The following is a 56,278-nucleotide window of genomic DNA, read 5'->3' as shown; positions in this document are numbered from 1 at the left end:
GCGATGGGACCTGAAATGGGTTGGATGCAATGGTTGATCTGGGGCACCGGTACGCTGGTGTTCGGGGCCATCATCGTCGGCGTGTTCGTTGCTGCCTGGCGCGCCGCCAGGCGCCCGCCCGAGCAGCTTTCCGCTGCCGCCCAGGTTGCCCGCGAGCAGGCCCTGCCGGAGAGCGTGCAGGCCGAACTGGCCGCGCTGAACCGGCGCAAGGACAATGGCCAGCTCAGCGAAGTGGAATACGAACAGCAGCGCGCGAAGGTGCTGTCGCGCTGAGAGCCTTGGCCCGGCATCCGGGCCATCCACGCATGGCGTGGATCTACGGGTAGTCGCCAACCTTGGTTGGCGGTTTTGTTTCTGTGCCGACCAAGGTCGGCACCTACCGGAGGGGGGGCGGTCGGCACCCTCCGAATCATCATCCACGCATGGCGTGGATCTACTACAACGCGGGTTCCAGTAGATCCACGCCATGCGTGGATGAACGCCCGCGCGATCCGTTGCCCATTACCCGTCGCAGCCCGCCACCGCCACCACCTTCGGCACGGCCAGCCGGTACACGTCCACGCCACCGGCGCGTGGCGACTTCGCCGCGCTGCTGGCCACCATCATTTCGCCCGGCTTGGCGTTGTCGACCACCGGCGCGCCGGTCCAGCCGCTTCCCTGATTGAACGACAACCCCAGCGGCTGCAACGCAGCGCCCGTCCACGCGCAACCGCTGGTCCAGACCTGCGCGGTATCACCGCTACCACGGCTGAAGGCCACGGCGCCTGCGCTGCCCAGCCAGTCGCCGTCGGTTTCATCGGCAGCGCTGTTCAATGCCTGCAGCGCCGTCGCCGGCCCGCGCGCGCCCTGCGCGTCCAGCGTGGCCACGAACAGGTCCCAGCCGGCACCACGGCCCTGCTGGCGGGCAAACAGCAGCCGCCGCCCGTCCGCGCTCAATGCCGGGCCGCGCTCCTCATGGCGACCGCCATCGCCGGCCAGCGGCTGCGGTACGCCCAAGCCGCCATCGGCGGCAATCGCCGCCCGGTACAGCGCCAGCCGGCCCTCGCGGCCTGCGGCGAACAGCAGCCAGCGGCCGTCGCGGCTGAAATACGGGTCGCGCACCTCGCCGGTCACCGCCAGCGGCAAGGCCTGCGCCTGCTGCCAGCGGCCGTCGACCACGCGCGCCTGCCACAGCCCCCAGCCGGCCTCGCCACGACGGGCGAAGACGATGCGCTGGCCATCGGCGCTGATCGTGGCCCGGCCCTCATCGGCGCGGGTGGAGACCACGCCCATGCCCTCGATGCCGTACTCGTTCAACGCCATCGCCACCGGGGCAGAGAGTAGACTGGCGGCGAGCACCAGCAGGGTCGGGGCGATACGCATCATCCAGGTCCATGCACGAAAGAGCACCAGTCTAGCCAGCTTGAGGATTCCATGACCGATCGTTACGCCGTCTTCGGACACCCCGTCGCCCACTCGAAGTCGCCGCAGATCCATGCGGCGTTCGGTCGCCAGGAAGGCATCTCCCTCGACTACCGCAGCATCGATCTCGCCCCGGACGCCTTCCTGGCCGGGCTGGAGGCGTTCGCCGCCGAGGGCGGTGTCGGTGCCAACGTCACCTCACCGCACAAGGAAGCGGCATTCTCCGTGTGCACCACGCTGACCGCACGCGCGCGCCGCGCCGGCTCGGTCAACACTCTGCTGCGCAAGGGCGACCGCTGGCACGGTGACACCACCGATGGCATCGGTCTGGTGCGCGACCTCACCGACCGCCACGGCCTGGACCTGCGCGGCCGCCGCGTGCTGCTGCTGGGCGCCGGTGGTTCGGCGCGCAGCGTCGCGCCGGCGCTGCTCGATGCCGGCATCACCGAACTGGTGGTGGTCAACCGCACGCCGGAACGCGCCGACGAACTGATCGATGCCATGGGCGAGCCGGGCCGCGCGCTCAGCCGTTACTGGGACGATCTGCGCGACCTCGGAGATTTCGAGCTGATCCTCAACGCCACTTCGGCCGGCCGCGATCGCGACGCCGAGTTCAAGCTGCCGCTGTCGCTGGTCAATTCGATGACCACGGCGGTCGACCTGAACTACGGCGAGGCTGCCATCGCCTTCCTGGCCTGGGCGCGCGCTGCGCAGTGCCGCAACACGGTCGATGGCCTGGGCATGCTGGTCGAGCAGGCGGCCGAGAGCTTCCTGCAGTGGCATGCCGTACGCCCGCAGACCGACGCGGTCTACCAGCAGCTGCGCGCCGGTGCCGGTGCCTTCGCTGGGCAGGACTGATCGATGGACAGCCAGGCTCTGATGGTCTCCCTGCTGACCATGGTCGGCGTGCGCCTGCCGGTGCTGATCGCCCTGTGCGTCGGCCTGGTCTGGGTGATGGGCGCGCCGCGCGATCCGGCACGTACCGGCGCGCTGTCCGGCCTGCTGCTGTTGCTGGCGTCCAGCATGGGCAGCCTGCTGGCCAACCTGGTGCCGATGTGGATGGTCAGCCGGGGTGACTTCAGTGCGATCTCGCACCTGAGCACCGTGCTGGGCGTGGTCCACTTCGGCCTGGCGATGCTCGATGCCGTCGGCACGGTACTGCTGGTCTGGGCATTGGTACGGCTGCTGCGGCTGCGCGCTGCGACGCCCTGACCGCGATGGCGGCAGTGGCCGCGCCGGTGGCGTCGCGGGGCGCGCATCCAGCCATCGCGCGACGCGGCTGACCCTGTTCAGCGCCCGCGCCTCGGAGCCCGTGGCCGGCCATGCGACAATGGCCGGCCTGACCCCGCTACGGTAGTTCTGGCGTGACCGAAACCGTCGCCGCCCCACGCAAGCTCGATGACACCTTGAAGGACGCGATCCGCAAGGCGTACACGACGCTGCAGGCCAATACCCCCGGCTTCTCCACCCGCCGCTCGCAGAGCCAGATGATCGGCGTGGTGTCGCGTGCGCTGTCCACCAGCGGTGGCGTGGGCGTGGTCGAGGCGCCGACCGGCGTTGGCAAGAGCCTGGGCTACCTGACCGCCGGCGTGCCGATTGCGCTGGCCAGCAAGAAGAAGCTGGTGATCAGCACCGGTACCGTGGCGCTGCAGTCGCAGCTGGTCGAGCGCGATATCCCGAACTTCCTCAAGGCAACCGGCCTGGAGGCGACCATCGCCCTGGCCAAGGGCCGTACCCGCTACCTGTGCACGCGCAACGCCGCCGAGGCGCACGGCGAGGGCGCGCAGAACGGCATGTTCGAGGACGAGCAGCCGTTGTTCGACCGCCCGCTGGCGCCGATCGAGATGGACATCGCCAAGCGCCTCACCGTGGCCTTCACCAGCGGTAGCTGGGATGGCGACATCGACAACGCACCGGAAACCATCAGTCCCGGCCTGCGTAGCCGCATCACCACCCCGGCCTCGGGCTGTGCGGGGCGACGCTGTGCGTACTCGGCGCAGTGCGCGGTGCTGCGCTCGCGCAACACCGTGCGTGACGCGCAGATCGTGGTCACCAACCACGCGCTGCTGCTGTCGGCGCTGTCCATTGGTGACAGCGACAACGGCCAGCCGATGATCGCCGCGCCGTCGGACATGCTGCTGGTGCTCGACGAAGGCCACCACGTTGGCAATGTGGCCATCGATCAGGGTGCGGCCAGCCTGGCGTTGGACGAGATGGCCAAGCGCACCGGCCGCCTGCAGATCCTGATCGCCGGCGCCTACCGCGCGGTCGACAAGGATCGCCTCGGCAACCTGCTGCCGAACGAAGCCATCGACGCGGCCAGCAACGTGGCCAAGGGCCTGCGTGCGTTCCGCGATCATGTCGAGGCGGTGTGGATGCCGGCGCCGGCCGATGAGGAACCGATGTGGCGCGCGGCCAACGGGCGCCTGCCCGAGGCCTGGCGCGAGCCGATCGAGGCGCTTGCCGACGATACCCGTAGCCTCTACAACTGGGCGCACGCGGCCACCGCGCAGGTCGCCAAGGGCAAGCCGGACGATCCGGCGCGCGAGCGCCTGCAGCGCAACCTGGGCATGGCGCTGGAGATGATCGAGCAGCAGTACAACCTGTGGCAGGTCTGGCGCCGCGAGGACAAGGAAGGCGCGCCGCCGATGGCGCGCTGGGTGACCGCCACCCGCGACGGCGACCTCGTGCTGCATGGCTCGCCGGTGTCGGCCGCGCACGTGCTGCGCAAGCTGTTGTGGGATGAAGTGGATTCGGTGGTGCTGACCTCGGCGACGCTGACCGGCGGCGGCGATTTCCAGGCGCTGGCGATCGACAACGGCATCCCTGAAACCGCCGAGATGGTCTCGTTGTCTTCCCCGTTCGACCTGCCCAACCAGGCCGAGCTGATCGTGCCGCCGTTCCCGGTCACGCCCGATGACCGCGAAGGCCATCCGCGTGAAGTGGCGCGCTACATCGGCAAGGAACTGGACTGGACGAAGGGCTCGATGGTGCTGTTCACCTCGCGCTGGAAGATGGAGAAGGTGGCAGGCCTGATGCCGGCCGCCAAGCGCAAGCAGGTGCTGGTGCAGGGCGAGATGTCGAAGACGCGCATGATCGACGAACACCTGCGCCGCGTGGCTGCCGGCGAGGGTTCGGTGCTGTTCGGACTCAACTCGTTCGGCGAAGGCCTGGATCTTCCGGGTGAGGCCTGCACCACGGTGGTGATCACCCAGGTGCCGTTCGCGGTGCCGACCGATCCGCAGACCGCCACCCTCAGCGAGTGGGTGGAAGCGCGCGGGCTCAATGCGTTCAACCTGATTGCCATTCCCCATGCGCTGCGCACGCTGACCCAGTTCGCCGGCCGCCTGATCCGCACCTCCACCGACACCGGCCGGGTGATCATCCTCGACTCGCGGCTGCTGACCCGCCGCTACGGCAAGCGCATCATCGACGCGCTGCCGCCGTTCAAGCGCACCATCGGCTGAGCAGCAGGGTCGGATCCCTTCCGCCGGAAGGGCTCTGACCCCGCCGCGCGAGCAGGGTCGTTTCGCCTTTCAGTACTGCGACTGCGGGCATGACTCGGACGCCAGTGCGTAGGGCTGGTACATGCAGCGGATCAGGTCGTCCACCGTCTTCAGCCGCGGTGGCCATGCGACGTGCTGCAGGCCCTCTGCGCTTCGCATCTCGACCATCCCATCCCTGAGCGTGGTACCGGGTGGCAGCGGCAGGGCGGCCAAGCGCGCGCGAGCACGTCGTAGTGCCGGCAGGTCGTCATCCAGAAAGGCGATGGTTGCATCCACGTAGAGGTTCCACCCCTCCGGGTCGGCGCCGGCAGGCTTGTACGTCAACCGCATCAGCGCGCTGGCGGGATCGCGTTGCCCCTCGTAGGCCCGGAGTTGTGCCTCGTGCCAGGCCAGCTCTGGGTGGCCGCTCGCCTTGGCCTGGCGCCGGTATGCGGCGAACAGGTCAGCCAGTTCCAACTGGCAGCCGGCGCGCCGGACCAGCGCGTCCCAACCCTCGCCGGGGCCGTGGTCGAATGCTCCAGGTGACATCGCCAGCAGTTCGGCACGGTTGTCGAAGCGGCATTCGTCGGCGGACGCCGACGCGGTCGCAGTGGCCAGTGCCAGTGATATCAGGCTGAGGAAACGGCGCATCAGGACGTCCATGTGTGGGGCCGCACATGATGCACCCCGGGGGCGGGTAGTGCCGCGTGCTGAAGGGGCACTGCCGGCCAGCGGCCGGCACTACCCGTCTTCAATCGCCGAGCAGGGCGGTGTTGCGCACGGCGCCCTTGTCGGCGCTGGTGGCCAGCAGGGCGTACGCCTTCAGCGCGCTGGTGACCTTGCGCGGGCGCGGTGCACGCGGCTTCCAGCCACGCGCATCGGCCTCGGCGCGGCGCTGGGCCAGCGTGGCGTCGTCCAGCAGCAGGTCGATGCGCCGCGCCGGGATGTCGATGCGGATGCGGTCACCATCCTCCACCAGCCCGATCACACCGCCGCTGGCCGCTTCCGGCGAGACGTGGCCGATCGACAGGCCCGAGGTACCACCGGAGAAACGCCCGTCTGTCAGCAGTGCGCACTGCTTGCCCAGCCCCTTCGACTTCAGGTAACTGGTCGGATACAGCATTTCCTGCATGCCCGGGCCACCCTTCGGGCCTTCGTAGCGGATGACCACCACGTCGCCGGGCTTCACTTCATCAGCGAGGATGCCGGCGACCGCCGCGTCCTGGCTTTCGAACACGCGTGCATTGCCTTCGAACACGTGGATCGATTCGTCCACGCCGGCGGTCTTCACCACGCAGCCGTCGACGGCGAGGTTGCCGCGCAGCACGGCGAGGCCACCTTCCCGTGAGTAAGCGTGTTGCAGCGAGCGGATGCAGCCCTCGGCGCGGTCAACATCCAGCGACGGCCAGCGCGTGGCCTGGCTGAAGGCTTCCTGGGTGGGAATGCCGGCGGGGCCGGCCTTGAAGAAGGTGTGCAGGGTGTCGTTGTCGCTGCGCATCACGTCCCAGCGATCGAGTGCTTCGCCGAGCGTGTTGCTGTGTACGGTGGGCACGGAGGTATCCAGCAGCCCGGCGCGGTCCAGCTCACCGAGGATGCCGAACACACCACCGGCGCGATGCACATCTTCGACGTGGTACTTGGGCGAGTTCGGCGCCACCTTGCACAGCTGTGGCACGCGCCGCGACAGTGCGTCGATGTGGGACAGGTCGAAGTGGACCTCCGCTTCCTGCGCGGCGGCCAGCAGGTGCAGGATGGTGTTGGTGGAGCCGCCCATGGCGATATCCAGGGTCATCGCGTTGGCGAACGCAGCCTGGGTGGCGATGCCGCGCGGCAGCGCACGCGGATCCTCGCCGCCATACCAGCGATGGCAGAGTTCGACGATCAGGCGGCCGGCACGGCGGAACAGCGCTTCGCGGTCGGCATGCGTGGCCAGGGTGGTGCCGTTGCCGGGCAGCGACAGGCCCAGCGCTTCGGTCAGGCAGTTCATCGAGTTGGCGGTGAACATGCCCGAGCAGGAACCACAGGTGGGGCAGGCGCTGCGCTCGTACTCGGCAACCTTCTCATCCGAGGCGCTGTCATCGGCGGCGACGACCATGGCATCAACCAGGTCCAGCTTGTGCTCGGACAGCTTGGTCTTGCCCGCTTCCATGGGGCCGCCGGACACGAACACCACCGGAATATCCAGGCGCAGTGCGGCCATCAGCATGCCGGGGGTGATCTTGTCGCAGTTGCTGATGCACACCAGCGCGTCGGCGCAGTGGGCGTTGACCATGTACTCCACCGAGTCGGCGATGATCTCGCGGCTGGGCAGCGAGTACAGCATGCCGTCGTGGCCCATGGCGATGCCATCGTCCACGGCGATCGTGTTGAATTCCTTGGCGACGCCGCCGACCTGTTCGATCTCGCGCGCGACCAGCTGGCCAAGGTCCTTCAGGTGCACGTGACCGGGCACGAACTGGGTGAAGGAGTTGGCGATGGCGATGATCGGCTTGTGGAAGTCGCCATCCTTCATGCCGGTGGCACGCCACAGGGCGCGGGCGCCGGCCATGTTGCGGCCGGCGGTGGAGGTGCGGGAGCGGTATTCAGGCATGGCTGGCGGAACGGGCGGGCCGTACGACGTGGGGGTCGGTTGATGATGGCGGAGTTTTTCGGTTGCTGCTGCAACCACCGGAGGTGGTCCGGCAGGGCTGCGCCCTGCACCTGCCGAATCAACGGCAACGTCAACGTCAAAAGCTGGCTATCCGTGGGATGGCGGGGTGGGGCGGGGGGGGGGGCCCGCTGCTCGCCCGGCCTTGTCCGCTCGTTGGCGCCATCCATGGCGCTCACGCCCCCGCAACCGGACCCACCCCGCCTTCGACAGTTGTCCGCGATCTGACGGGGTCGGATCCCCTTGCTGCGCAACGGGCTCTGACCCGATTCTTGCTGTTGGTGGGTGTCGACCTTGGTCGACACGTGGATCCACGCCATGCGTGGATGGATCGAGGGAGAGAACGACGAAAATGAAATTCCGTTCATCTTTCCCACTTTGCCGATTCCGGTTGTTGGCCGGGATTTGGCATGATGGGGCATTGTTCCGACTTGAAGGCATGAGGCCATGAAACGTTCCCGCACCACCGCGCTGCTGCTGATGAGCGCTGCGCCGCTGCTGTTCACTGCCTGCCAGAAGGAAGAGCAGGTGCAGGTGCAGGAAGGCCTGTATACCTCGGTGGAGGCCTGCACCACGGCTACCGCTGATCCTTCTGCCTGCCGCAATGCATTTGCCGAGGCGCAGAAGAAGTCCGCCGATGCAGCGCCGAAGTACGCGAGCAAGGAAGCCTGCGAACAGGACTACAAGCCCGAGCAGTGCGTGCAGCAGCACACCTCGGCCGGTACGTCGTTCATCGGCCCGATGATGATGGGCTTCTTCATGTCGCAGATGCTGAGCAACCGCGGTGGCCTGGCCCCGCAGGCGCCGGCGTCGGCGCCGGCCTACCAAGACAAGAGCGCCGGCTGGGCGCGTCCTGCCCCGGGTGGCAGCGGCGGCCTGAACACCGCCAGCGGCATCGGTGCGGGCAAGGCTGGGCTGGCCCCGGTCAGCAGCGAGCCGAACCGTGCGGTGACCGCCAGCCGCAGCGGCTTCGGCAGCACCAGTGCGCGCCGCAGCGGCAGCAGCGTCGGCGGCTGATCGACCCATGCAACGTATCCGTATTGCCGAGCGCGCCCAGTGGCGGGCGCGCGCGGAGGAAGCCGGTTTCCGCTTCCACACCATCGACGGCCAGCCGTACTGGGATGAAAGCGCGTACTACGCCTTCACCCTGCGCCAGATCGAACAGGACATCGAAGACCCCAGCGCCGAACTGCACCAGATGGCGATGGATCTGGTCGGCGATGTGATCGCCAGCGAGCGCCTGATGGACCAGCTGGCGATCCCCGCGCATTACCGCGACTGGATCGCCGACAGCTGGCGCCAGCGCCAGTCGCACCTGTACGGGCGCCTGGACCTGGCCTACGACGGCACCGGTCCGGCCAAGCTGTACGAACTGAATTACGACACGCCGACCTCGCTGTTCGAGGCCAGCTTCTTCCAGTGGCAGTGGCTGGAGGACCAGCGCAACGCTGGCCGCCTGCCGCAGCATGCCGACCAGTTCAACGCGATCCATGAAGCCCTGGTCGAGCGCTTTGGCGAGCTGGCCACGCAGTTGCCGCCGCCGCTGTACTTCAGTGCGGTGGGCAGCTCGGACGAAGACCGCGGTACGGTCGATTACCTGCGCGACTGCGCTTCGCAGACGGGACTGCACGGGCAAGCGATCGCCATCGAGGACATCGGCCTGTCCGAAGACGGGCGCTTCACCGCGCTGGACGATACGGTGATCGGCACGTTGTTCAAGCTGTACCCGCTGGAAGACCTGATGGCCGAGGAATTCGGCCGCGCGCTGCCGGGCTCGGGCGTGCAGCTGCTGGAACCGGCATGGAAGGCGGTGCTGAGCAACAAGGGCATCCTGCCGCTGCTGTGGCAGCGCAACGTGGGCCATCCGAACCTGCTGGAAGCACATTTCGATGACGGCAGCGCGCTGGCCTCGGGTTGGGTGCGCAAGCCGCTGTTCTCGCGCGAAGGTGCCAACATCGAGATGCACCTGGCCGATGGCAGCACGCAGCGCAGCGACGGCCCGTACGACGGTCCGGCGATCCTCCAGCGTGCGCACCCGCTGACCCGCTTCGAAGGCGGTTACCCGCTGATCGGCAGCTGGGTGATTGGCGACCATGCCTGCGGCATCGGCATCCGCGAAGACGACAGCGCGATCACCCGCGACAGTGCGCGCTTCGTGCCGCACGCGATCATCGACGAAGCGCCGACGCGGATCTACGTCTGATGGTGGTGCGGCGTAACCGTGATCTGCGGCCTGCGCCGCTGCCTGGACGTCATCTGGATGATGGCCATGGCCTGTGGCGCTATGCCGACCGTATCGCAGTGCGCTGCCACCGCTGTGACACCCCGGGTTGGGTGGTCGGCACATCGCAATCGCGACGCTTCCGCTGCCTGCGCTGCAGCGAAGCCTTGGACGGCGGGTGTGGCTGCAGTCGTTGTGGTGCGGGAGACTGGGTGGGGCCGGTGCGCTACAGCGGCTACCGTCCCTGCGGGTACTGCGGGCATAAATGGGTCAGTGCCGAGGTGCGCCATGCGCGCGCTGCGTCTGCAGTGCGGACGCTGGCCGCGGACTGCAGCCAGTGTGGACGCAGCAGCGAGGTGGATGTGACGCTGTCGCGGCTGCGAGGCAATGAGGCGATCGACCCGCACTTCGGCCTGCCGTTGCGCCTGGTTGAGAAGACCGCCGCCGGCCTGCTCTGGGCCTACAACGAAGACCATCTGCAGGCCTTGCACGATTACGCGGTCGCGCCGCTGCGTGAACGTGCCGGAGTGACCAATGCGTCGATGTTCTCGCGCCTGCCGCAGTGGATGAAATTGGCGCGGCATCGCGTGCTGCTGCAGCGCGCGGTGGAGCGGTTGCAGCGCCGGTTGCTGGGCGAACGCTGATTGCGCGTCCGTAGTCGTTGTTGGTAGAGGCCGACCTTGGTCGGCGCCTTGATCGTGTGCCAACCGAGGTTGGCAACTACCAGAGCAACGGGCCGGTAGCGCCGGGCCATGCCCGGCGATTGTGGTGATCCGCCGGCCAGCGGCCGGCATTACCGGTTACAGCAACCCTTCGCGCTTCACTGCCAGGTAGCGTTCCACCAGTGCGGCGGGCAGCGCATCGGCGGTCACATCCAGCACCATCACCCGTTCGGCACGCAGCGCGTCGTGCGCCTGCGCGCGCTGCTGCAGGTACAGCGCGGCGGCGCCAGCCTGCGCGGCGTCTTCCACCGTATGCACCTCGCCCTCCAGCGCAGCATCCAGCTCGCGCTCGCGCAGGCTGGCCACGCACACCAGGTGGCGGCGCTGCAGCAGGCGCACGGCGGCCAGCAGGTCTTCGATGTCTTCATCGCGCACGTTGCTGACCAGCATCACCAGCGCGCGTCGACGCTGGCGCAGCGATACTTCGGTGGCGGCGGCCAGGTAATCGGTGGCCACCGCCTGCGGCTGCAGGTCGTAGCTGGCGCGCAACAGGTGCTGCACCGTGCCCATGCCGCGCTGCGGGGCCACCCAGCGGCGCTCGCCGCCCACGGCGAACAGGCCGGCGGCATCACCCTGGCGCAGTGCCAGGTAAGCCACCACCAGCGAGGCGTTCAAGGCATGGTCGAAATGCGAGAGCCCACCTTCGCTGGCCAGCATGCGGCGGCCGCTGTCGAGCATCAGCAGCAGCTGCTGGTTCTTCTCGTCCTGGTACTCGCGCGAGATCAGCTTGCGTGCGCGGGCGGTGGCCTTCCAGTCGAGCTGGCGCAGGCTGTCGCCGATGCGGTACTCGCGCATCTGGTGGAAGTCGGTACCCTCGCCACGCCGCCGCTTCACATGGGCGCCCACGAGGCGCGAGGCCTGGTCGGCACTGAACAGTGCGAAGCGGGTGAGTGGCACGAAGTTGGGATAGACCCGTACCTCCAGCGCCGGCGGCAGCGTGCGTTGCTGCCACCACAGCCGCCACGGCGAGCGGATGCGCAGCTGCACGCCCTCGAAGGCAAAGCGCCCGCGCTGCTGCGGCTGCACGTGGTAATGCAGCGAGCTGACATGGCCGGCCCGCAACGGCACGCGCTGTGGCAGCGATTCCAGTGGCCAACCGCCCGGCACCAGATCGAACACGTGCACGTGCATGTTCTGTTCGCTGTGCAGGCGCAGGCCGATCTCGCGACGCACGCCCAGTGCCAGCGCCTCGGGCACGTCGCGTTCGACGCTGGGCGACGGCCGTCGCCGTTGCCGCCACAGGTCAATCAGTGCCAGCACCGCAATCAACGCGCCGGCCAGCGCCCAGCTCCAGCGCGGCAGCAGGCCGCCCAGCACCACGCCCCCCAGCACGGCCCAGGCCAACAGCAACGCCAGCAGCAGCGGCGCAGGCCTCATCGGCGCGGCGCTTCGACCTTGGCCAGCAGCGCACCCAGCACGTCGTCGGCATCCTGGCCTTCGATCTGCAGTTCCGGTGCCAGCGCAATGCGATGGCGCAGGGCAGGACGGGCGATGTCGCGTACATCATCGGGGGTGACGAAATCACGCCCGGCCAGCACCGCCTGCGCGCGCGAGGCACGTACCAGGGCGATGCTGCCGCGCGGGCCGGCGCCGACGGCGATGCCCGGCCACTGGCGGGTGGCGGCCACGATGCGCACCGCATAGTCGATCACTTCGTCATCGACGGTGATCGCCGCGGTGGCCTGCTGCAACGCCAACAGTTCACCGGCACCGAGTACGCGCGGCACCTGGCTCAGGTCGAAATCGCTGGCGGCACGGCCGCTGGTGATCGCCGCGACCATGCGCTTCTCGTCCTCCAGCTGCGGATAGTCGATCAGTACCTTCAACAGGAAACGGTCCAGCTGCGCTTCCGGCAGCGGATAGGTGCCTTCCTGTTCCAGCGGGTTCTGCGTGGCCAGCGCCATGAACGGCGGCGCCAGGGTGAAGGCCTTGCCTTCGATGGTGACCTGGCCTTCCTGCATCACTTCCAGCAAGGCGGACTGGGTCTTGGCCGGGGCGCGGTTGATCTCGTCGGCCAGCAGCAGGTTGGTGAACACCGGGCCGCGGCGGATCTTGAAGCTCTCGCTCTTCGGGTCGTACACCGCATGGCCGCTGACGTCGCTGGGCATCAGGTCGGGGGTGAACTGCACGCGGCCATAGTCCAGTTCCAGTGCCTGCGCCAGCGCGCGCACCAGCAGGGTCTTGCCGAGGCCGGGCACGCCTTCGATCAGCACGTGGCCACCGGCCAGCAGGGCGACCAGGATCTGGTCGAGCACATCGGCCTGGCCGATGAAGGCATGGCCGACGGCCTGACGGATGGCGTCGACGCGTTCGATCAGGCGGGCGGTGGCGGCCGCCGGAAGTGCAGGGGCATCGGTCATAGCAGGGATCTCATCTGGAGCAGCAAGCGGATGCGCTCGCGCAGGGCGGAGGAATCATGCGGCGAAGGCGGCGTGAGTGCACTGGTGACACGACTGACCGGCCATTGCAGCACCGCGGCGATGGCCTGGTCACGCGCAGCACCATCGAGTGCCGCAGCCACGGGTGCACGCAGGCGCAGGCGATGCAGGAACAACGCCTGCACGGCCTGGTAAAGGCGCGCGCCATGCCCGAAGCGCAGCAGCAGTTCGCCACTGGCGCGGACGTGTTCCAGTAGCGAACGGCGCTCGATCACCGGTGCGGGCAGGGCACTGCCGAAGCGTTGCGCGCGCGACCACAGCCAGCCGAGGATCGCCAGCAGCAACGGCACCCACAGTGGCCAGCCCTGGTAGAAGATACGCGCGGCCAGGGAGGGCGGGCGGCTGCCGTACACCAGCCAGACTGTGCCGCGGCCATAGTTGGGATCGAGCAGGTAGCGTGTCAGGTCGCGGTGCGAGAGGTCATGCAGGCCATCGCGGGCAACAGCATCGACAGGGCGGCGGCGCGTGGACGCGTTCGGTCCTTCACCACGCATGACATCCATGTCCGCCAGCACGTCGATGCGGCCCTTGCCGTGCGGCAGGCGCGCGAACACCAGTCCGTCGTTGCCACCCCAGCGGCGCTCGGCCGTGGCGTTGGCCTGGAAGCCCAGGCTGAAGCGCCGGCCGCCGCAGAACTCGACATGGCTGGGGTCATCGACCACGTGGAAGGGCTGGCAGTCGCTTTCATGGAACAGGCTGTCTACGCCGATCCTGTCCAGCAAGGGACCCTGCGTGCTGCTGGCATCGTCCTCGGCCGGCGGCTGCGTGCGCAGCAGCAGATGGCCACCCGTATCTACCCAGTCCAGCAGAGCCTGCGCAGTGCGCGGCGGCATGTCGGCGGTGTCCTGCAGCAGTACCAGCGTATCGGTGGCGGCCAGTGGCATCTGTGCCAGGTCCAACCGCTGCCGGGACTGCACCTCGATGCCGTCGGCGCGCAGGGCCTGGCCCAGCACATACAGCGGGTTGTAGCTGGCTTCGCCCTGCGGCGGCAGCACCACGGTCTCGGTCACCTTTTCGTGCGTGCGCAGGAACAGGATCGTCAGCGGTACCCCGAACAGGACCAGTGCGCCCAGCAGCAATGACCAGAACAGGCGCGGCGTCATGCCTGCCACCCGTACTGTTGGCGCAGGGTACTGGCCAACGCATCGAAATCGCTGCGGCTGGGCAGGCGGCCACCGTAGGCGGCGTACTGCCACATGCGCACGATGCGTGCGAACAGTTCACGGTCGCTGCTGTCGGTCATGCGCCGCGAGGCACGCAGGCACTGAGCTTCGGTCGCACCGGGCGGCAACGCGATACCTGTGCGCTCCACCAGCGTGCGTACGCTGGCGCGATACAGCAGGGCCAGCGCCTGCCGCGGGCGTCCCTGGTCCCACAGCAAGCCGGCCTGGGTCGCTACATCCGGTGGCAGCACCACCGGCATTACCACCTGCTCTTCGGTGATCTGCGGTGCCTGCTTTTCTTTGCGGCGGCCGGAACCGCGCAACCACGGCAGCCACAGCCGCGCGGTCAACAGCAGCACCAGCAGCAGGACGCCCAGCAGTCCCCACAGGCCCCATTCGGCGATCCGTGCCAGCCACAGCTGGCCGCTCCTGCGCGTCTTGCGGTCGGCGTTGCTGCCGGTGTCCTTCTGCAGCTCTTTCTTGTCTTTGTTCTTTTCGGCCGCGTCTTCGATCGGCTTCCACCGGCTGACCTGCCGCGTCGGCCGCTGCAGCGGATCTTCATAGGCGCGGTTCACGGCCTGGCGGAAGCCAGCGGTATCCACCGGCGTGTCGCCGAAGATCAGCGCCGGTGTATTGGCCGGATCGTTTTCTGCAGTGGCCACGTCATCGGCTTCTTCAGCATCCTCCGCCTCTGCGTCTTCATCGGCGTTGGCCGTGGCGGTCTGCGCGGCGTCCGGTGTGTCGGCGTGCTGCGCGTGCACGGGCGGCAACGGCAGCGCCAGGCACAGCAGCAGCACCAACGAAGAGGCGATGGGCAGCAAGCGTTCGCGCAGGCGGCGCAGGGCGATTTCCACGTCCCAGGCTTCCATCTGCGTGCGCCGGTTCAAGTACAGGCCGAAGCCAGCGCCCACGTAGAACGGGCCGATCAGCGCCGCTGCCAGCCAGCACAGCAGGTTGAGGCCAAGCTTGGCCCACGCAGGCGCTTCCACGCTGACCATCGCCCACGCCGCGCGCCAGGATTCGGGCAGCAGTTCAAGGGGAATGAAGATGAAGATGGTGGCGATCGCGCCCACCACCAGCACCAGCTCGAAGGCCAGGCAGATCATCGCCAGCACCAGTGCAGGGCCCGCGGCGCCGGCAGCCACCGCCCGGCGGCGAGCACCGCGCTGTGCGGGCGCATTGCCCTCCAGCAGGTTGACGGGCAGGCACAGGCTGCGCAGGCCGCTGAAACGGCGCCAGCCCAGGTAGCCCCAGAAGCCGCTGCCACCCCACTGCCGCTGCGCGCGCAGCGCGGCGCGTGGACCGACCCGTTCGCCGAAGATGCCGCGCGAGAGTACGTACAGCGGCGCGCGCTCGAACAAGGGCTTGCACCACCACATCGCCAGCCAGGCCCAGCCGAAGGCATCCAGCCACCAGGCCAGCGCATTGAACAGCACGAACAACGGCGCACTGGCCAGCAGCCAGCTGCCCCACACGCCGCGTGCATGGCGACGGGCCAGCGCACTGCCCAGCTCCATCGCTTCCCAGCTGCTGCGCGCGCGCAGCACCACGTCCAGGTGGTCAATCCGCATGGCTGCCTCCGCGTCCACCGCGCCACAGCCACAGCAGCACCCCGGCCCACAGCACACCGGCCACGCTGAACTTCACAGCGGCCGGGATTTCGGCGATGGAGGACCAGAACGCTTCCACGAACGCTGCCAGCAGCAACATGAAGGCCACGCCCAGGCACAGTCGCGCGCCGATGCGCCCCCCTTCAACCAGCGCATCCAGACGGCGGCGCCGCCCGGGCGCCAGCAGTTTCATGCCCAGCTGCAGGCCGGCACCACCGGCGATCACGATGGCGGTCAGTTCGAACGCACCGTGGCCGGCCACGAAGCGCCAGAACGGGCCCCCATGGCCGATGTGCTGCAGATGGCCGGCCACCGCGCCGATGGTGATGCCGTTGAATACCAGCACCAGCAGCGTGCCCAACCCCGCCAGCAGGCCGCTGGCGAAGGTGCGCAGGGCGATGCTGATGTTGTTCATGATGTAGTAGCCGAACATCATCCAGTCGGTGCCGCTGTCGCGGCCCAGACGCTCGGCGGATGGATCGTACATGCGCTCCATCTCGGCGATCTGGCCGTTGTCCATCAGCAGGTGGATGCTGTCCGGGTACACCTGCACCAGCACGAAGCAGGCCAGCGCCGGCACCGCGAACATCGCCAGCGCGGCCCACATGCTGCGCGCCTGGCTGCGTACCAGCAGCGGGAAATCGGCGACCAGGAATTCCAGCGCGCGCCGCCAGCGCGTCGGTGGTGTGCGGTACAGCACGCCATGGCCGTGCTGCATCAACTGCTGCAAGCGCTGCACCAGCTGCGGGCTGTAGCCGCGTTCGCGGGCCAGCGCCAGCTGCTGGCACAGCCGTCGGTAACGCTGCGGGAAGCTGACATCGCCGGCCTCCTCTGCGCCCGGCCTGCGCCGACGCCGACGCGAGGCACCGGCGCGATGCTGCAGCCACTGCTCCAGGTCATGCCATTCCTGTTGATGGCGGGCGACGAACTGCTCCTGCTTCATCGTCGTCCCAGCAACCAGTTGGCCATTGCATACAGGCGCAGCACGCCGACCTGGCCGGACGCGCTGGTCAACGGCTCGGCGATGCCGGCCAGCTCCTGCTGGCGCGCGGGGGACAGGCGTGGCGCGCGCTCGGCGAAGGCCATCACTGCCGCCTGTTCCTCTGGTCGCAGCGGTTGCGGCGGGGCCAGCGCGCTGTCGATGGTGGCCGGCGGCGGCAGGTAATGCGGCGGTGCATGCACCACCATCGTGCCGGCAACCAGATCGCCCAGGCGGCGGCCATGCGGATCGAACAGGCTGCTGATCAGGCCAAGCGCGTAGCCGAAGGGCAGCATGTCCACGGTGCGCAGCAGGTTGCGGGTGATCGATGCCATCCAGCCCACCGGCGCGCCATCCTGTGCCAGCACCCGCAGGCCCAGCACGCGCTTGCCGAGGGTACGGCCCCACAGCGCTTCGCAGACGATGGGGTAGGCCCACATCAGCAGGAACATCAGCGCCATGTACAGGCCGCGGCCGAACTCATCGAGCAGGGCCAGCGGAATGGACAGCGCGGTCAGCGCGCCGAAGCGGACGGCCAGGTCGATCAGCCAGGCCAGGGCACGCGGCATCGGTCCGGCCGCAGGCAACTGCAGCGGCACGCCTTCCGGCGTTACCACCTCGCGGTAGGTATCGAGCATCGGCGCGGCCATCAGCGCGATGGCCGCCGAAGTGGGCGCTGGAGTCCTCTCCGGCGTGCAGCCACGGGCATGGGGGTCTCGACGGTTCCTGGTCGGGCCCAGACTTTAGCAGAGCCCGGCCATTGGCGATGCGGGCTCAGCCCAGGTACTCGTCCTTCAGCCGCACGTAGTGGTCGGACGAATAGTGCAGCGACTCGATCTCCTTGTCGCTGAGCGTGCGCGCCGGACGGGCGGGGTTGCCCACCCACAGTTCGCCTTCGCCCACCACCTTGCCGGGGCCGACCACGGCGCCGGCACCGACGAAGCCATGGCGCTCGACCCGGGCACCGTCGAGGATGCACGCGCCCATGCCGATCAGGCTGTAATCGCCGATGCTGCAGGCGTGGATGATGCAGCCATGGCCGACGGTCACGCCTTCGCCGATCAGGGTCGGGTAGCCAGCCTTGTTGTACGGGCTGTGGTGGCTGACGTGGATGATGGTGCCGTCCTGCACATTGGTGCGTGCACCGATGCGGACGAAATTGACGTCGCCGCGGATGACCGTGCCCGGCCAGACCGACACGTCGTCGGCCAGTTCGACATCACCGATGATGGTGCAGGCCGGATCGACATACACACGCTGGCCGAGTACCGGCATCTTGTCGCGGAAAGGGCGCAGCGGGGTCATCGGTGTCTCCAGGTGGGGCTGACACGACGATGATACGCGTTCTGCCGATGCCGACCCTGCGGGCGCCTGCAGCGACCGGGATGCTTCATGCATCCGTGTCGACCAAGGTCGACACCTACCAGATCGGACCGCGAGTAGATCCACGCCATGCGTGGATGGCATTTGCCGATCCCGCGTTACGCCACGCGTCCGCGCCGCGCGCGTTCCAGGTGCACCAGCAGCAGCGAGATCGCCGCCGGGGTCATGCCCGGAATGCGCTGTGCCTGGCCGATGGTCTGCGGACGCACGCGCTCCAGCTTCTGCAGCGCTTCGGCTGACAGCCCACGCACGATGGCGTAGTCGAAATCGCCGGCAATCGGCGTTGCTTCATGCCGCTGCTGGCGCTCGATCTCCTCGCGCTGGCGATCCAGGTAACCGGCGTACTTCACCCCGATCTCCACCTGTTCGGCCACCTTGCCATCGGCCACGGCCGGGCCGAGCGAGGGCACCTGCATCAGCTGCGCGTAATCCAGTTCCGGGCGCTTGATCAGGTCCAGCACGTTGGTTTCGCGGCTGACCGCCACGCCCAGCGTTTCCTGTACTTCGCGGCCCAGCGCATTGGCCGGCGTCGCCCACAGCGCGCCCAGGCGGGTGCGCTCGGCGGCCACGGCGGCCTGCTTGGTTTCGAAGGCACGCCAGCGACGATCATCGACCAGGCCCATGTCACGGCCGGCCGGGGTCAGGCGCTGGTCGGCATTGTCTTCGCGCAGCTGCAGGCGGTATTCGGCGCGGCTGGTGAACATGCGGTAGGGCTCGTTGGTGCCGTGGGTGATCAGGTCGTCCACCAGCACGCCCAGATACGCTTCGTCGCGGCGCGGGCACCAGCCATCGAGGCCACGCACCTGGCGTGCGGCGTTCAGGCCAGCCAGCAGGCCCTGGGCGGCGGCTTCTTCGTAACCGGTGGTGCCGTTGATCTGGCCGGCGAAGAACAGGCCGTTGACCAGCTTGGTTTCCAGCGAGGCTTTCAGTCCGCGCGGGTCGAAGAAGTCGTATTCGATGGCGTAACCAGGGCGGGTGATGTGCGCGTTGGCGAAACCGCGGATGCTGCGCACCATCTCCAGCTGCACGTCGAACGGCAGCGAGGTGGAAATGCCGTTGGGGTAGATCTCGACGATGCCCAGGCCTTCCGGCTCGACGAAGATCTGGTGGCTGGCCTTCTCGGCGAAGCGCACCACCTTGTCTTCGATGGACGGGCAGTAGCGCGGGCCGATGCCTTCGATCTGGCCGCTGTACAGCGGCGAGCGGTGCAGGGCGTCGCGGATGATCTGGTGGGTCTGCTCGCTGGTGTGGGTGATCCAGCAGCTGACCTGCTGCGGATGCTCGTCCACCGAGCCGAGGAAGGACATCACCGGGCGCGGCGTGTCGCCGGGCTGTTCGTCCATCACGCTGTAGTCCAGCGAACGGCCGTCGATGCGCGGCGGCGTGCCGGTCTTCAGGCGGTCCACCTGGAACGGCCGCTCGCGCAGGCGCGCGGCCAGTGTGGTGGCCGGCGGATCGCCCATGCGGCCGGCAGCGTACTGGGTCGGGCCGACGTGGATCTTGCCGGCCAGGAACGTGCCGGCGGTCAGCACCACGGCCTCGGCGTCGAAACGCAGGCCGGTCTGGGTGATGACCCCGCGCACGGCGTCGCCCTCGATGATCAGGTCATCCACCGCCGCCTGGAACACGGTCAGGTTGGCCTGGCCCTCGACGATGGCGCGGATCGCCATGCGATACAGGTTGCGGTCGGCCTGGCAGCGGGTAGCGCGCACGGCCGGGCCCTTGGAGGCATTGAGCGTGCGCCACTGGATGCCGGCACGGTCGGCGGCATGCGCCATCGCACCGCCGAGGGCGTCGATTTCCTTGACCAGATGGCCTTTGCCGATGCCGCCGATGGCCGGGTTGCAGCTCATCGCCCCCACCGTTTCGATGTTGTGGGTCAGCAGCAGGGTGCGCACGCCGGTACGGGCCGCAGCCAGCGCGGCCTCGGTGCCGGCGTGGCCACCGCCGATGACGATGACGTCGTAACGATGGAAGGAATCGATCATGGGGGCTGTTCAGCAAGGGGTGGGCGCAGCCGGGGGCCGCGTCGGGGTGGCGATTTTAGCGCCAATCGGGGCAGGGGCGTCGGCGCCGGCCGGCTGGCGTCGAAATCAACCCTAAAGTTGGCAGGATTTTTGCAGATAACCCAATAGCACCCACCGTGGCTGGCGCCGCAGGCGCTGGTGACCGGAATTGGAACAGGGGCCGGTACAGGCGCACGGTGGGGAAGCAGAGGGGCCGGCAGTCGGGGGACTGTCCGGCCCTGTTTTTTTTTGTGGCTTCCGGGAAAGCGACATCCACGCATGGCGTGGATCTACTGTCCTGGTGCCCGGGCTGCGACCAGACATGGCGTGAAAACGGCCCCCGCGCGCAGTGTCCAGGTAGATCCACGCCATGCGTGGATGCCGTTGCGGCGTCCCGAACAACAAACGGCCCCGCAGTGCGGGGCCGTTCGTCTTCAAAGGTGCCGACATCCGACAGGGCCGGAACAGGGGGGATCCAGATGTTCCTGTCGGATATCGACGCAGAGCTGTTTGGGACGGGCCCTTAACGTTTTTGTCACTTTGTGACGCGGGCCGTCACCACCTGCGTAGATTGAGGCTTGGACCGTGTGAAATGCAAGATGGAACAAGCGTCAACTGTGCGCTATCTCTCACGATCCATCGCGCGCCAGGGGGAACTGTTCATCCTCGGCGCACGCGGAGCCGGAGCCGGGCGGGCCTGCGGCGGCGGTGACGGACGTTCGACCCGCTGCGCGGGCTGCGGCGGTCGACGCATCGAATCCATGTTGCGCCAAGGCGATCCGCCATTGTTCTGGCGCGGCGGCGGTGGCGGACGGTTCTCGCCGCCATTGCCCGGACGCGGCGGCGGGCGGTGGTTGTGGTGCGGCGGGCGGTAGATCGGCCGCTGGTAGTACGGGCCGCCGTAGCCGTAATAGCCACCGCCCCCGTAATACGGATAGCCGTAGTCGGCCGGATAGCCATAGGGGTAGCGGTACTCCACCGACGGCGCGCCGTGGTAGTAACCACCGCCGCGGCCACCGACATAGTCATAGGTGGTGCAACCGGTCAGGGCCAGCAACAGGCCACCGGCAAGCATCAGGCGCGTTTTCATGATGGGTCCCCCCAGAGGACGGGTATGCAGGCAGCTTCGGCCGCCGGCGTTGAATCAGCCCTTAATTCCGCCGCCCAGGATGAATGGCGGTGTACGCCGGCATGCTGGCATGACCGATGGCGCCCTCGCCAGCGCGGAGGCATACGTTAATCTTGCGTCATGAGCGATTCACTGTTGCCCCGCGCTGATGACGTCCTTGCCGCCGCCGCGCGGATCGCGCCCCATGCCAGCGTGACCCCGGTGCTGCGCTCGCGCACGCTGGACGCACTGGCCGGTGCGCAACTGGCGTTCAAGGCCGAGCACCTGCAGCGGGGCGGCGCGTTCAAGTTCCGCGGTGCCTGCAATGCGGTGTGGTCGCTGGATGCCGATCACGCCAGTGCCGGTGTGGTGACCCATTCCTCCGGCAACCACGGCGCCGCGTTGGCGCTGGCGGCCCGCACACGGGGCATTCCCTGCCACGTGGTGGTGCCCGAAGGGGCGGTGGCCGCCAAGCTGGCCAACATTGCCCGGCATGGCGCCACCCTCTGGCGCTGCCCGGCCACCATTGCCGATCGCGAGGCCACCTGCGCCAAGGTGCAGGCCGATACCGGCGCCACCCTGGTTCATCCGTACACCAACCCGGCAGTGATGGCTGGGCAGGGCACGGCCGCGCTGGAGCTGCTGCACAGCGAGGGTCCGTTCGACGTGCTGGTGGTACCGGTGGGCGGCGGTGGCCTGGCCAGTGGCACCGCATTGGCCCTGCAGCACGCCAGCGCGGAGACCCGGCTGGTGCTGGCCGAACCGGCCGGTGCCGACGACACCGCCCGTTCGCTGGCGGCCGGCAAGCGGCAGGAGGCATTCATCCCGGACACGATCTGCGACGGATTGCGCACGCTGATCGGTGCACCCAACTTCGCGTTGCTGCAGGCCGCAGGTGCCGAGGTCATCGTGGTTGACGATGCCGCCACCATGGCGGCGATGCGCCTGCTGTGGGACGTGCTCAAGCAGGTGGTCGAGCCGTCCTCGGCGATCGTGCTGGCGGCGGTGCTTGCGCAGCCTGCGCGCTTCGCCGGCCTGCGGGTGGGACTGGTGCTGTCTGGCGGCAATGTCGATCTGCCTGCCCTGCGCTGGGGAGCGCCATGAGCCGCGGCCGCCATCGCGAACGCACCGGCCTGCTCGGTTGGTTGTGGCGGTTGTTCGTGTTGCTGGTGATCTGGCTGCTGGGCGTGACCGCCTGGATCGTCTGGGTCGGCGAACGCGACCAGGCGGCCAAGGCGGACGCGATCATCGTGCTCGGCGCGGCCGCCTATGATTCAAAGCCCTCGCCGGTATTTGAAGAGCGCATCCGCCATGGCCTGGATCTGTACGACGCCGGCTACGCGCCACTGCTGATCTTCACTGGTGGCTATGGCGGCACCGGCGCGCGCTTCTCGGAATCGCAGGTGGCCCGACGCTATGCGCTCAAGCACGGCATTCCCGATGACGCGATCCTCATCGAGACCGCCTCGCGCAATACCGTGCAGAACCTGGTCGAGGCCAAGCGGCTGATGGACCAGCGCAAGCTGCATTCGGTGATCATCGTCAGCGACCCGCTGCACATGGCGCGCGCGCTGCGCCTGAGCAAGGCGCTGGGCATCCAGGCATTGGCATCGTCCACGCCGAGCACGCGCTTCCGCAGCTTTCATACCAGCTGGCGCTTCCTGGTGCAGGAGATCTACTTCTTCCACCGCGACCTGGTGCGGCCGCCGCTGAGTTCACCGGCCAATACCTGAGCGGCTGCCGCGGCGCTCGCCGGGCAGGGCCCGGCGCTACCCATAACGCGCGCCTGGTAGCGCCGGGCCATGCCCGGCGGCGCCTTCGAATCAGGTCTGCTTGCGCCGGATCGGGATCGCCGACACCGGCACCGAAGCAATGTCATGGCCGCCTTCGCGGATCGGTGCGCCCGGGTCGGGTGCCCAGGCATGGGCGTAGATCACTTCCCAGCTGCTGGGCAGCTTGCCATCGTCACGGCGCATCGGTTCGTACGCCGCTGCTGCCGCTGCAAACCGACCGCGACCGGTCAACGTATGGCGGCGATCGACCCGCGCGTTGGTCGCGCCCATCGCACGCAGCTCGCGCATCAACGAAGGCAGATCGTCGTAGGTGAGGGTGAACAGGTCGCGGTCGAGTACCGGGTCGCGGAAGCCGGCCATCATCAGCGCATCGCCGAACTGGGCGATCTGCGCGAAGCGGCTGACATGCGGGCGGTCATCGGCGGCGGCGAAGGCTTCATTGAGCTCGACCAGCGTGTCCGGCCCGAAGGTTGAACACAGCAGCAGCCCACCGGGCTTGAGCACGCGGCGGAAACCGGCGAACACCGCCGGCAGGTCATCCACCCACTGCAGGCACAGGTTGCTGAAGATCACATCCACACTGTTGTCGGCCAACGGCAGCTCGGTCGCATCGGCGGCCAGGCGCTGGAACGGCTTCCACCAGCCAGCCTGGCGCTTGGCCTGGTCCAGCATCGGCAGCGCCACGTCCAGCGCGATCACCTGCGCCTTCGGCCAGCGCTTCTTCATCAGCGCGCTGGCATGACCGGTGCCGGCGCCGATATCCAGCACCACCTCGGGCTTGCGCGCCTCCAGGTAATCCAGCGATTCCAGCAGCCGCGACTGCACCTCGCGCTGCAGGGCGGCGGCAGCATCGTAGCTGCTGGCGGCGCGGGCAAAAGCGCGACGGACATGGCGGGCATCGAAATGGGACGGCATTGCAGAAGTCTCTTAGAACGTACCAGGGTAGGCGCCGCCATCGATCAGCAGGTTCTGTCCGGTGAGGTAAGCCGCCTGCGCACTGCACAGGAAGGCGCAGGCGGCGCCGAATTCGTCCGGCGTGCCGAAGCGACCGGCGGGGATCTGCTGGCGGCGGCGTTCGGCCACAGCCTGCGCATCACCATTCTGCCCCGCGGCATGGGCGAAGTTGGCGCGCAGCCGGTCGGTGTCGAACTGGCCGGGCAGCAGATTGTTGATGGTGACGTTGTGGGCCACGGTGCGCCGCGCCAACCCGGCGACGAAGCCGGTCAGGCCACTGCGCGCGCCGTTGGACAGCGCCAGCGTGTCGATGGGGGCCTTCACCGATGACGAGGTGATGTTGACGATGCGGCCGAAGCCGCGTTCGATCATCGCGTCCACGGTGGCGCGGATCAGCGCGATCGGCGCCAGCATGTTCGCGTCCAGCGCGGCGATCCAGTCGTCGCGCTCGAACGTGCGGAAGTCGCCCGGCGGCGGGCCACCGGCGTTGGTCACCAGGATGTCGACCTGCGGGCAGGCGGCCAGCGCGTGGGCGCGGCCCGCCTCGGTGGTGACGTCGGCGGCGATCGCGCGTACTTCAGCGGCACCGGCCAGCGCGCGCAGTTCCGCAGCCGCGGCCTGCAGCGCAGCGTCGCCACGGGCGACGATGACCACGTTCACGCCTTCGCGCACCAGCGCCCGCGCGCAGCCCAGGCCAAGCCCCTTGCTGGCGCCGCAGACCAGTGCCCAGCGGCCGGAAATGCCCAGATCCATGCGTCAGTCCTGCAGAAGCGTAGGGAGGCTCATTGTCCGCCATCGGCCGGTGACAGGCCGGCAACGAAGTGTTGCAGGGCGGCTGCAACGTCATCGGCATGGCCGAGGAAGGGGGCGTGGCCGCCGTGGGCGACGGTCAGCGACTGCCCGCCCGGTGCCAGCGCGGCAGCGGCCTGCATGGCAGCGGGAGAGACCAAGCGGTCACGCTGGCCGGCAATCCACAGGCTGGGCTTGCCCAGTGCGGGCAGGGCGCCGCGCAGGTCGGTGTTCTCCAGCAGCTGCAGGCCCTCGCGCAATGCGCGTTCGGTAGGCGCACCGCGTTCGACCAGACGCTGGCGCAGGGTGCGCAGTTCCTCGCGGGCATGCGCCGAACCCATCACGTCCAGTGCCAGGAAACGCTCCAGGGTGCCACTGAAGTCCTGCGCCAGGTCACGACCGAACTGCGCGAACACCGAGGGCTCCACAGCGTGCGGCCAGTCATCAGCGCGCACGAAGCGCGGCGTGGCGGCGATCATCGCCAGACCACGTACCTTCGGCAGCGTGGCCGCCGCGTGCAGCGCGAACAGGCCGCCCAGTGACCAGCCGCACCACACCGCTGGCGGCGTGGCCGCGGCAATGGCGTTGACCACGAACGGCAGACGCAGCGGCGTGCCGTCGTCGCGGCTGTGGCCGTGGCCGGGCAGGTCGACCAGATGCAGGGTGAAACGATCGGCCAGGCGCTGCACCAGCGGCGCAAACACGCCGCCCTGCAGGGCCCAGCCGTGGATCAGTACCAGGTCCGGCCCATGGCCGGTCACTTCGATATGCATGGGGAACTACACGATCACTCAGGCCAGCGCCGGCAACGACGGCGGCAGCACTTCGCGCGTGGCAAAGGCCACGCGGTCGCGTGCAACGGCGATGGCTTCGACCAGGCCGCGCACCTGTTCGGTGGTGTGCAGCGCTGACAAGGTGACGCGCAGGCGCGCCTTGCCCTCCGGCACGGTCGGTGGGCGGATCGCGCCGACCAGCCAGCCGGCCTGTTCCAGCGCCTGCGACATCGCCACGGTGGTGTGGTCGTCGCCACAGAGCAACGGCTGGATCGGCGTTTCCGATGCCATCAGATCCAGCCCGTGACGGCGCGCTTCGCCGCGGAACCGTGCAATCAGATCGGCCAGCTTCGCGCGCCGCCAATGATCGCGTCGGGCCAGCCGCACCGCTTCCAGCGCGGATGCCGCCAATGCCGGCGCCATGGCGGTGGTGTAGATGTAGGGGCGTGCGGTTTCGGCCAGATGCTCGATCAGGTCTTCGCGGCCGAGCACCAGCGCGCCGGAACCGCCGAGCGCCTTGCCCAGGGTGACCAGCTGCAGCGGAACATCGTCCACGCCCAGGCCGGCGGTCGCGACCGCGCCACGGCCATCGCCAAGCACGCCCACGCCATGCGCATCGTCCACGTAGAACAACGCCTGCTGCAGGCGCGCGACCAGTGACAGCGCACGCAGCGGCGCGATATCGCCATCCATGCTGAAGACACCATCGGTGGCCAGCATCGCCGCGCCATCGGGCGCATGCTTGAGCTGGCGCATCGCACCTTCCGCGTCCAGGTGCGGGTAGCGGCGCAGGCGCGCGCCGGCCAGCCGCGTGGCATCGAGCAGACTGGCGTGGTTGAGCTTGTCCTGCACGCAGACATCGTTCTCTTCGCTCAGCAGCGCCTGCTGTACGGCCAGGTTGGCGGCGAAGCCACTGCCGAACAGCAGCGCACGCGGGTAACCGAGCCACTCGGCCACTTCGCGCTCCAATGCATCATGCAGCGCGTGGTGGCCGCAGACCAGGTGCGAAGCACCGGCGCCTACACCTTCGCGCGCGGCGGCATCCTGCAGTGCGTTGACCACGCTGAACTGCTGGGCCAGGCCCAGGTAATCGTTGCTGCAGAAGCCGGTCAGCCAGCGCCCGTCGACTTCCAGGCGCACACCATCGCGACGGGTGACCGTGCGCCGTGGGCGGCGACGGCCTTGTGCATCGCGCAACGCGCGCTGGGCTTGGAGGCGGGCGGTCAGGTCGGGGCGTGCCATGGCGGCTGGATGCGGCGACGGGGCGGCTAGGGTAGCGCGTTGCCGCGACGCCTGCTTGGCCGCCGGCTCAGGCCGCGTGGGCGCAGCCGCAGCCGGGGGCATCGGCGCTGATATCGGCATGCACGGTGCCGCCATGGTCGTGACCGTCGGCGTCTACCTGCACCGCCATCGGCTGCAGGCCCAAGCGTGCGAACAGGGCCATGTCGCGCTCGCTTTCCGGGTTGCCGGTGGTCAGCAGCGTGTCGCCATAGAAGATGGAGTTGGCGCCGGCCAGGAAGCACAGCGCCTGCAGTTCGTCACTCATCGCTTCGCGGCCGGCCGACAGCCGCACCATCGAACGCGGCATGGCGATGCGCGCCACGGCGATCATGCGCACGAACTCGAACGGGTCCAGCGCGGCACTGCCATGCAGCGGCGTGCCGGCGACCTGCACCAGCTTGTTGATCGGCACCGAATCGGGATGTGCCGGCAAGGTGGCCAGCGCCAGCAGCAGGCCGACCCGCTGCGCGCGCGTTTCGCCCATGCCGACGATGCCGCCGCAGCAGGTCTTCAGCCCCGCATCGCGCACATGGCCCAGCGTATCCAGGCGATCCTGGTACTGCCGGGTGTGGATGATCGAGTCGTAGTAGTCCGGCGCGGTATCGAGGTTGTGGTTGTAGTAGTCCAGGCCGGCGTCCTTCAACGCGCGCGCCTGTTCGCCACTGAGCATGCCCAGCGTGGCGCAGGTTTCCAGGCCCAGCGCCTTCACCCCGGCGATCATCGCTGCCACCTTCGGAATGTCGCGGTCCTTCGGCGAACGCCAGGCCGCACCCATGCAGAAACGCGAAGCACCGGCCGCCTTCGCCTGGCGCGCCTTGGCCAGCACCGCGTCGGTGTCCATCAGCTTCTGTGCGTTGACCCCGGTGCTGTAGCGCTGCGCCTGAGGGCAGTACGCGCAGTCTTCCGGGCAACCACCGGTCTTCACCGACAGCAGCGTGGAGACCTGCACCTGGGCTGGGTCGAAGTGCTCGCGGTGGACGGTGGCGGCGCGGAACAGCAGTTCCGGCAAGGGCAGGTCGAACAGCGCCTGCAGCTCGTCGTGGTGCCAGTCGTGGCGGATGGCGGTTGCCATGGCGGGACCTTGGAGGGGCTGGAGCGAGGGCGCAGTCTGGGTGGACTGCAGTGCGCTGTCAACTATTGTGTTTATAGGTAAGTTTACATTGCGTGCGAGGGTTAGACTGGGTGCTCACGCAAAGGATTGCCATGAACAACCGATTGATCGCGGGGCTGAAGACCGTGGCGGCGAACGCGCTGCAGACGACGGCGATTGCCCTGATGCTGACCACCGTTCCCGCCGTTGCCCTTGCGGCGACGCAGTGCGTGCTCCCGGTTGCCGATGGCGGTGACATCGCTCCCTCGCCGCCCTCGATGACGGGAACGATCGTGAAGATCCGCGATCACCAGCTGACGGTCCAGACCCGCGCAGGCGCGGTGCATCGCACTATCATCAACGATGGCACTGGCCTGTGGACGGTCTATGGCGGCGGTATCGAGGAGACCGACCTCAAGGTGGGGCAGCATGCGTTGATCTGGTTGCAGGATTGCAGGCATGTGGGAAAAACGCCGCAGGTCGCCGCTGTCGTGCAAGTCTGTTCGCTTGCCGCTGAAGCATGTGCAGAGCAATAGGGTGTCTTGAGGAGATGAGTATGTTCAGAAGGGACACATTGCTGACCATCTCGCTGGCTGTGGCCAGCGCAGGACTGGCCCTTTGCTTAGCGACGCAGGTGCAAGCGATACAGATAAGCGCCCCGGATGCCACAAGTTCCATTGGCCCGACTGCGGCACAAGTCGCGGAGAACGTGCGAATCCGCGAGGCGATCTTCAATGGCGAAGGCGGTAATCCCAGGTTCGCAGACTACCCCGTGACAAAGATCTACAGCGGGCCGACCGCATCGCTGGACCTCAGCGATCCGCGCGCCCGCATGTTCAAGACGCGCCTGTCTGCAGCCCTGAAGGACGGAGAGGTTGGCTTTGCCGGCGAGTACACGCTGGTGGGCTGGGGTTGCGGCACCAGTTGTGTTTCGATGACCTTCGTCAGCAAACGCACCGGCAAGCTCGCCACGCCATCGCTGGGCGGAGAGCTCGGCCCGATGGTGGTCAAGGTCGATCCGCACAGCGCACTGGTAGTGGCCGAGGGCGGGGAGTTCGACGACGGCTATGCAAGGACCGGCAACTTCGCGTTCTTCTACGTGCTGGAAGGACGCGCGCTCAAGTTGATCCGCCAGGTACCGCTGCCGGTGGCGCTGGGCGAGGAGTGAGCGGCTGGGCAGAGTTGCAGGCAACTGCCATCGCTACGATGCAGTAAGCGGCCTGCCTGCACGAGCCATGCACCGAGCGGGGCATTGGGTTGAATGCCCGCCCGGCGCATCAGATCACTTCGGCATCAGCACCGTGTCCACGACGTGGATCACGCCATTGGACTGCCTGACATCGGCAATGCTGATGGCTGCCTTGCCACCCTTGGCATCAACCACCCAAAGCGCGCCGTCGTGCAGCTTCACGGTCAGCGGCTCGCCTTCCACGGTTGTCAGCGACACCGTGCCGCCGTGTTTCTTTGCATCGGCCATCAGCTGCTGCGAGGTGTGGGTGCCGGCGACCACGTGGTAGGTCAGGATTTTGGTCAGATCTGCCTTGTGCTCCGGCTTGACCAGGGTGTCGACCGTGCCTGCGGGCAGCTTGGCGAATGCTTCGTTGGTGGGCGCAAAGACCGTGAACGGGCCTTTGCCATTGAGCGTGTCCACCAGCCCGGCGGCTTTCACGGCTGCGACCAGCGTGGTGTGGTCCTTGGAGTTGAGGGCGTTCTCAACGATGGTCTTGTTCGGGTACATCGCAGCGCCACCGACCATCACCGTGTCAGCGGCGAAGCTGACCGAGGCGGTGCCGCAGAGCACAGCAAGGCTGGCGGTGAGGGCGATACGTTGAAGAAGAGCGTGCATGGTGCGTCTCCTGAGTACTTCCGCCCCCGGCATGGGGGCATGGAAGGTACGCAGCAGGCAGACCAGCGGATGCACCGCAGTACCAGGAAATGCGCGGGCAGCCTGCACGGTTCAGCGATGCGACGCCGCCGTGAGCGGCCGGCCAGCGTCCGCTCTGGGCGTCCCGCCTCTGGAGTCAGCCTTGTTTGAAGACCGTTCGCTGGCCGATCGTGCTGGTCTTGCGAGCGGCGGACCGGCCCAGCCCGGGAATCAGGAAATCAGCGGGGCTGCGGCCATGCTTGGTCTTCTCGGCAAGCCAGCGCGGCATCCGGCCACGGCCGGACCACGTATTGCGCTTGTTGTCAGGGTCGCTGTACTTGGCGGCCACCTTGCCGGGCTTGCGCCGCGTGGCAGGTTTTCTGGCCGGCGCCGTGGCCTCGGCGGGCGCGGTGCCGATCAGTTCCTCGATCGTGTAGCCGCACTGCGCTGCAAAGGCGATCAGCTTGCGGCGGACGACGGCCACGGGGCGGCGGCTGGCGACCAGCGCCCTCCGCTGCTCGGCAGCAGCCACAAGGGCGTTCAGTTCGCGCAGGCTCAGGTGTTCAACGTCGATAGTCATGCTGCGGAGAGTCAGGAGATCCTGGTTGCCTGTCAAGCGGCGGACGGCTATCTCAGCCGAGGCTACTAATCTCCCAGCCAGCCTGCCACCAGGCATCTCGCCGCCAATATAGGCTGGCCAAGGGTGTCCAGCATGCTGCTGACGTCGTAGGGCAGTTGTTGAAAGGTGGCGGATCAAGCCGCTACCTTGTCGAGTAGTTTTCTTTGACCGATGCCGCTGAGCGTCGAACGAGACCGGACCGGAAGCATGCCCGCAATTGACCGAAAGCTCCTGGTGCTCGATCTCGATGAAACGCTGGTTCATGCCAGTGCGCGTCAGTTGCAACGCCCTGCAGATACTCAAGTGGTGGGCTATCACGTCTACAAACGTCCCTGCGTTGACGACTTCCTGGATTTCGTATTCGCGCACTTCAACGTAGGAGTGTGGACATCTTCCGGCAGGTTGTATGCCGAGCCACTGGTGGCGTGGTTGATGCCAGGGCGCACGCTGGAGTTCCTGTGGTCGTCCCAGCGCTGCAGTACTGCGCGAGATTGGGAGACTGGCGGCTACACCAGCCAGAAGCGCCTAGCCAAGCTGAAACGTCTGGGCTTTGCGCTGGAACAGATGATCGGTATTGACGACACTCCCAGCAAGTACGCGAAAAACTACGGAAATCTGATACAGGTGCGGGAGTTCACGGGCGATATTGATGACGACGAATTGCTTCATCTTTCTCGATATCTGGATGTACTACGCGCGCAGCCCAACATCCGTGCCGTGGAGAAACGTCGTTGGCGCGAGCGCATGATGGAGTGAATCGCCAGGATCATTGATTCAATCCCCCTATCCCTTTGCGTTCGCGGAAGTCTCACGCCGCGTACATCAGCCTCCTGTGCGCAGTGCTCACAGCCGGCACCCTTTCTGTTTCCACCGACTTCTCTGCGGACTCGTATGAACCGGACCACCAGCAATGTAGAGTCGCATCGGCAGGTTCTTCGCCGACGCAATGGTGCTTGCCATCGTTACTTCCAGTACGATTCCACGAACGTTCGCAAGCGCAAGGATGCCTTCGATGTCGACCGCCCAGCACTCTCGAATGATCACTGCCGCAGCCAGGACGGTACTGCGCCCTCTGGGCTGCGTGCAGAAGGGGCGCTCCAGAATCTGGCTTGACGACCAGGGGTGGTGGATCGGCGTGGTCGAGTTCCAGCCATCTTCGTGGGGGAAGGGAAGCCATCTGAATGTGGGAGCATGCTGGCTCTGGCATGAGAAGAATTTTGTTTCATTCGACGCCGGGGACCGGGTGGAATCCTTCCACGAGTTCATCAGCGAGGAGCAGTTCTCCGCCGCGGCCATGCTGCTGGCCAGACGTGCGGCACAGGAAGTGCTGGCGCTGCGCGAGCGCTTCCCCTCGGTCGCTCGCGCATCGGCATGGATAACCGCCAATGCATCGCCCACGCTATGGAACACGTACCACTCGGCGGTGTCGGCCGGGTTGGCTGGAGAGGTCGAACGCAGCGGGTTGCTGTTTGCAGAGGTGATCGCCGATCCATATGACGTGGCATGGGCCGTTGAGCTGAAGCAGAGATCCGTCGTGCTGCTGCGCTGCCTGGAGTCAGGTCTCGGGTTTGAACAGGAGATCGCGGCCACGATCGGGCGTACGCGTGCCGCGCTGGGACTGCCTGCCCAGCAGCCTGCAGCCAGGCAGTTCGAGGCGTGAGACGATCCCGCAATCGGTACGCTCCGCTGATCCCTTGTGACCGACGTTCAAGCGTCGGCCGCGTCCTGCAGCAGCAGCTTCATGACGATTGACAAAGCGCTGGCGGCGATGGAATCTGCGCGGCCATGCGCTGTAAAAGCGCTTCAATGGCGAGCCATATGCAACAGGGAATGATGCAGGGGATGTGGGGACGACGCGTATCTATCAGCTCGTTGATCGGCTCGCTGCTGGCGGCAGGGATGCTTGCAGGAACGGCGCAGGCACAGACCTTCGACCCGCGCGTCCACAAAGGGCCGCAGCACGGGGTGCCGAACGAAGTGATGGTGCTTGGCAGCGCGCACCTGGCGGTACTGCCGAAAACCTTCGATCCCTCGTCGTTGGATACCCTGATCGACCGGCTCGCCGCGTGGCAGCCGAAGGCCATTGCGATCGAGGCCGTATCGGGCCAGCAGTGCGAAATGCTGCGGCGATACCCCTCCCGCTACCGATATACGGTGAAGGACTACTGCCCCGATGTTTCGGCGGCGGAGAAAGCAACGGGTCTTGATGTGGCGGCAGCGAACGCGGCGGCAGACAAGATGCTGGCGACCTGGCCCGCACATCCTACGGCCGCGCAACGGCGCACGCTTGCCGCTACCTTCCTGGCCGCCGGCGAACGCGATTCGGCACTGGTGCAATGGCTGCGCCTCCCCGAAGCAGATCGGCAGGCAGGCGACGGCCTGGATAAGGACTTGGTTGCAGCCCTCGAAGCGCTGCGCGTCAGCCGCAATGAAAACACGCTCATCGCCGCAGCCCTCGCCGTCCGCCTTGGCCACGAGCGGTTGTGGCCGATGGATGACCACAGCTCCGACCAGTTTGGCCCCGATCCCAAGGCCTATGCAGCTGCGGTCAGGAAGGCCTGGGACAACCCGGCGACCCAACAGCGGGGAACGATGTTCGGCACCCTGGAAGCGCAGGTCGATACGCCGCAGAAGGCACTGGCGCTGTATCGCCGCTACAACGCACCGGACGTGGCAGCGGTCACCTTCCAAAGCGACTACGGTGCCGCGCTGGAGGAACCGTCTCCGCAGGGCTACGGGCGCCTCTACGTCACCTCGTGGGAGACGCGCAACCTGCGCATGGCGGCGAACATCCGCGACCTGATGGGACCGACCCCGGGAATGCGTACGCTGGTGATTGTCGGCGCCTCACACAAGGCGTACCTGGATGCATATCTCGAGCAGATGCACGACGTGCGGATCGTCGATGTTCAGCCGTTGCTGAAATAACCCGCCAGGGACCGGCGGCTGCATTAGGCAGGCCACCGCCGACTCGATGAAGAGGCCAGGCCAGCCGCGTCCAGCCTGGGGACGCCGATTCCACTGCCGGGAGGAGGGCCTGTCCTTGCTCTGCGAGCCGAGGCGCTCCCCTTCGTCATATCGCCCTGATCAGGAAGAAGCGGAAATCTGTTCCTTCCGACCCGGCTGGGATGCTGCAGGCCATTCCCATCTTTGCAAGATTGCGCTGCCAGAATGCGTGCGCCGCATGGTCCTTGCGGAATGTGGCCAGCAACCATTCCCCCGTTGTCGGCTGCACAAGCTCTGCAACCACCGCAGACGCGATGCCTTTACCCCGATGCTTTGGAAGGATGAACAGATCCGCCAACTCTGGCAGGCGCCGCCCCTGGAACTCGACGTCATCCACCTGGACGAACCCACACAGCAGGCCATCGAGCCAGAGCAGACGGGTCCACTCCGGCTCTTCCTGCAGCCGGGCCTGGACATCGGCAAGGGCGCAGTCGTAAAGACCATCGGCACCGATCTCCTCACCACTCCAGCCCGAGGCGTCGAAGTAGTACAGCTGCATCAGTCTGAAGACCACATCTGCATCCCGCGCAGTTGCTTTTACAAGCGTCAGTCCGTCCATGCAGCAGAGATCCATCCAGGGCGGCCGCGCCCATCCTGATGATAGCTGGTGCCGGATCGGCCAGCGGCGCTGCTGGATCATCGAGCTCCCTTATGCTTGCCTCCGCTCTGCCCTATGATCCCCCCACCACACCGGCACCGGCACCGGCATCATGGAACGATCCCGTACCTCCACATGGCATCAGTCCAATCTGGCGCGGATCAGCGCACTTGTGCTGCTGCTGTGCTGCGCCCTGCCTTCGATCGCGCAGACCGCACGCAAGCCTTCGCCCTACGAGTATCGTCAGCAAAGCGATACCGCGCCGGCGCAGCAGGCCAAAGGCCCGGACTATCTTCGGCGTATCGACAGCCGCGACCAGTTCATGCAGCTTGCGCGCGTCTACAACGCTGGCACCGCGCTGGAAATGCCGCACCTGATCTTCGTGATCGATCGGCACAATGACGGACGCATCTACTACATCAACACGCCTCGGCATGCGCTGCACGAGCAGTTCGTGCGTCAGCAGCGGCTGGTGCGGTCGATGGACAAGGCCACGCTCAATGCGCAGTACCGCGATCCGCAGCGTCGGTTCCTGTTCGGCACCATCGCCTGGCAGCGGGATCTGCCGGGCTACACCTACGAGTTCTGGGAAGGCGACAGGATCAGCGCTCCCCTGCTGCGGCAGGCCGATGGCATCGTGCGGGCCTCGTTCTACGATCCCATTCGTTTCAAGACCAATTCCACCGGCCACGAGCAGGTGGCCAGCGCGATGGGGTTGGCCCACGTCAGCCAGGAGGCACTGCTGCGCGAGCAGCGTTTCCTGCCGTTGAACACAGGCCGTGCCGAGGGCCGTCTGCGCATCGTGCGCTCGGATGCGCAGCTGCGCACCTTGTCGCCCACCGACATTCCCGTGCTGGATGAAGTGCCCATCGCGCTGGCACCCGTGGCAGGTCTGGTCACACAGCGCCCATCGACGCTGCTGTCCCACGTCAATCTGCTGGCCAAGGGCTGGGGCATTCCCAATGTGTACGTGCGCGATGCGCAGACTGCACTGCGTCAGTACGACGGGCAATGGGTGGCGGTGGAGGTCAGCAACAACGACTACCGGGTGACGCCGATCGCGCGCCCGGCCCGTACCCCATCGGCCGCGGCGGCGCGCCCGCTGCGGCGCAACCTGCCACGCCCGGACCTGTCGGTGGTCGCGCTCAAGCCGCTGGCGGCATTGCGCGCGCGCGACAGCAGCCACTGCGGGGTGAAGGCGGCCAACCTCGGTACTTTGAAGGCGGTGTTGCCCCCGGCCGCACGCGTCCCCGATGGCTTCTGCGTTCCGTTCTCGCACTATCAGGCGATGCAGCAGCGGCTGGGAATTCCACAGCGCCTGCGTGACCTGCAAGGTCGTCCGGGCTTTGCCACCAACCCGGATGTCCGTCGCGATGCGCTGGCGACATTGCGCGCCGAGATCACCAACGCAGCGCCTGACGCTGCGTTTGTCCGTGCGCTGGAAAGCCAATGGCAGGGGCAACTCAAGGGCGCTGGCGTGTTCGTCCGCAGCTCGTCCAATTCCGAGGACCTGCCCGGCTTCAGCGGTGCAGGGCTGTATACCACCGTGCCCAACGTGACCCGTGCGGATGCCGTGGCCAGGGCCGTGCAGACCGTATGGGCATCGGTCTACAACTTCGAAGCGTACGAGGCCCGCACTGCGGCCGGCCTGCAGCAGGACGCCGTGGCCATGGCGGTGCTGGTACAGGTCGCTGCGCCCTCGGACAGTTCGGGCGTGATGATCACTCGCGATCCATTCGATCGCGCCCGCCGTCACGTGACCTATATCTCGGCCAAGCGCGGCCTGGGCATCCGCGTGGTGGAAGGCAAGCGTCAGGCCGAACAGGTGATGTATTCCACCTGGTCCAAGGCCGTGCAGGTATTGAGCCGTTCGGCGGAAGACACCCAGCTGGTGGCGAAGGCAGGCGGCGGTGTCCGCGAAGTACCGATTACCGGCTCGCGTCAGGTCCTGACCGACGCGCTGATCGCGCGGCTTGCCAGGATCGGGACTGCGACCAAGCAGGCATTGGGCGGGGTGGACCAGGACATCGAGTGGGCCGTGGTGGGCGATGAGGTGCTGGTTCTGCAGTCGCGGCCGTATGTGGATGGCAGCGCGCGGTAGCGGCTGCGATGCAGGCCTGCGACAAGGTGCAGCCCCATCGGGCAACGCTCCTTGCCCCGACAGGCTTCCAGCCCCTTCACCGATGGGCAGCCTGCGCCTGCAGGGCGATGCTGCGGCATGCGCCTCCCACTGCCTTCCGCCCTTGATGAACCATTGCAGGCTGCCTTTCGCCTGCTGCTGCCCCTGCGCTGCCTGGTCTGCAGCGAGCGCGGTCATGACGCCCTCGATCTCTGCCCCGCCTGCCTCGCCGATCTGCCGTGGGCGGGTCGCGCCTGCCTTCGCTGCGCGCTGCCGCTACCGGATGAAGCCCTGCCCATCTGCGGGACCTGCCGCGATGAGCCGCCAGCGCAGACCGCAACCCATGCCAGCCTGCTGTACCTGCCGCCGGTCGATCAGCTGCTGGTCCGCTACAAGTTCCACCAGGACCTGGCTGCCGGACGCCTGCTTGCGCAGTTGATGCTGCGCAATCCACCGCCGTGGTCGTGCGCGCCGCTGGTACCCGTGCCGCTGCACCGCAAGCGCCTGCGTCAACGTGGCTACGACCAGGCCGCTGAACTGTGCCGCCTGCTGCAGTTGCCGACGTGGCGCGGGCTGTATCGTCGCCGCCACACCGCGCCGCAGTCCGAACGCAGTGCCGAGCAGCGCCGCGACAACCTGTTCGACGCCTTCGATGTGCGTGGCGCCGTGCCAGCGCGGCTGACCATCGTCGACGATGTGATGACCACTGGCAGCACCGTGCTGGAAATTGCAGAGACGCTGCGGCTGGTGGGTGCAGGGGAGGTGCGTGCATGGGTCTGCGCGCGCGTGCCGTGATCGCTCCTTTCATCCGCAAGGGCTAGGATGACCACGAACCCGGATCGAAGGAGTGGTCATGAATTCCCCCTTGTCTCCCTTGTTGTCGGCTGTTGGACGCAGCTGGTGGATCCTGCTGCTGTACGGTCTGGTCGCGCTGGGCTTCGGCATCATCGCGATTGGCTGGCCGATGTCGGCGGCCATCGCGCTGGCGTGGACGCTGGGTGTAATGGCCATCGTCGAGGGCGTCATCAGTCTGCTGGCGCTGATCACCGGTGCCAGTGGCGCCTCGCGCGGCTGGCTGCTGCTGTACGTGGTCGCCTCGCTGGGCTTCGGCGTGTTGGCCGTGATCAATCCGCTGGCCACCGCCAGCGTGCTGGTGCTGTTCCTGGCCGCATGGCTGCTGGTGGCGGGCATCTACCGCATCGTCTTCGCCCTACGCGTACGCAGGCAGATCCAGGGGGAGTGGCTGCTCATCCTCAGCGGCGTGCTGGCCATCGTGCTGGGCCTGCTGTTCGCGGCCAACCCCTATGCCGGCGTGGCGGTAACCACGTTGTGGATCGGCATCGGCAGCCTGCTGTACGGCGTGCTGCAGGTGCTGGTGGCGTTCAAGCTGAGGAAGCTGCGTTGATGCGGGGCTGGAGCAGATGGGCGCTGCTCGGCAGCGGCCTCGCGGTGTTGCTGCTGGTGGGCTGCAACCGGCTGCTTCCGGCGGAGACACGGCATCCGCCGCGGCAGGGCGTGCAGGTGCAGATGCGTGTGGTCGATCCCGATGGCCGCGCTACCCTGCAGTGGCAAGGGCGCAGCATTGCCGTGAAAGAGCCGCCGATGCTCACCAGTGCCGATATCCTCGACGTGCGAGCGGAGCTGGATGCCGCCCACCAGCCCGTGCTTGAACTGACGTTCCGCAAGGAGTCCGCCGACCGGTTGCTGCACGCGACCGAGGCCCTGGTGGGCAAGCAGGTCGCCCTTACCGTCGATGACCACGTGCTGTCCGTGGCCACCATAGCGGGCCCTTTTGGCGAGTCCATGCAGGTGGTTGGTACGGACATGAGCGTGGCCGAAGTGCACGACATGGCGCGCTACATCGTCCACGGCGGCCCTGCGCCGTCACAGCAGCGCTGAATCAGCGCTGCTTTCCTGCAAAGCCGGCTTCGATCTCTTCCAGCGAGCGCCCCTTCGTCTCCGGCAGCCACAACGCGGCCACCAGGAAGAACACGAACGTGCAGCCGGCCCAGAACAGGAACATGCTGGCATAGCCATAGTGCCCCACTGTCGGCAGGAAGATCGCGGCGATGGTGGTGGACACGAACTGGTTGATCAGCAGCGCGATGCTCATGCCGTTGGAGCGGATGCGGTTGGGCATCAGCTCGGACAGCGCCAGCCATACGCACACACCGGGGCCGACCGCGAAGAACGCCACGAACACCAGGATGCAGGCGGCGACGGCCCAGCCATGCGCCGGCGGCGGGATCGGGCCGATACGTGCCTGTTCGATGCGCAGCGGTGCCTGCGCGGCGCTGGCCGGGTCGGCGAACGGATTCAGGTGCACCGTGCGGAAGAACGCGCCGATGACGCTGTCCGGCTGTACGGTGCCCGCGCGTTCGATGCGCAGCTCGCGGTCGGTCAGGTTGTCGCTGCGCAGCGCACGCACGTTGGTGAAGTCGCCATAGGCGTAGGACACGGTCAGCTGCAGTGGCCGCCCCTCACGGTCGATGCCACCGGCAAGACGCTGCCACTGCGCGTCGTCGAGTACCAGCTGCAGGCCATCGCCACTGACTGCGGCCTGCAGCTGCGGCTGTACGTCGGCGCGGCCACGCTCGGCCTGGAAGAACAGCGTTGCTGCGGCCAGCAAGGCAACGCAGATGCCACCGCTGCCCAGCATCAGCAGGAACTTGCGGCCCTTGCGGTCGACCAGCAGCAGCGCGACCACGGTCATCACCGCGTTGAGCAGCTTGATCGCCACGTCGGCGCCGTTGGCGACCGAGCCGGACAGGCCTGCCTGGTTGAGGATGTTCACCGCGTAGGCCAGCACCGAGTTGATGCCGGTGGCCTGGGTGCAGGCCAGCACCACGCAGGCCAACACGAACGGCACCACGTAGCGGCGGCTGAGCAGAGGGTCACGTTTGCCGCTGCTGCTGCTCGATTCCGGTGCTTGGATCTGCGCCAGTGTGGGCTCGACGTCGGCAGCGGGCAGCACGCGTTGCAGGCTGCGGCGGGCATCATCGATACGGCCACGGCGCACCAGCCAGCGCGGCGATTCGGACAGCCAGAAAATGCCGGCGCAGAACAACAGGCCCGGCGCCAGGCAGGTCCAGAAGATGGTGCGCCAGGCGTGGTCCTTCACCGTGAACAGTTCCTGCGCCTGCTGTGCGACCGGCAGCGAGCGCACCGCTTCCGCGGCGGCGTCCACGGCATGCGCGTGGTACAGCCCGATCAACGCGGCCAGCACCAGGCCGACGGTCAGCAGCAGCTGGAACATCGCCGCGCCGCGACCGCGCCGCTCGGGGCTGAGCACTTCAGCCAGGTACAGGGGAATGACCACGCCGATCAGGCCACCGCTGACACCCTGCAGCAAGCGCCCCAGCAGCAGCGGGGTGTAGCCGGAGGCCAGCGCCATGATCGGAATGCTGGCGGTGAACAGGATGCCGGCCAGCAGCATCGCACCGCGACGGCCGATGAGGTCGGCGATCATGCCAGCGAACAGCGAGGACAGCACGCTGCCGAGCAGCACTGCAGCGACGACGAAACCGAGCTGCTGGCTGCTGAGCTGCCAGGCGTGGCTGGCAGTGGCTTCAAGATAGGGCAGGGCGCCGGCGATGATGCCGATGTCGATGCCGTACAGCAGGCCACCGAGGCCGCCGATGAACAGCAGATAGCGCACGGGCCAGCGCGGGGCGGTGGAAGCGGGTACGGCAGGTGCAGTGGCTGCGGTCATCGGCGTATTCCTGGAATAACGGGGATGGTGCGTGGCTGATGCAATGCGCTTGCGCGCTTCATGTAGAGCCGAGCCATGCTCGGCTCGCCGCGCGAAGCGCGGCGCGGACGTCGTCGATGTCGGTGCGAAAAGCAGCCAAGCATGGCTCGGCTCTACAGACGTGCGTCGCCTAGTGCAGGTCGATCACGCGGCCACCGACCACCACCTGCTGCAGGCGCAGTTCCGCATCCAGTACCACCAGGTCGGCACGGGCGTCGGGCGCAATGCGGCCGCGATCGCTCAAGCCCAGGTAATCGGCGGGGAAGGTGGACACGCGCTGCGACGCGTCAGCCAGATCCAATCCCACCTGCACCAGATTGCGCAGCGCCTGGTCCATGGTCAGTGCACTGCCGGCCAGCGAGCCGGTGGCCAGGCGCACGCAGCCGCCGCACTTGTGCACGCGCTGCTCGCCCAGCGCGTACTCGCCATCGGGCATGCCAGTGGCGGCGGTCGCGTCGGTCACTGCATACAGCCGTGGAATCGCGCGTGCAGCCAAGCGGATCACGCCCGGGTGGATGTGCTGCAGGTCGGGAATGATCTCGGCGTACTGCGCATGCGCCAGGGCAGCCGCGGCGATGCCAGGCCGGTAGTGGTCGACGCCGGTCATGCCGTTGAACAGATGGGTGAAGCCGGAAGCACCGGCCTGCAATGCGGCCACGCCTTCCTCGTAGGTGCCGGCGCTGTGGCCGAGCTGCACGCGGATGCCGAGTGCGGACAGCGCGGGAATCAGCGCGGTGTGCTCGCCGATCTCGGGCGCCAGCGTCATCACCCGGATCGGTGCCAGCGCGTGCAGTTGCTGCACCAGCGCCATCGTCGCCTCGATCGTGCGGTTGGGTTGTGCACCCAGCCGCTGCGGGCTGATGAAGGGGCCTTCCAGGTGCACGCCGGCGATGCAGGCCGCGTCGGCATCGGGCGCGGCCATTGCTGCCGCAACGCCCTGCAGCGCGTACTCGATCTCGTCCAGGCCGGCGGTCATGGTGGTCGCCAGCAGGGTGGTGGTGCCGAAGCGCGCATGGGTGCGGGCGATGGTGCGGGCCACATCGCCGCCCTGCATCAGGTCCACGCCGGCCGCGCCATGCACGTGCAGGTCGATGAAACCGGGCAGGATCACCGGCAGCTGCAGGTCATCGCCGCCGCTGTGGTCGTCCACCTGCAGCTGGCGCACGTGCGAATCGAACTGGACCTGGCCGCGACGCCAGCCCAGTGGGGTGAGGATGCGGCCGTGCAGGGAGCGGGTGTCGGTCATGCGGGTGGCTCGGCGATGATCACTTCGATGCCCAGCCGCTGCAGCCCTTCGCGGGTTGCCTCGTCGATGCCGGCGTCGGTGATGATGGCGTGGATCTGATCGAGGCGGGCGATGCGGTGCAGGCTGACGCGGCCGAACTTGGAGGCGTCGGTGAGCACTACGATGCGCCGCGCGCGTTCGACCATGCGGTGGTTGAGGCGGGCTTCGGCTTCGTCGTGTGTGGTCAGGCCGAACTGCAGGTCCAGGCCATCCACGCCCAGGAACAGCGTGTCGAAACTGTAGGAGTTGAGGCTGGCTTCGGCTTGGCTGCCCTGCAGCGACAGCGATTGCTGGCGCAGCAGGCCACCGGTCAACAGCACGGTGATGCCTGCAGCGTTCGCCAGTTCCCAGGCGATGTTCAGGCCATTGGTCATCACCGTCACATCGCGGTGTTCGCGCAGGTGGCGGGCCAACGTCATCGTGGTCGAGCCGGAGTCGATGATGATGTTGTCACCGGCCTGTACCAGGCGCGCGGCCGCGGTGCCGATGGAGTCCTTCAGCGGCAGGTTCAGCGCATCCTTTTCATGGATGTCCTGTTCCTGCGGCGGCGTTCGCACCAGGGTGGCACCGCCGTGGGTACGCGTGGCCAGCCCCTGCGCTTCGAAGTGGGTCAGGTCGGCACGGATGGTCACCGCCGACACGCCGAAGCGCTCGACCAGATCGGCTACCTGCACCGAGCCGTGCTCGATCAGCAGCTGCAGGATCTGTTGCCGGCGGGAGCGGGTGTTGCGCATGGCCATTCTCGGTTTCGCAGGGAAAGGTAGAGATTAGCCGTTCGCAGGTACGGCGGCAGCCGAACGTGCGTTGTGCTTGCGGGAACCCGCCTGGTTGGCGCTGCAGGCGCGGGCGTATTCGCCCAGGCACAGGCCGATGCGATGCTGCACCAGGGCGGTAGGCGTATTGGCCAGAGTGCCCTCGCGCACGGCGCGGTACTGCTCCGGCAGATACTGGCTGAGCAGCACCAGCGGCGGTGCGTGCTGTTCCAGGTTGGCGAACAGGGTCTGCACGGCCTGCAGCAGCGCCGGCTCGCCCCAGTAGTAGCGGCAGCGGTCGCTGAAGGAATAGCTGCGCAGCAGGCGCAGGGTCGCCTCGTCGCCCTGGTAGTAGGACTGCCAGGACTTCGGCTGCGCCACCATCACCTCGTCCAGCACCTGGGGCAGGCGCGAGCACTGCGCGGCCGGCAGCAGCTCGGCTTCGATGGCAGCCAGCGCGAACAGCGCTTCGCGGTAGGCGAAGGTGGCCGCAGGGCCGACCTTGAGGATGGCGAAATGGTCGCGTACCAGGGCATGCAGGCCACTTTCGCGCTGGTAGTCGGTGGAATGCGCTTCGAACACGATGCGCGGCTGCTGTTCGAGGAAGTCGGCCAGTTCACTGGCGGCGGCAGCGTCGTACTCGTGCACGCTGCTGTGGTCGAAGTCCACGCCCGGCTGCACCACCATGGCCAGCACACGCTGCCATGCATCACGCAGCTGCGGGGTATCGAAGGCCTGCTGGTGGATGGCCAGGGTCTGTGCGGCGGCGGCCGGGGTGGTCACCTGCAGGCCACCGGCCAGCGAGGCTTCGCCACCGGGAATCGGCACTTCGGTGCCGATCACATAGACCGGCGGCGGCAGGCCATGTTCGGCGGCGGTGCGCTCGGCGATTTCAGCCAGTTCGGCCGAACGTGCAGCGACGATGGCATCGGGCAGCGGCACCGGGTCATCGGCGCAGGACATGCTGCAGTCCAGGTGGATCTTGTGGAAACCAGCGGCGACGTAGGCCTCGATCAGCACGCGCGCATGGGTCATCGCTTCGGCGGCCGGACGCTTCTGCCAGGCGTTCGGGCCGAGGTGGTCGCCGCCGAGGATCAGGCGCTCACGCGGGAAGCCTTCCTCATCGGCCAAGGTGCCGACGTAGTCGCGGTACTGCGGCGGGGTCATGCCGGTGTAGCCGCCGAACTGGTCGACCTGGTTGGAGGTGGCTTCGATCAGCAGCACGGTATCGTGCGCCAACGCCACATGCATGGCCGCGCGCAGCACCTGTTCGTTGCTGCAGCAGACGCTGTACAGGCCGACGTTGGCACCGGCGCGGTGGGAGGCAAGCAGGGTCTGCAACGGGGACATGGTCAAGCTCCGGTCAATCAGGAAAACGAGGGTTGGCAGGCCAGCAGGGCGGCACCGCGTGCGCCACCGGCATCACCGAAGCGCGGCGGCACGATGGGCGGCACCTGCACGCCGTTGAACAGGTGCGCGGCGATGGCCGCAGGCAGCAGCTGGTACAGCGGTGCGTACTGGGAAAGACCGCCGCCGAGCACGATCACGTGCGGGTCCAGGGCCAGCACCAGTGCGGCGAGGCTGTGGCCGAGCAGGTCGCGATGGATGTCCAGCGCCTGTCGTGCACGCGCATCGCCGGCTTCGGCCAGGGCGATCACCACGCTGGCATCGGCAGCGCTGCCACCGAGGTGGCGCTCGATCATCGCCAGGCCACTACCGGACACGTAGCGTTCCACGCAGCCCTGCAGGCCGCAGGCGCAATCGATCAATGGCAGGCCATAACGCTGCAGCAGGTGGCCCGGCACGCTCCAGTGGCCCCATTCGCCGGCCAGGCCGTTGAAGCCGGACAGCAGGCGCCCCTGCAGGCAGAAGCCGCCACCGGCACCGGTGCCGAGGATGGCGCCGAACATGCTGGGGTAGCCATCGGCGGCGCCGCCATGCGCCTCAGAGAGCGCAAAACACTGCAGGTCGTTGCCGAAATGCAGCGGGCGCTGCAGGCGTGCCTGCAGATCGGCCGCCACGCATTGGCCGGTCAGCGCAGGAACATTCGCGCTGAGCTGGCGGCCGCTGCGACGATCACGCACGCCGGGCAGGGCGATGCCGATGGCCGCATCGCTGCGACCCAGCGCGGCATCGGCCTCAGCGACCAGTGTCACCACCGCCTGCAGGAAGCCGTCGTAGTCACCCTGCGGGGTGGCCACGCGACGCCGCCAGGTGACCTGCATCGCCGCATCGCACACCACCAGCTCGATCTTGGTGCCGCCGATGTCGATGCCATAGCAGGCGTTGGCGATCAGCTCAGCCATGGTGGATGGTGACACCCTTGACCACGCGGTTGACGGTGCCGTCCGGGAACGGATTGTCCGGGGTCAGGCCCAGTGCGGCCGACCGCTGCAGCGCGTACAGCTGCGCAAAGCCCAGCCACACGGGTGCCAGCCACGGGTCATCCAGGGCAGGCACGGTGAGAGTGTGGTCATCGTCGGCGCCGATATCCGAATGCGGGCCGATCGACAGCACCTCGCCGGCCACGCCATCGCGGCGCAGTTCTTCCAGCAGGTCCTGTTCATAGCGGCGCGCCAGTGGCTGCCCGCTGCGCAGCACGACCACCAGGGTGCTGCCGTCCAGCGTGGATTTCGGGCCGTGGCGGAAGCCGAGCGGGGTATTGGCCAGCGCCAGCACGCGGCCGGCGGTCAGCTCCAGCACCTTCAGCGCGGCTTCGCGTGCGAGTGCTTCCAGCGGGCCGCTGCCAAGGTAGATCACCCGGTTGAACGGGCGCTGCGCCAGCGCGGCCACCGGTGCATCCCACTGCGCCAGGCCTTCGCGGGCGAGACCGGCAATCTGCTTCAGGCGCGCGATGCGTGCATCCCACGGCGAACGGTCGAACACGGTCAGCGCGGCCAGCAGCATGCAGGTCAGGCTGCTGGTCATGGCGAAGGCGCGGTCGCAGCTGGCCGACGGCATCAACAGGGTGCAGGTGTCGGCACGGCCGGCGCCGCGACGGGCCAGTTCGCCATCGGCATTGCAGGTGATGTCGAGGAAGCGCGCATCATCCACGTCGCTGCGCACGCGATCGACGGCGGCAACGCTTTCCGGGCTGGAGCCGCTGCGGCCGAACGATACCAGCAGGGTCGGACGGTCGCGCTGCAGGTACAGCGCAGGATGGGTGAGCAGGCTGGTGGTGTGCACCACGCGCACGTCGGCCGGCCACTGCGCGTTGATCGCATCGGCCACCATTTCGGCGATGAAGCCGGAACTGCCGGCGCCGGTGAACAGCACGCGCTGGTTGGGATCATTGAGGCCGTCGCCGAGGAAGGCCTGCAGGCGGTCGCGGGCACGCGACAGATCCTGCGCCAGGGCTTCCCACAGCGCGGGCTGCTGGGCGATTTCGGTAGCGGTGTCGGCTCCGCCAAGGCGCTGCCAGGCGGACACATCGGAAAGCAGGGTGACGTCCATTCGGAGGTTCCAGTTGGGCCAGCGCACCATCTGTGTTTTCTTTCGAAATGTCAAATACCGAAAGTAAAAAGAAAGATATTGCCGTGCCGACTTTCCCGTCGCGGCATGCCGCGGAAAACGAAAGAAACCGTCAGATGCCGTATCGCACAATGCTTAACAGGGGGCTGCAAGCGCTTACACAAAGTATTGCAACGCAACAACTTTCGTTTCATATAAATATATCTTCCTTTTTCCTTTCAATTTGTTGACATCTTTCGAATCGCTGCCCTAGAGTCGGCCCAACCGCTTTCGAAATCCCCGGTGAACGGGTTGGGAGTCCGTGTGGAAATCTGCGTTCGTCGCTCGCCGCTGCTGCTGGCCCTGTTGCCGGCATTGCTGTCGGCGTCCCTGTCGGCCCAGGCCGCACCGGTCGGCAACCTGCGCTCGGTCAGCGCCAGTGCCGGCAGCGACGGTGTAAGTGGCTGGGACCTGCAGACCGACAACGGCACGCGCATCCGCATCGAACTGCCGGCCGCCGACATCATCCGCGTGCAGGCCGGCCGCAACGGCACGCTGACCGGCGCCGGCGACAAGGCCGCACCGATCGTACTGCCGCAGCCCAAGGCCAACGTGCAGGCGCAACTGGAAGAAGACGCGCAGGAAATCCGCGTGCGTACCGACGCACTGGTACTGCATGTACAGCGGCAGCCGCTGCGCCTGCGCCTGGAACGCCTGGACAACGGCCAGCCCACCGCGCTGTGGCAGGAACTGCAGCCGCTGGACCTGGATGCCACGCAGAGTGTGCAGGTGCTGTCCTCGCAGGCCGATGAAGGCTATTACGGTGGTGGCCAGCAGAACGGCCGCTATCAGTTCAAGGGCCGCGAGCTGGAAGTCTCGTACTCCGGTGGCTGGGAAGAGGGCGATCGCCCGAGCCCGGCGCCGATGCTGCTGAGCAGCCGCGGCTGGGGCATGCTGCGCAACACATGGAGCGACGGCAGCTACGACCTGCGCCAGAGCGACCAGGCCACCCTGCTGCATCGCGAAGACCGCTTTGATGCCTACTACTTCGTTGGCGCCGATCTGCCGAAGCTGATCGAGCGCTACACCCAGCTGACCGGCCGCCCGAACATGGTCGCGCGCTGGGCGCTGTCCTACGGCGATGCCGATTGCTACAACGACGGCGACAACAGCAAGAAGCCCGGTACCGTGCCCGAAGGCTGGAGCGACGGTCCGACCGGCACCACCCCCGACGTGATCAACAGCGTGGCCAAGCAGTACCGCGCCAACGACATGCCCGGCGGCTGGATCCTGCCCAACGATGGCTACGGCTGCGGCTACAAGCAGTTGCCGGAAACCGTGAAGGGCCTGGCCGGGTATGGTTTCCGCACCGGCCTGTGGACCGAGAACGGCGTCGACAAGATCGCCTGGGAAGTGGGCAAGGCCGGCAGCCGCGTGCAGAAGCTGGACGTGGCCTGGACCGGCAAGGGTTACCAGTTCGCGATTGATGCCAACCGCCAGGCATTCAACGGCATCCTCGACAATTCCGATTCGCGCCCGTTCCTGTGGACGGTGATGGGTTGGGCCGGCATCCAGCGCTATGCCGTGGCCTGGACCGGCGACCAGAGCAGCAGCTGGGACTACATTCGCTGGCATGTGCCGACCCTGGTCGGGTCGGGCCTGTCCGGCATGGCCTACGCCAGCGGCGATGTGGACGCGATCTTCGGCGGCAGCGCCGAGACCTTCACCCGCGACCTGCAGTGGAAGGCGTTCACTCCCGTGCTGATGGGCATGAGCGGCTGGTCGTCGAACGCGCGCAAGCACCCGTGGTGGTACGACGAGCCCTACCGCAGCATCAACCGCGATTACCTGAAGTTGAAGATGCGCCTGACCCCGTACATGTACGGGCTGGTGCACGAGGCCGCGCAGACCGGTGCACCGCCGGTGCGTGGCCTGATGTGGGACAACCCGCGCGATCCGCATGCGCAGGATGAAACCTACAAGTACCAGTTCCTGCTCGGCCGCGACCTGCTGGTCGCGCCGGTGTACCGCAGCCAGGCTGCCAGCCGTGGCTGGCGCCGCGACATCCACCTGCCCGCCGGCGGCTGGATCGACTACTGGGATGGCCGCCGCGTGCAGGCCGGCGCAGATGGTCGCCAGCTGGACCGCCAGGTGGACCTCGCCACGCTGCCGGTGTTCGTGCGTGCCGGTGCAATCCTGCCGATGTACCCGTCGATGCTGTTCGACGGCGAAAAACCCCTCGATGAAGTGACCTTCGACCTGTACCCGCAGGGAGAGTCGCAGTACACGCTGTACGAAGACGATGGCAACACCCGCCGCTACCAGCAGGGTGAGTCGAGCACGCAGAAGATCACCGTGCAGGCGCCGGCGCAGGGCAGTGGCCCGGTGCAGGTGCAGATCGATGCGGTGCAGGGCCAGTACAACGGCCAGCTGGCGCAGCGCCGCTATGGCCTGCGCGTGCTCAGCCGGCAGGCGCCGCGCGCGGTGCAGGCCGCTGGCCGTACGCTGCCTGCGCTGGCCGACGCGACCGCGTTCAACAGCGCCAACGAAGGCTGGTACTTCGACGCCAAGGAGCGTCGCGGCACCGTGCATGTGCGCACTGCTGCGCAGGACATCCGCCAGCCGCTGCAGCTGCAGCTGGACTTCGCCGTCGCCGCCGCGGCCGCCGACGATGCCTACCCGGCCGCACCGGTGCTGGGCCGCGAACTGCCGGCCGACAGCCTGCTGGTGGTCAACCGCCCGGCCGAAGAACCCGGCCATGCGCTGGAAAATGCCTTCGATGATGATCCGGCCACGTGGTTCCGTAGCGTGCGCAACCAAGCCGTGCGCACCGGTGCCCACGAGTGGGTGATCGGCTTCGGCGAACGCAGGATGATCGATGGCATCGACATCGCACCGCGCAATGACAAGAACTGGAAGCACGGCCAGGTGCGCGACTACGAGGTGTACCTGGGTGACAGCAATGGCGAGTGGGGCGAGCCCATCGCCCGCGGCCACCTGCAGCTGAAGGAAGGCGTGCAGCGCATCGACTTCCCGGCCCACGCCGGCCGCCTGCTGCGCTTCCGCGTGCTGAGCGTGCAGAACCCCGAAGGTGATGGCGCCAGCAGTACCGATCCGATGGTGACTGCCGCGCAGGGCAGTGCGCGTGCCTTCGATGCGCTGCAACCGCGCGACGTCGGCCCGATTGCCCTGTCCACCTTCCACATCCTCGAACACCAGGAACCGGAGCGACCGGCCCGGCAGCGCTATCTCTCCGAGCTGCCGGTGCCGGCCGCGCTGGCCAGCCAGGTGCGCGCCGACAAGGCGTTCACGGGTGACGCCGGCATGCGCATGAACGGCCTGCAGTTCCGCCGTGGCCTCGGCGTGGCCGCCAACAGCCGCATCGACCTGCGCTTGCAGGGGGGCTGGCGGCTGCTGCGTGCCGACCTCGGCATCGACGACGCCTGCCGCACGGCCGGCGGCCTGCAGTTCCAGGTCTGGGGTGACAACCACCTGCTGTACGACAGCGGCCTGGTGAAGGCGCCCGGTGTGGTCAAGCCGGAGCTGGATATCCGTGGCCTTTCCACCCTGAGCCTGCGCACGCTGGGTGCGCAGGGCAGCCAACCCGCCCAGGTCTGTGCCAACTGGGCCAACGCCGTGCTGATCGGCCAGGAGGGCGACTCCGCCAGCATCGTCGCCCCATGACCGCCACGTAACACCGCTCCTCCCCCGCCCATTCCGACTACGGCTTCACCACGATTGTGGGGGCCGTGGCCCGGGAGCGTTTTGCCCGCCGATCCACCATTCGCGCCGCACCCCTGCCAGGAGAGAACCCCGATGTTGCCCGCCCGCCACCACCGCCCCCCCTGTCGTTCGATTGCACCGCTGTCGCTGGCCATCGCCGGCGTGCTGCTGTCGGTCGCCGTTCCTGCCTTCGCCCAGGAGAGCAAGGACAAGGCCACCGACCTGGCCCGCATCGAGGTCACCGGCTCCAACATCCGCCGCACCGACGTTGAAACCGCCTCGCCGGTGCAGGTGATCAGCAAGCAGGACATCCAGAACATGGGTGCGCGCACGCTGCTGCAGGTGCTCGACAACCTGCCGGCCGCGCGGCCAGCGCAGCAGGATTCGCGCTCGCTGTTCACCGGCTCGGACGGTGCATCGCAGGCCAACCTGCGCGGCCTCGGCGCACAGGGCACGCTGGTGCTGTTGAATGGCCGTCGCCTGTCGTACTACGGCGCGCCAGCCGGCTTCCAGACCCAGTTCGTCAACATCGATGCGATTCCCGCCGCCGCCATCGAACGCATGGAAGTGCTGACCGACGGCGCCTCGGCCGTGTACGGCACCGACGCAGTGGCCGGCGTGATCAACGTGATCACCAAGCGCAACTTCCAGGGCGCGGAAATCAGCTTCACCAACGACACCTCCTCGCGTATCGATTCCTACGGCGAGCGCCAGGCCAGCATCACCGCCGGCTTCGGTGACCTTGCCGAGAACCGCTTCAACATCTACGGCGCGGTGAACATGTACCGTCGCGACGCGATTCCGCTGGCCGACTTCTATGACAAGCGCCCGGACCAGTACTACGTCAACAACCCCAACTACCTGAACAACCTGCGCCTGGGCGTGGGCAGCAAGCCGGGTGAATTCAACCCGGGCAGCTATTTCGCGTTCGATCCGGTGACCGGCCGCCGCGTGCAGGAAGCCGCACCGGGCTGCAAGAACGTGCTGACCAGTGAAGCGGCCGGCCCGCGTTGCGTCTGGGAAACCTGGATGAACAACGAGATCGACGCCGGCGCCAAATCCGAGCGCAACACCGCCTACCTCAACGGCACCTTCCTGGTGGGCGACAGCACCGAGATCTTCGCCGAGGCCACCTATACCGATATCGACCTGCGTGCCAACGGCGGTACGCCGCGCAGCTACGGCACCACTACCGGAAACCCGACCAGCTGGTTCTCGCGCGATACCGGCAACAACGTCAACCAGTTCCTGTATCCGTTCCTGGGCCCGAACAACGAGTACAACCACGCCAGCCCCGAGCTGAAGGCCATGATGGGTGGCGTGGTCGGCCTGCAGTACCTGCTGCAGGACGCGGGCGCCAACTACTTCGGCCAGCGCAACACCGACAAGAGCTACCGCGTGCTGACCGGCGCGCGTGGCAACGTCGGTGACTGGAACTGGGAAACCGCGTTCGCTACCGCCGGCACGCACTCGACCACTTACCAGACGATCAACGTCAACGTGAAGGGCTTCGAGAAGGCCTTCGGTCCGTACAGCATCGACCCGGGCACGGGCCGGGTGATCATTTCCGATCATCCGGCGTACAAGTTCGGTGAGATCAGCGAGGCCAACGGCGCACTGATCCGCGAAGCGTTCCCGACCTTCGACATCCAGTCGTGGACGCGCCTGCATACCCTGGACGGCAAGATCGAAGGCCCGCTGTTCAAGCTGCCGGCCGGTGACATGCGCGCCGCGTTCGGCTTCAACGCCAGCCGCGAAACCTTCTATACCCCCGGCAACGCCGACGCGGCCGCCGGCCTGATCACCCAGCAGGGTGGCTCGTGGTTCGATGGCGCGCGCAACACCTATGCACTGTTCGCCGAAACGGTGGCGCCGATCACCGAGAAGCTGGAACTGGATGCTGCGGTGCGCGTGGACAAGTATCCGAACTTCAGCGCCAACGTCGCGCCGAAGATCGGCTTCAAGTACCAGGCGTTCGACCAGCTGATGCTGCGTGGCACCTATTCCACCGGCTTCCGCGCCCCCAGCCTGGCCGAGTCCGGTAACGGCGGCGTGTACGCGCAGCTGGGCGGCTACCGCGATGAACTGCGCTGCGCCGAGACCAACGCCATCGCCAACCTGCTGCTGAAGTCGCAGCGCGGCGGTGATGTCGACCTGGGCAAGAGCCTGCTCAACGTGGACTGCAGCCGCACCGTGGCACGCATGACCCAGCCGAACCAGAACCTGAAGCCGGAGAAGGCGAAGATCGCCACGCTGGGCTTCGTCTACGAGCCGGCCAGCTGGCTGTCGGTGTCGGCCGATTACTGGTTCATCTACCGCGACAACGAAATCGTTGCCCCGGACTACCGCCGCGCTGAAGACATCATCTCCTCGTCGCGCTCGCCGATCACCGACAGCGACCGCGCCAACCTGGCGCAGCTGGCGGCGATGTGCGCCGACCCGGCCAGCGGTGTGAGCTGCCCGGGAACGCTGCCGGGCTACTCGGCCGGCAACGTGGCCAGCGTGGTGGGCCAGTACAAGAACCGCGGCAAGACCCTGATCGATGGCTTCGACATCGACGCGCGCAGCCGCTTCTCGCTGGGTGAATGGGGCGGGCTGAACATCGGCCTGGCCGCGACCATCGCCAACCGCAACCGCTTCTACATGGACGAACAGAACGGCTGGTACTACGGCGACGTGGTGGGCTACTACAACAACCCACGCCTGCGCGCGACGCTGAATGCCGACTGGACCTACAAGCAGGTCACCACCAGCATGTTCGTCAACTACGTGGGCGGCACCAAGTGGGCCACCGACCAGGTCGACGAAGTGAGCAACAACAAGGAAACCTGTACCGGCGGCTACCTGGCACTGCAGAAGAGCAAGTGCGATGGTGCACCGTCGTGGTGGACGGCCAACATGAGCGTCACCTGGCGCCCGGATGATGCCTGGAACCTGAGTTTCACCGTCAAGAACCTGTTCAACCGCCTGCCGTTCTACGATCCGAACAGCTTCCTGGGTGACTCCAGTGACTACGCCACCATCTTCGGTCGTGGTTACAGTGTGACCATCGGCTACCGGTTCAAGTAATTCCGTTTGCGTGACCAGGCGCGCCGGCCAAGGCTGGCGCGCCTTCAAGAGGAGAGTGTTTGCCATGAAGCGTAGGGAATTCATCGCGGCCAGTGCCGCTGTCGCCGCCAGCAGCCTGCTGCCGCAGACCCCGGCATGGGCACGTGGCCGCAAGGTACGCCTGGCCGTGATCGGCACCGGCATGCGTGGCCTGGTGCTGCTGAAGGAACTGGTGCGCCGCGACGACGTGGAAGTCGTTGCCCTGTGCGATATCGAGCCGATCATGCTCGGTCGCGCGGTGGAGATGGTGAGCAAGGCGGGCAAGCCCGCGCCGAAGACCTACGGCCAGGACCGTGACATCAATGCCTGGAAGCGCCTGCTGGAACAGAAGGGCATCGACGGCGTGATCATCGCTACGCCCTGGGAATACCACGCACCGATGGCGATTGCCGCGATGCAGGCCGGCGTGGCCGTAGGCTGTGAAGTGGTGGCCGGCATCACCCTGCAGGACCACTGGGATGTGCTGAAGACCCAGCTGTCCACCGGCACCCCGTACATGCTGCTGGAAAACGTCTGCTACCGCCGCGACGTGATGGCCGCGCTGCAGATGGTGCGGCAGGGCCTGTTCGGCGAGCTGGTGCACCTGCAGGCCGGCTATCAGCACGACCTGCGCGGGGTGAAGTTCAACTCCGGCGACCCGAACCAGCCCTACGACAGCGGCGTGGAATTCGGCCCCAAGGGCTGGAGCGAAGCACGCTGGCGCACCGAGCATTCGGTGGAGCGCAATGGCGAGCTGTACCCCAGCCACGGCATCGGCCCGTGCGCGATGTATACCGGCATCAACCGCGGCAACCGCTTCACCCACATCAACGCGTTCGCCACCAAGGCACGCGGCCTGCACGAATACACCGTAGCCAAGAGTGGTGGCACCACCCACCCGAGCACCAAGGTCAAGTTCAAGCTCGGCGACATCGTCACCACCACGCTGGCCTGCGAGAACGGCGAGACCATCCTGCTGCAGCACGACACCTCGCTGCCGCGCCCGTATTCGATGGGCTTCCGCGTGCAGGGCACCAAGGGCCTGTGGATGGACGTGAACCATTCGATCCACATCGAAGGCCGCAGCCCGCCGCACCAGTGGGAAGAGTTCAAGACGTACCAGGACCAGTACGAACATCCGCTGTGGAAGCAGAATGCAGACACTGCTGCGAGTGCAGGGCATGGTGGCATGGACTGGTTCGTGATCCATGCGTTCGTGGAAGCGCTGAAGGCCAAGGCGCCGATGCCGATCGATATCTACGACGCAGTGACATGGAGTGCGATTACTCCGTTGAGCGAGCAGTCGATCGCCAACAGTTTCCAGACACTGGAATTCCCGGATTTCACTGCGGGGTTGTGGCAGACGCGCAAGCCGATTTTTGCGTTTGACGGGAAGTACTGAGGTCTACACCCTTCCACGCTGTCGCGGAGACGCCGGGCATTGCCCGGCGTTTCTGTATGCGCCTATCGTGTAGCTTTGATCTGTGCCAACCGTGCGCCGGACGCTCTCGCATGCGGTACGCGGAACATGGCGCCGGGTTGGACGAGCTCGGCTTGCTGCATCATTTTTGGCCACCATTCCAGCAGCCGCGCTGCGCGATCATAGTGACTGAGCGTGCCCCACCCCTTGGCAAGTACAAAGACCGTCAAACCGAGGCGTGCGATGGCGTCACGTTCAACAGGTTTGCGCTGATGATGGTCCTGAGTGACGTGAACGCGGATGCCGCGTTGGATGGCTGCCTCGAACAATTCCAGATCAGTGGTACCTGGTTTCACGAATTCCCTTACGTGAAGCACCTCATGATCATAACCGCGTGCAATGGCATCGATCGCCCGGGCAAGAGCAGGCGGCAGATTCTCGTCGATCTGCGCCTTCAAGATACCGCCCGACCCTCGAACTGCAGCGCTTTCCTCACTGCAGCCAGAGGCAGGTCAAACAATCGGGCGGCCTGCCGCGCGTCGCCGCCTTCGGCTTGCAAGGCGGCGACGATGGCGATCGTAGGAACACCCGATTCGGAGAGAATGGGTTGACCGAAGCTTCGCTTTGGATCGAATACCACTGCCCGTGAACCTTTCATGGGGAACCATCGTTCGGCGCGATCATCGATTCCCAGTTCGATTCCATCGCGCAGAGATGGCGCGATGACTTTGCGCATGACGTCCTGACGTTTCACAACGTCAACCAAGGCAGCGTCTCCGCTTTCGTCCAGAAGCTCCATGAAGATCCGCCGGCCATCGGTCTTGAAGCTCGTACTGGTGAAGGGATAGTCCTTGCCCAGCCGCTCGTGAAGTTCCGCGATGGTCCGTCGGATCAGGTTGAGTGGTACGCCACATGCAACAAACGTGCGTATGAAGCGGAGTTCGATGAGGTCGCGGAAGCCGATCCCATCAATTTCCGATCCAGCCCACTGCGACGACCAGAGGGGCGGATGTTCCTGGACATTGCCGTGACGTCGGCTTTCGTATCCCTTGATCCAGCGCCTGAGCTCGGATGGTTTGCCGCCAATGAAGCGCGCGGCATCGGCGTACGAATAGAGGCCGAGACCAAGGCTGTCTGGAGCTGGCAGGGCGATTCCCATTCGGGTGAGTCTACCCAATGTAGGAGAAACAACGAGTGCGGAACTTCATCCTGTGCCATGGATGTCTCAGGCAATGAGACAGAAAGCTCGCTTCGGCGTCCGCTGGCAATCTACAGCCAGTTCAAACCCGTCATGGAGTTAAGGATGGCGCGCCCGGAGGGATTCGAACCCCCGACCAATGGCTTCGGAAGCCACTACTCTATCCGGCTGAGCTACGAGCGCGTGGTGGAACCGCCGCGCCGTCGGCCAGGGCCGGGGCGGGCATCGCAACGCAATGAGGCGGTGCGGGATGGGCATTCTATCCAGTTTCGCCGCACAAATCTCCCCCCGCCGGCAAAGTCGGTCAGAAGGCACAGGAGTATCCTAGTGCCATGGCTGATACCCCCCTTTCCGCGCCGCATCCGGCGCCGACGCCGCGCTGGCGTCATTACTGGAGTCTGATGCGCGCCGATCGCCCGATCGGCACGTTGCTGCTGCTGTGGCCCACCTGGTGGGCCTTGTGGCTGGCTACGGGCGGCCTGCCGCCGCTGTGGACCCTGTTCGTGTTCACCGCTGGCGTCTGGCTGACCCGCTCGGCCGGCTGCGTCATCAACGACTACGCCGACCGCTGGCTCGACCCGCACGTGGAGCGCACCAAGGCGCGGCCGCTGGCGACCGGCGCGATCAGCGGCCGGGCAGCGCTGGCGCTGTTCGCGGTGCTGATGCTGGTGGCCTTCGGCCTGGTGTTGACCCTGAACGGCCTGACCATCGCCCTGAGCTTCATCGGCGTGTTCCTGGCGGCCAGCTATCCCTACCTGAAGCGCTACACCCATCTGCCGCAGGTCTACCTGGGCATGTCCTTCGGCTGGGGCATCCCGATGGCCTTTGCCGCCGTGCAGGGCGAAGTGCCGATGCTGGGCTGGCTGCTGTATGCCGGCAACATCCTGTGGTCCACCGCCTACGACACCTGGTACGCCATGGTCGACCGCGAGGATGACCTGAAGATGGGTTCGCACTCCACCGCGATCCTGTTTGGCGATCTGGACCTGGTCATCCAGGGCGTGCTGTACGCGTTGTTCCTGGCCACGATGGCGCTGGTCGGCGTGCGCGGTGGGCTGGGCGGGTACTACCTGGCCGGCGTTGCGGTGGCGACGCTGCTGGTGGTGTACGAATTCTGGATCTGCCGCAACCGCGAGCGTGGGCCGTGCTTCAAGGCCTTCCTGCACAACAACTGGGTGGGTGCCGCGCTGTTTGCCGGTATCGCCGTGGATCTGGCGCTGCGTTGAGACGCGCAGCCGAGCGTGGGCTCGGCTCTACAGCTGACAGTGCTTCTGTAGCGCCCGAGCCCATGCTCGGGCGGCGGCGCACAGCGCCGCCATGGATCTGGCGCTGCGCTGAGACGCGCAGCCGAGCGTGGGCTCGGCTCTACAGCTGACAGTGCTCCTGTAGCGCCCGAGCCTATGCTCGGGCGGCGGCGCACAGCGCCGCCATGGATCTGGCGCTGCGCTGAGACGCGCAGCCGAGCGTGGGCTCGGCTCTACAGCTGACGGTGCTTCTGTAGCGCCCGAGCCCATGCTCGGGCGGCGGCGCACAGCGCCGGGCCTCCCGCCACCTACGACCAAT

The 56,278-nt window shown here is 67.1% G+C and carries 50 protein-coding genes and 1 tRNA gene; 22 read left to right on the top strand and 29 right to left on the bottom strand.

Annotation, left to right across the window (positions count from 1 at the left end; translation table 11 throughout):
- The first annotated feature begins 3 nt into the window (after positions 1–3).
- Positions 4–273: a gas vesicle protein GvpG gene (locus AC13GI_RS06975; RefSeq protein WP_100462057.1), complete on the top strand. Its 270-nt coding sequence runs from the start codon at positions 4–6 to the stop codon at positions 271–273.
- Positions 274–501: 228 nt separating this feature from the next.
- Here the strand turns inward: AC13GI_RS06975 and AC13GI_RS06970 are convergent, their stop codons facing one another.
- Positions 502–1,365 (bottom strand): TolB family protein, encoded by an 864-nt coding sequence (locus AC13GI_RS06970; RefSeq protein WP_482995901.1) that lies wholly within the window; start codon positions 1,363–1,365, stop codon positions 502–504.
- 48 nt (positions 1,366–1,413) lie between these two features.
- On the opposite strand from AC13GI_RS06970, the gene aroE reads away from it, so the two are divergent.
- The 3 genes from aroE to dinG all read left to right on the top strand — a co-directional run bounded on the left by aroE (position 1,414) and on the right by dinG (position 4,868).
- Positions 1,414–2,259 (top strand): shikimate dehydrogenase, encoded by an 846-nt coding sequence (aroE, locus tag AC13GI_RS06965; protein ID WP_205404502.1) that lies wholly within the window; start codon positions 1,414–1,416, stop codon positions 2,257–2,259.
- A 3-nt stretch (positions 2,260–2,262) separates the two neighbouring features.
- Entirely contained in the window at positions 2,263–2,613 is a 351-nt protein-coding gene (locus AC13GI_RS06960; protein ID WP_482995900.1) for a hypothetical protein, read from the top strand.
- 152 nt (positions 2,614–2,765) lie between these two features.
- Complete coding sequence (gene dinG / locus AC13GI_RS06955) at positions 2,766–4,868, top strand: ATP-dependent DNA helicase DinG (RefSeq protein ID WP_482995899.1); 2,103 nt, start codon at positions 2,766–2,768, stop codon at positions 4,866–4,868.
- 69 nt (positions 4,869–4,937) lie between these two features.
- Here dinG and AC13GI_RS06950 read toward each other — a convergent pair whose 3' ends face one another.
- Both AC13GI_RS06950 and ilvD read right to left on the bottom strand, forming a co-directional pair.
- Complete coding sequence (locus AC13GI_RS06950; protein WP_099819962.1) at positions 4,938–5,537, bottom strand: hypothetical protein; 600 nt, start codon at positions 5,535–5,537, stop codon at positions 4,938–4,940.
- A 100-nt stretch (positions 5,538–5,637) separates the two neighbouring features.
- Entirely contained in the window at positions 5,638–7,476 is a 1,839-nt protein-coding gene (ilvD, locus tag AC13GI_RS06945; protein ID WP_099819827.1) for a dihydroxy-acid dehydratase, read from the bottom strand.
- 504 nt (positions 7,477–7,980) lie between these two features.
- On the opposite strand from ilvD, the gene AC13GI_RS06940 reads away from it, so the two are divergent.
- From AC13GI_RS06940 to AC13GI_RS06930, 3 genes are read left to right on the top strand one after another with little or no spacing between them, the layout of a single operon-like run.
- Positions 7,981–8,550, top strand: a complete 570-nt coding sequence (locus AC13GI_RS06940) for a DUF1190 domain-containing protein (RefSeq protein ID WP_099819826.1) — start codon at positions 7,981–7,983, stop codon at positions 8,548–8,550.
- Positions 8,551–8,557: 7 nt separating this feature from the next.
- Positions 8,558–9,736 carry a glutathionylspermidine synthase family protein gene (locus tag AC13GI_RS06935; protein WP_099819825.1) on the top strand — a complete coding sequence of 393 codons (1,179 nt, stop codon included), beginning with the start codon at positions 8,558–8,560 and terminating at the stop codon, positions 9,734–9,736.
- Positions 9,736–10,398, top strand: a complete 663-nt coding sequence (locus AC13GI_RS06930; RefSeq protein WP_482995898.1) for a hypothetical protein — start codon at positions 9,736–9,738, stop codon at positions 10,396–10,398. Before AC13GI_RS06935 ends, AC13GI_RS06930 begins: the two co-directional genes overlap by 1 nt.
- Before the next feature lie 156 nt (positions 10,399–10,554).
- Here the strand turns inward: AC13GI_RS06930 and AC13GI_RS06925 are convergent, their stop codons facing one another.
- From AC13GI_RS06925 to AC13GI_RS06885, 9 genes are all read right to left on the bottom strand, one after another.
- Positions 10,555–11,853 carry a DUF58 domain-containing protein gene (locus tag AC13GI_RS06925; RefSeq protein WP_482995897.1) on the bottom strand — a complete coding sequence of 433 codons (1,299 nt, stop codon included), beginning with the start codon at positions 11,851–11,853 and terminating at the stop codon, positions 10,555–10,557.
- Entirely contained in the window at positions 11,850–12,836 is a 987-nt protein-coding gene (locus AC13GI_RS06920; RefSeq protein ID WP_482995896.1) for an AAA family ATPase, read from the bottom strand. The genes AC13GI_RS06925 and AC13GI_RS06920 overlap by 4 nt, the downstream gene beginning before the upstream one ends.
- On the bottom strand, positions 12,833–14,017 hold the full coding sequence (locus AC13GI_RS06915) for a DUF4350 domain-containing protein (RefSeq protein WP_482995895.1): 1,185 nt from the start codon (positions 14,015–14,017) through the stop codon (positions 12,833–12,835). The genes AC13GI_RS06920 and AC13GI_RS06915 overlap by 4 nt, the downstream gene beginning before the upstream one ends.
- Positions 14,014–15,648: a DUF4129 domain-containing protein gene (locus tag AC13GI_RS06910; protein ID WP_482995894.1), complete on the bottom strand. Its 1,635-nt coding sequence runs from the start codon at positions 15,646–15,648 to the stop codon at positions 14,014–14,016. Before AC13GI_RS06910 ends, AC13GI_RS06915 begins: the two co-directional genes overlap by 4 nt.
- A complete protein-coding gene (locus AC13GI_RS06905) occupies positions 15,638–16,630 on the bottom strand; it encodes a stage II sporulation protein M (protein ID WP_482995893.1) in 993 nt (330 codons plus the stop codon). The genes AC13GI_RS06910 and AC13GI_RS06905 overlap by 11 nt, the downstream gene beginning before the upstream one ends.
- A complete protein-coding gene (locus AC13GI_RS06900; RefSeq protein WP_032976856.1) occupies positions 16,627–17,316 on the bottom strand; it encodes an RDD family protein in 690 nt (229 codons plus the stop codon). The genes AC13GI_RS06905 and AC13GI_RS06900 overlap by 4 nt, the downstream gene beginning before the upstream one ends.
- 124 nt (positions 17,317–17,440) lie before the next feature.
- Positions 17,441–17,971: a gamma carbonic anhydrase family protein gene (locus AC13GI_RS06895; RefSeq protein WP_482995892.1), complete on the bottom strand. Its 531-nt coding sequence runs from the start codon at positions 17,969–17,971 to the stop codon at positions 17,441–17,443.
- A gap of 176 nt (positions 17,972–18,147) precedes the next feature.
- Positions 18,148–20,037 carry a tRNA uridine-5-carboxymethylaminomethyl(34) synthesis enzyme MnmG gene (mnmG, locus tag AC13GI_RS06890; protein WP_482995891.1) on the bottom strand — a complete coding sequence of 630 codons (1,890 nt, stop codon included), beginning with the start codon at positions 20,035–20,037 and terminating at the stop codon, positions 18,148–18,150.
- A 640-nt stretch (positions 20,038–20,677) separates the two neighbouring features.
- On the bottom strand, positions 20,678–21,145 hold the full coding sequence (locus AC13GI_RS06885) for a hypothetical protein (protein ID WP_032952020.1): 468 nt from the start codon (positions 21,143–21,145) through the stop codon (positions 20,678–20,680).
- A gap of 159 nt (positions 21,146–21,304) precedes the next feature.
- Here AC13GI_RS06885 and AC13GI_RS06880 point away from each other — a divergent pair, with 159 nt between their 5' ends.
- Together AC13GI_RS06880 and AC13GI_RS06875 are read left to right on the top strand one after the other, a co-directional pair.
- The gene (locus tag AC13GI_RS06880; protein WP_482995890.1) at positions 21,305–22,267 is read left to right on the top strand and encodes a pyridoxal-phosphate dependent enzyme; all 963 of its coding nucleotides are present in this window, start codon (positions 21,305–21,307) and stop codon (positions 22,265–22,267) included.
- The gene (locus tag AC13GI_RS06875; protein ID WP_099819815.1) at positions 22,264–22,896 is read left to right on the top strand and encodes a YdcF family protein; all 633 of its coding nucleotides are present in this window, start codon (positions 22,264–22,266) and stop codon (positions 22,894–22,896) included. Before AC13GI_RS06880 ends, AC13GI_RS06875 begins: the two co-directional genes overlap by 4 nt.
- Positions 22,897–22,986: 90 nt before the next feature.
- Here the strand turns inward: AC13GI_RS06875 and bioC are convergent, their stop codons facing one another.
- The 5 genes from bioC to bioB all read right to left on the bottom strand — a co-directional run bounded on the left by bioC (position 22,987) and on the right by bioB (position 27,825).
- Positions 22,987–23,871: a malonyl-ACP O-methyltransferase BioC gene (gene bioC / locus AC13GI_RS06870; RefSeq protein WP_482995889.1), complete on the bottom strand. Its 885-nt coding sequence runs from the start codon at positions 23,869–23,871 to the stop codon at positions 22,987–22,989.
- A gap of 12 nt (positions 23,872–23,883) precedes the next feature.
- Complete coding sequence (locus AC13GI_RS06865) at positions 23,884–24,663, bottom strand: SDR family oxidoreductase (protein ID WP_482995888.1); 780 nt, start codon at positions 24,661–24,663, stop codon at positions 23,884–23,886.
- A gap of 29 nt (positions 24,664–24,692) precedes the next feature.
- Positions 24,693–25,472 carry a pimeloyl-ACP methyl ester esterase BioH gene (gene bioH, locus AC13GI_RS06860; protein ID WP_482995887.1) on the bottom strand — a complete coding sequence of 260 codons (780 nt, stop codon included), beginning with the start codon at positions 25,470–25,472 and terminating at the stop codon, positions 24,693–24,695.
- Between the two features lie 18 nt (positions 25,473–25,490).
- Positions 25,491–26,714 carry an 8-amino-7-oxononanoate synthase gene (bioF, locus tag AC13GI_RS06855; protein ID WP_482995886.1) on the bottom strand — a complete coding sequence of 408 codons (1,224 nt, stop codon included), beginning with the start codon at positions 26,712–26,714 and terminating at the stop codon, positions 25,491–25,493.
- A 67-nt stretch (positions 26,715–26,781) separates the two neighbouring features.
- Complete coding sequence (gene bioB / locus AC13GI_RS06850; protein WP_482995885.1) at positions 26,782–27,825, bottom strand: biotin synthase BioB; 1,044 nt, start codon at positions 27,823–27,825, stop codon at positions 26,782–26,784.
- A gap of 131 nt (positions 27,826–27,956) precedes the next feature.
- Between bioB and AC13GI_RS06845 the strand changes: the two genes are divergently transcribed.
- A complete protein-coding gene (locus tag AC13GI_RS06845; protein ID WP_482995884.1) occupies positions 27,957–28,379 on the top strand; it encodes a hypothetical protein in 423 nt (140 codons plus the stop codon).
- Between the two features lie 38 nt (positions 28,380–28,417).
- Positions 28,418–29,011 (top strand): hypothetical protein, encoded by a 594-nt coding sequence (locus tag AC13GI_RS06840; protein ID WP_482995883.1) that lies wholly within the window; start codon positions 28,418–28,420, stop codon positions 29,009–29,011.
- A 114-nt stretch (positions 29,012–29,125) separates the two neighbouring features.
- On the opposite strand, the gene AC13GI_RS06835 is transcribed toward AC13GI_RS06840, so the two are convergent.
- Both AC13GI_RS06835 and AC13GI_RS06830 read right to left on the bottom strand, forming a co-directional pair.
- The gene (locus AC13GI_RS06835; protein WP_099819808.1) at positions 29,126–29,689 is read right to left on the bottom strand and encodes a fasciclin domain-containing protein; all 564 of its coding nucleotides are present in this window, start codon (positions 29,687–29,689) and stop codon (positions 29,126–29,128) included.
- 175 nt (positions 29,690–29,864) lie between these two features.
- Positions 29,865–30,323, bottom strand: coding sequence for an H-NS histone family protein (locus tag AC13GI_RS06830; protein WP_482995882.1), 459 nt, complete (start codon positions 30,321–30,323; stop codon positions 29,865–29,867).
- A 210-nt stretch (positions 30,324–30,533) separates the two neighbouring features.
- On the opposite strand from AC13GI_RS06830, the gene AC13GI_RS06825 reads away from it, so the two are divergent.
- The 3 genes from AC13GI_RS06825 (at position 30,534) to AC13GI_RS06815 (ending at position 33,254) form a co-directional block, all read left to right on the top strand.
- Positions 30,534–31,082 carry an NIF family HAD-type phosphatase gene (locus AC13GI_RS06825; RefSeq protein WP_482995881.1) on the top strand — a complete coding sequence of 183 codons (549 nt, stop codon included), beginning with the start codon at positions 30,534–30,536 and terminating at the stop codon, positions 31,080–31,082.
- 256 nt (positions 31,083–31,338) lie between these two features.
- Positions 31,339–31,986: a hypothetical protein gene (locus AC13GI_RS06820; protein ID WP_243380051.1), complete on the top strand. Its 648-nt coding sequence runs from the start codon at positions 31,339–31,341 to the stop codon at positions 31,984–31,986.
- A gap of 125 nt (positions 31,987–32,111) precedes the next feature.
- The gene (locus AC13GI_RS06815) at positions 32,112–33,254 is read left to right on the top strand and encodes a DUF5694 domain-containing protein (protein WP_243380048.1); all 1,143 of its coding nucleotides are present in this window, start codon (positions 32,112–32,114) and stop codon (positions 33,252–33,254) included.
- Positions 33,255–33,399: 145 nt separating this feature from the next.
- On the opposite strand, the gene AC13GI_RS06810 is transcribed toward AC13GI_RS06815, so the two are convergent.
- Complete coding sequence (locus AC13GI_RS06810) at positions 33,400–33,891, bottom strand: GNAT family N-acetyltransferase (RefSeq protein WP_165787259.1); 492 nt, start codon at positions 33,889–33,891, stop codon at positions 33,400–33,402.
- Between the two features lie 151 nt (positions 33,892–34,042).
- On the opposite strand from AC13GI_RS06810, the gene AC13GI_RS06805 reads away from it, so the two are divergent.
- The 4 genes from AC13GI_RS06805 (at position 34,043) to AC13GI_RS06790 (ending at position 37,948) form a co-directional block, all read left to right on the top strand.
- Positions 34,043–36,031 (top strand): PEP/pyruvate-binding domain-containing protein, encoded by a 1,989-nt coding sequence (locus tag AC13GI_RS06805; protein WP_482995880.1) that lies wholly within the window; start codon positions 34,043–34,045, stop codon positions 36,029–36,031.
- 117 nt (positions 36,032–36,148) lie between these two features.
- Positions 36,149–36,844: a ComF family protein gene (locus AC13GI_RS06800; protein ID WP_482995879.1), complete on the top strand. Its 696-nt coding sequence runs from the start codon at positions 36,149–36,151 to the stop codon at positions 36,842–36,844.
- A 58-nt stretch (positions 36,845–36,902) separates the two neighbouring features.
- The gene (locus AC13GI_RS06795) at positions 36,903–37,454 is read left to right on the top strand and encodes an HdeD family acid-resistance protein (RefSeq protein ID WP_380654473.1); all 552 of its coding nucleotides are present in this window, start codon (positions 36,903–36,905) and stop codon (positions 37,452–37,454) included.
- Positions 37,454–37,948: a SecDF P1 head subdomain-containing protein gene (locus AC13GI_RS06790; protein WP_482995878.1), complete on the top strand. Its 495-nt coding sequence runs from the start codon at positions 37,454–37,456 to the stop codon at positions 37,946–37,948. Before AC13GI_RS06795 ends, AC13GI_RS06790 begins: the two co-directional genes overlap by 1 nt.
- A 1-nt stretch (position 37,949) precedes the next feature.
- Here AC13GI_RS06790 and AC13GI_RS06785 read toward each other — a convergent pair whose 3' ends face one another.
- From AC13GI_RS06785 to AC13GI_RS06760, 6 genes are all read right to left on the bottom strand, one after another.
- Positions 37,950–39,761 (bottom strand): MFS transporter, encoded by a 1,812-nt coding sequence (locus AC13GI_RS06785; RefSeq protein ID WP_482995877.1) that lies wholly within the window; start codon positions 39,759–39,761, stop codon positions 37,950–37,952.
- Positions 39,762–39,930: 169 nt separating this feature from the next.
- Positions 39,931–41,046 carry an N-acetylglucosamine-6-phosphate deacetylase gene (gene nagA / locus AC13GI_RS06780; RefSeq protein WP_482995876.1) on the bottom strand — a complete coding sequence of 372 codons (1,116 nt, stop codon included), beginning with the start codon at positions 41,044–41,046 and terminating at the stop codon, positions 39,931–39,933.
- Complete coding sequence (locus AC13GI_RS06775) at positions 41,043–41,819, bottom strand: DeoR family transcriptional regulator (protein WP_099819958.1); 777 nt, start codon at positions 41,817–41,819, stop codon at positions 41,043–41,045. Before AC13GI_RS06775 ends, nagA begins: the two co-directional genes overlap by 4 nt.
- A 33-nt stretch (positions 41,820–41,852) precedes the next feature.
- Positions 41,853–43,187: a D-tagatose-bisphosphate aldolase, class II, non-catalytic subunit gene (locus tag AC13GI_RS06770; protein ID WP_482995875.1), complete on the bottom strand. Its 1,335-nt coding sequence runs from the start codon at positions 43,185–43,187 to the stop codon at positions 41,853–41,855.
- Positions 43,188–43,204: 17 nt separating this feature from the next.
- Positions 43,205–44,143 (bottom strand): ROK family protein, encoded by a 939-nt coding sequence (locus AC13GI_RS06765; RefSeq protein ID WP_482995874.1) that lies wholly within the window; start codon positions 44,141–44,143, stop codon positions 43,205–43,207.
- Positions 44,136–45,290, bottom strand: coding sequence for an SIS domain-containing protein (locus AC13GI_RS06760; RefSeq protein WP_482995873.1), 1,155 nt, complete (start codon positions 45,288–45,290; stop codon positions 44,136–44,138). Before AC13GI_RS06760 ends, AC13GI_RS06765 begins: the two co-directional genes overlap by 8 nt.
- Before the next feature lie 321 nt (positions 45,291–45,611).
- Here AC13GI_RS06760 and AC13GI_RS06755 point away from each other — a divergent pair, with 321 nt between their 5' ends.
- The 3 genes from AC13GI_RS06755 to AC13GI_RS06745 all read left to right on the top strand — a co-directional run bounded on the left by AC13GI_RS06755 (position 45,612) and on the right by AC13GI_RS06745 (position 53,499).
- Positions 45,612–48,971, top strand: coding sequence for a TIM-barrel domain-containing protein (locus AC13GI_RS06755; protein WP_482995974.1), 3,360 nt, complete (start codon positions 45,612–45,614; stop codon positions 48,969–48,971).
- Positions 48,972–49,103: 132 nt separating this feature from the next.
- Complete coding sequence (locus tag AC13GI_RS06750) at positions 49,104–52,079, top strand: TonB-dependent receptor domain-containing protein (protein WP_482995872.1); 2,976 nt, start codon at positions 49,104–49,106, stop codon at positions 52,077–52,079.
- Positions 52,080–52,143: 64 nt separating this feature from the next.
- Positions 52,144–53,499: a Gfo/Idh/MocA family protein gene (locus tag AC13GI_RS06745; RefSeq protein ID WP_482995871.1), complete on the top strand. Its 1,356-nt coding sequence runs from the start codon at positions 52,144–52,146 to the stop codon at positions 53,497–53,499.
- Positions 53,500–53,561: 62 nt separating this feature from the next.
- On the opposite strand, the gene AC13GI_RS06740 is transcribed toward AC13GI_RS06745, so the two are convergent.
- The 3 genes from AC13GI_RS06740 to AC13GI_RS06730 form a co-directional block, all read right to left on the bottom strand.
- Positions 53,562–53,975: a DUF5615 family PIN-like protein gene (locus tag AC13GI_RS06740; RefSeq protein ID WP_380654499.1), complete on the bottom strand. Its 414-nt coding sequence runs from the start codon at positions 53,973–53,975 to the stop codon at positions 53,562–53,564.
- Positions 53,972–54,676 (bottom strand): DUF433 domain-containing protein, encoded by a 705-nt coding sequence (locus tag AC13GI_RS06735; RefSeq protein WP_482995870.1) that lies wholly within the window; start codon positions 54,674–54,676, stop codon positions 53,972–53,974. Before AC13GI_RS06735 ends, AC13GI_RS06740 begins: the two co-directional genes overlap by 4 nt.
- A gap of 145 nt (positions 54,677–54,821) precedes the next feature.
- A tRNA-Arg gene (locus AC13GI_RS06730) sits at positions 54,822–54,898 on the bottom strand.
- 149 nt (positions 54,899–55,047) lie between these two features.
- Here AC13GI_RS06730 and ubiA point away from each other — a divergent pair.
- Positions 55,048–55,941: a 4-hydroxybenzoate octaprenyltransferase gene (gene ubiA, locus AC13GI_RS06725; protein WP_482995869.1), complete on the top strand. Its 894-nt coding sequence runs from the start codon at positions 55,048–55,050 to the stop codon at positions 55,939–55,941.
- Positions 55,942–56,278: the final 337 nt, after the last annotated feature.

The organism is Stenotrophomonas sp. 82F1 (genome assembly GCF_056861525.1).
This window is presented reverse-complemented; position numbering and strand designations above follow the sequence as displayed.

Bases quoted from the DNA above. Each gene is read 5' to 3' on its own strand.
- AC13GI_RS06910 (WP_482995894.1), bottom strand. From the start codon at position 15,648: ATGCGGATTGACCACCTGGACGTGGTGCTGCGCGCGCGCAGCAGCTGG.
- aroE (WP_205404502.1), top strand. From the start codon at position 1,414: ATGACCGATCGTTACGCCGTCTTCGGACACCCCGTCGCCCACTCGAAG.
- AC13GI_RS06800 (WP_482995879.1), top strand. From the start codon at position 36,149: ATGCGCCTCCCACTGCCTTCCGCCCTTGATGAACCATTGCAGGCTGCC.
- AC13GI_RS06845 (WP_482995884.1), top strand. From the start codon at position 27,957: ATGAACAACCGATTGATCGCGGGGCTGAAGACCGTGGCGGCGAACGCG.
- AC13GI_RS06760 (WP_482995873.1), bottom strand. From the start codon at position 45,290: ATGGACGTCACCCTGCTTTCCGATGTGTCCGCCTGGCAGCGCCTTGGC.
- AC13GI_RS06880 (WP_482995890.1), top strand. From the start codon at position 21,305: ATGAGCGATTCACTGTTGCCCCGCGCTGATGACGTCCTTGCCGCCGCC.
- AC13GI_RS06815 (WP_243380048.1), top strand. From the start codon at position 32,112: ATGCGCTGTAAAAGCGCTTCAATGGCGAGCCATATGCAACAGGGAATG.
- AC13GI_RS06825 (WP_482995881.1), top strand. From the start codon at position 30,534: ATGCCCGCAATTGACCGAAAGCTCCTGGTGCTCGATCTCGATGAAACG.
- nagA (WP_482995876.1), bottom strand. From the start codon at position 41,046: ATGACCGACACCCGCTCCCTGCACGGCCGCATCCTCACCCCACTGGGC.
- AC13GI_RS06875 (WP_099819815.1), top strand. From the start codon at position 22,264: ATGAGCCGCGGCCGCCATCGCGAACGCACCGGCCTGCTCGGTTGGTTG.
- bioH (WP_482995887.1), bottom strand. From the start codon at position 25,472: ATGCATATCGAAGTGACCGGCCATGGGCCGGACCTGGTACTGATCCAC.
- AC13GI_RS06905 (WP_482995893.1), bottom strand. From the start codon at position 16,630: ATGAAGCAGGAGCAGTTCGTCGCCCGCCATCAACAGGAATGGCATGAC.
- AC13GI_RS06820 (WP_243380051.1), top strand. From the start codon at position 31,339: ATGTCGACCGCCCAGCACTCTCGAATGATCACTGCCGCAGCCAGGACG.
- AC13GI_RS06795 (WP_380654473.1), top strand. From the start codon at position 36,903: ATGAATTCCCCCTTGTCTCCCTTGTTGTCGGCTGTTGGACGCAGCTGG.
- AC13GI_RS06790 (WP_482995878.1), top strand. From the start codon at position 37,454: ATGCGGGGCTGGAGCAGATGGGCGCTGCTCGGCAGCGGCCTCGCGGTG.
- AC13GI_RS06765 (WP_482995874.1), bottom strand. From the start codon at position 44,143: ATGGCTGAGCTGATCGCCAACGCCTGCTATGGCATCGACATCGGCGGC.
- AC13GI_RS06885 (WP_032952020.1), bottom strand. From the start codon at position 21,145: ATGAAAACGCGCCTGATGCTTGCCGGTGGCCTGTTGCTGGCCCTGACC.
- AC13GI_RS06925 (WP_482995897.1), bottom strand. From the start codon at position 11,853: ATGAGGCCTGCGCCGCTGCTGCTGGCGTTGCTGTTGGCCTGGGCCGTG.
- AC13GI_RS06865 (WP_482995888.1), bottom strand. From the start codon at position 24,663: ATGGATCTGGGCATTTCCGGCCGCTGGGCACTGGTCTGCGGCGCCAGC.
- mnmG (WP_482995891.1), bottom strand. From the start codon at position 20,037: ATGATCGATTCCTTCCATCGTTACGACGTCATCGTCATCGGCGGTGGC.
- AC13GI_RS06915 (WP_482995895.1), bottom strand. From the start codon at position 14,017: ATGACGCCGCGCCTGTTCTGGTCATTGCTGCTGGGCGCACTGGTCCTG.
- AC13GI_RS06970 (WP_482995901.1), bottom strand. From the start codon at position 1,365: ATGATGCGTATCGCCCCGACCCTGCTGGTGCTCGCCGCCAGTCTACTC.
- bioC (WP_482995889.1), bottom strand. From the start codon at position 23,871: ATGCCGTCCCATTTCGATGCCCGCCATGTCCGTCGCGCTTTTGCCCGC.
- ilvD (WP_099819827.1), bottom strand. From the start codon at position 7,476: ATGCCTGAATACCGCTCCCGCACCTCCACCGCCGGCCGCAACATGGCC.
- AC13GI_RS06930 (WP_482995898.1), top strand. From the start codon at position 9,736: ATGGTGGTGCGGCGTAACCGTGATCTGCGGCCTGCGCCGCTGCCTGGA.
- AC13GI_RS06735 (WP_482995870.1), bottom strand. From the start codon at position 54,676: ATGGGAATCGCCCTGCCAGCTCCAGACAGCCTTGGTCTCGGCCTCTAT.
- bioF (WP_482995886.1), bottom strand. From the start codon at position 26,714: ATGGCACGCCCCGACCTGACCGCCCGCCTCCAAGCCCAGCGCGCGTTG.
- AC13GI_RS06940 (WP_099819826.1), top strand. From the start codon at position 7,981: ATGAAACGTTCCCGCACCACCGCGCTGCTGCTGATGAGCGCTGCGCCG.
- AC13GI_RS06805 (WP_482995880.1), top strand. From the start codon at position 34,043: ATGGAACGATCCCGTACCTCCACATGGCATCAGTCCAATCTGGCGCGG.
- AC13GI_RS06950 (WP_099819962.1), bottom strand. From the start codon at position 5,537: ATGCGCCGTTTCCTCAGCCTGATATCACTGGCACTGGCCACTGCGACC.
- AC13GI_RS06745 (WP_482995871.1), top strand. From the start codon at position 52,144: ATGAAGCGTAGGGAATTCATCGCGGCCAGTGCCGCTGTCGCCGCCAGC.
- AC13GI_RS06835 (WP_099819808.1), bottom strand. From the start codon at position 29,689: ATGCACGCTCTTCTTCAACGTATCGCCCTCACCGCCAGCCTTGCTGTG.
- AC13GI_RS06895 (WP_482995892.1), bottom strand. From the start codon at position 17,971: ATGACCCCGCTGCGCCCTTTCCGCGACAAGATGCCGGTACTCGGCCAG.
- AC13GI_RS06900 (WP_032976856.1), bottom strand. From the start codon at position 17,316: ATGGCCGCGCCGATGCTCGATACCTACCGCGAGGTGGTAACGCCGGAA.
- AC13GI_RS06785 (WP_482995877.1), bottom strand. From the start codon at position 39,761: ATGACCGCAGCCACTGCACCTGCCGTACCCGCTTCCACCGCCCCGCGC.
- AC13GI_RS06920 (WP_482995896.1), bottom strand. From the start codon at position 12,836: ATGACCGATGCCCCTGCACTTCCGGCGGCCGCCACCGCCCGCCTGATC.
- AC13GI_RS06750 (WP_482995872.1), top strand. From the start codon at position 49,104: ATGTTGCCCGCCCGCCACCACCGCCCCCCCTGTCGTTCGATTGCACCG.
- AC13GI_RS06935 (WP_099819825.1), top strand. From the start codon at position 8,558: ATGCAACGTATCCGTATTGCCGAGCGCGCCCAGTGGCGGGCGCGCGCG.
- AC13GI_RS06810 (WP_165787259.1), bottom strand. From the start codon at position 33,891: ATGGACGGACTGACGCTTGTAAAAGCAACTGCGCGGGATGCAGATGTG.
- AC13GI_RS06775 (WP_099819958.1), bottom strand. From the start codon at position 41,819: ATGCGCAACACCCGCTCCCGCCGGCAACAGATCCTGCAGCTGCTGATC.
- ubiA (WP_482995869.1), top strand. From the start codon at position 55,048: ATGGCTGATACCCCCCTTTCCGCGCCGCATCCGGCGCCGACGCCGCGC.
- AC13GI_RS06770 (WP_482995875.1), bottom strand. From the start codon at position 43,187: ATGTCCCCGTTGCAGACCCTGCTTGCCTCCCACCGCGCCGGTGCCAAC.
- AC13GI_RS06975 (WP_100462057.1), top strand. From the start codon at position 4: ATGGGACCTGAAATGGGTTGGATGCAATGGTTGATCTGGGGCACCGGT.
- bioB (WP_482995885.1), bottom strand. From the start codon at position 27,825: ATGGCAACCGCCATCCGCCACGACTGGCACCACGACGAGCTGCAGGCG.
- AC13GI_RS06960 (WP_482995900.1), top strand. From the start codon at position 2,263: ATGGACAGCCAGGCTCTGATGGTCTCCCTGCTGACCATGGTCGGCGTG.